Origin of the sequence: Flavobacterium foetidum (assembly GCF_004634245.1) — a bacterium.
Lineage (GTDB): Bacteria > Bacteroidota > Bacteroidia > Flavobacteriales > Flavobacteriaceae > Flavobacterium > Flavobacterium foetidum.
The window spans coordinates 1-57,671 of sequence record NZ_SJTF01000020.1; the positions used below are offsets into that span (position 1 = coordinate 1).

At 36.3% G+C, this 57,671-nt stretch carries 43 protein-coding genes (1 of these 43 running past the window's edge); 25 read left to right on the forward strand and 18 right to left on the reverse strand.

All coding sequences use genetic code 11. From position 1 onward, the window contains the following. Positions 1-563: 563 nt before the first annotated feature. The 5 genes from E0W73_RS19960 to E0W73_RS19980 all read right to left on the reverse strand — a co-directional run bounded on the left by E0W73_RS19960 (position 564) and on the right by E0W73_RS19980 (position 7,810). Positions 564-1,124, reverse strand: a complete 561-nt coding sequence (locus E0W73_RS19960; RefSeq protein ID WP_135223808.1) for a Crp/Fnr family transcriptional regulator — start codon at positions 1,122-1,124, stop codon at positions 564-566. 157 nt (positions 1,125-1,281) lie between these two features. Further along, a complete protein-coding gene (locus E0W73_RS19965; RefSeq protein ID WP_135223809.1) occupies positions 1,282-2,772 on the reverse strand; it encodes a TolC family protein in 1,491 nt (496 codons plus the stop codon). A 192-nt stretch (positions 2,773-2,964) separates the two neighbouring features. Further along, a complete protein-coding gene (locus tag E0W73_RS19970; protein WP_135223810.1) occupies positions 2,965-6,081 on the reverse strand; it encodes an efflux RND transporter permease subunit in 3,117 nt (1,038 codons plus the stop codon). A 56-nt stretch (positions 6,082-6,137) separates the two neighbouring features. After that, complete coding sequence (locus E0W73_RS19975; protein ID WP_244248524.1) at positions 6,138-7,226, reverse strand: efflux RND transporter periplasmic adaptor subunit; 1,089 nt, start codon at positions 7,224-7,226, stop codon at positions 6,138-6,140. Positions 7,227-7,450: 224 nt separating this feature from the next. Further along, entirely contained in the window at positions 7,451-7,810 is a 360-nt protein-coding gene (locus tag E0W73_RS19980; RefSeq protein ID WP_135223811.1) for a hypothetical protein, read from the reverse strand. A gap of 309 nt (positions 7,811-8,119) precedes the next feature. On the opposite strand from E0W73_RS19980, the gene E0W73_RS19985 reads away from it, so the two are divergent. From E0W73_RS19985 to E0W73_RS20015, 7 genes are all read left to right on the forward strand, one after another. Next, complete coding sequence (locus E0W73_RS19985) at positions 8,120-8,482, forward strand: hypothetical protein (protein ID WP_135223812.1); 363 nt, start codon at positions 8,120-8,122, stop codon at positions 8,480-8,482. A 116-nt stretch (positions 8,483-8,598) separates the two neighbouring features. Continuing rightward, complete coding sequence (locus E0W73_RS19990; protein ID WP_135223813.1) at positions 8,599-9,243, forward strand: NAD(P)H-binding protein; 645 nt, start codon at positions 8,599-8,601, stop codon at positions 9,241-9,243. A gap of 227 nt (positions 9,244-9,470) precedes the next feature. Next, on the forward strand, positions 9,471-9,992 hold the full coding sequence (locus E0W73_RS19995) for an RNA polymerase sigma factor (protein WP_135223814.1): 522 nt from the start codon (positions 9,471-9,473) through the stop codon (positions 9,990-9,992). 41 nt (positions 9,993-10,033) lie between these two features. Further along, the gene (locus E0W73_RS20000) at positions 10,034-10,279 is read left to right on the forward strand and encodes a hypothetical protein (protein WP_244248525.1); all 246 of its coding nucleotides are present in this window, start codon (positions 10,034-10,036) and stop codon (positions 10,277-10,279) included. Beyond that, a complete protein-coding gene (locus E0W73_RS20005; RefSeq protein WP_135223815.1) occupies positions 10,261-11,106 on the forward strand; it encodes a FecR family protein in 846 nt (281 codons plus the stop codon). Before E0W73_RS20000 ends, E0W73_RS20005 begins: the two co-directional genes overlap by 19 nt. Positions 11,107-11,207: 101 nt before the next feature. Next, positions 11,208-13,820 carry a TonB-dependent receptor gene (locus E0W73_RS20010; RefSeq protein WP_135223816.1) on the forward strand — a complete coding sequence of 871 codons (2,613 nt, stop codon included), beginning with the start codon at positions 11,208-11,210 and terminating at the stop codon, positions 13,818-13,820. Positions 13,821-13,825: 5 nt separating this feature from the next. Beyond that, positions 13,826-14,650 carry a DUF4249 domain-containing protein gene (locus tag E0W73_RS20015; protein WP_244248526.1) on the forward strand — a complete coding sequence of 275 codons (825 nt, stop codon included), beginning with the start codon at positions 13,826-13,828 and terminating at the stop codon, positions 14,648-14,650. Between the two features lie 66 nt (positions 14,651-14,716). On the opposite strand, the gene E0W73_RS20020 is transcribed toward E0W73_RS20015, so the two are convergent. Next, a complete protein-coding gene (locus tag E0W73_RS20020; RefSeq protein ID WP_135223818.1) occupies positions 14,717-15,367 on the reverse strand; it encodes a hypothetical protein in 651 nt (216 codons plus the stop codon). Positions 15,368-15,553: 186 nt separating this feature from the next. Between E0W73_RS20020 and E0W73_RS20025 the strand changes: the two genes are divergently transcribed. From E0W73_RS20025 to E0W73_RS20035, 3 genes are all read left to right on the forward strand, one after another. Next, positions 15,554-16,450 carry a carbohydrate kinase family protein gene (locus E0W73_RS20025; RefSeq protein WP_135223819.1) on the forward strand — a complete coding sequence of 299 codons (897 nt, stop codon included), beginning with the start codon at positions 15,554-15,556 and terminating at the stop codon, positions 16,448-16,450. 164 nt (positions 16,451-16,614) lie between these two features. Next, the gene (locus E0W73_RS20030) at positions 16,615-17,211 is read left to right on the forward strand and encodes a biliverdin-producing heme oxygenase (protein WP_135223820.1); all 597 of its coding nucleotides are present in this window, start codon (positions 16,615-16,617) and stop codon (positions 17,209-17,211) included. Between the two features lie 3 nt (positions 17,212-17,214). Beyond that, a complete protein-coding gene (locus tag E0W73_RS20035; RefSeq protein ID WP_135223821.1) occupies positions 17,215-19,479 on the forward strand; it encodes an ATP-binding protein in 2,265 nt (754 codons plus the stop codon). An 82-nt stretch (positions 19,480-19,561) separates the two neighbouring features. On the opposite strand, the gene E0W73_RS20040 is transcribed toward E0W73_RS20035, so the two are convergent. The 11 genes from E0W73_RS20040 to E0W73_RS20090 all read right to left on the reverse strand — a co-directional run bounded on the left by E0W73_RS20040 (position 19,562) and on the right by E0W73_RS20090 (position 31,362). Next, positions 19,562-20,587 (reverse strand): hypothetical protein, encoded by a 1,026-nt coding sequence (locus E0W73_RS20040; protein WP_135223822.1) that lies wholly within the window; start codon positions 20,585-20,587, stop codon positions 19,562-19,564. 226 nt (positions 20,588-20,813) lie between these two features. Continuing rightward, positions 20,814-21,479 carry a hypothetical protein gene (locus tag E0W73_RS20045; protein WP_135223823.1) on the reverse strand — a complete coding sequence of 222 codons (666 nt, stop codon included), beginning with the start codon at positions 21,477-21,479 and terminating at the stop codon, positions 20,814-20,816. Positions 21,480-21,565: 86 nt separating this feature from the next. Next, positions 21,566-22,309: a hypothetical protein gene (locus tag E0W73_RS20050; RefSeq protein WP_135223824.1), complete on the reverse strand. Its 744-nt coding sequence runs from the start codon at positions 22,307-22,309 to the stop codon at positions 21,566-21,568. 14 nt (positions 22,310-22,323) lie between these two features. Further along, positions 22,324-23,124, reverse strand: a complete 801-nt coding sequence (locus E0W73_RS20055; RefSeq protein ID WP_135223825.1) for an HmuY family protein — start codon at positions 23,122-23,124, stop codon at positions 22,324-22,326. 9 nt (positions 23,125-23,133) lie between these two features. Then, entirely contained in the window at positions 23,134-23,835 is a 702-nt protein-coding gene (locus E0W73_RS20060) for an HmuY family protein (protein ID WP_244248527.1), read from the reverse strand. A 50-nt stretch (positions 23,836-23,885) separates the two neighbouring features. After that, a complete protein-coding gene (locus E0W73_RS20065) occupies positions 23,886-26,267 on the reverse strand; it encodes a TonB-dependent receptor (protein ID WP_135223827.1) in 2,382 nt (793 codons plus the stop codon). A gap of 327 nt (positions 26,268-26,594) precedes the next feature. Further along, complete coding sequence (locus tag E0W73_RS20070; protein WP_135223828.1) at positions 26,595-27,266, reverse strand: SRPBCC family protein; 672 nt, start codon at positions 27,264-27,266, stop codon at positions 26,595-26,597. 103 nt (positions 27,267-27,369) lie between these two features. After that, the gene (locus E0W73_RS20075; RefSeq protein WP_135223829.1) at positions 27,370-28,116 is read right to left on the reverse strand and encodes a DUF72 domain-containing protein; all 747 of its coding nucleotides are present in this window, start codon (positions 28,114-28,116) and stop codon (positions 27,370-27,372) included. A gap of 98 nt (positions 28,117-28,214) precedes the next feature. Continuing rightward, the gene (locus E0W73_RS20080) at positions 28,215-28,799 is read right to left on the reverse strand and encodes a YciE/YciF ferroxidase family protein (RefSeq protein WP_135223830.1); all 585 of its coding nucleotides are present in this window, start codon (positions 28,797-28,799) and stop codon (positions 28,215-28,217) included. A 15-nt stretch (positions 28,800-28,814) separates the two neighbouring features. After that, a complete protein-coding gene (locus E0W73_RS20085) occupies positions 28,815-30,959 on the reverse strand; it encodes a catalase (protein WP_135223831.1) in 2,145 nt (714 codons plus the stop codon). 208 nt (positions 30,960-31,167) lie between these two features. After that, entirely contained in the window at positions 31,168-31,362 is a 195-nt protein-coding gene (locus E0W73_RS20090; RefSeq protein WP_135223832.1) for a hypothetical protein, read from the reverse strand. Between the two features lie 461 nt (positions 31,363-31,823). Between E0W73_RS20090 and egtD the strand changes: the two genes are divergently transcribed. From egtD to E0W73_RS20105, 3 genes are read left to right on the forward strand one after another with little or no spacing between them, the layout of a single operon-like run. Next, positions 31,824-32,807 (forward strand): L-histidine N(alpha)-methyltransferase, encoded by a 984-nt coding sequence (gene egtD / locus E0W73_RS20095; RefSeq protein WP_135223833.1) that lies wholly within the window; start codon positions 31,824-31,826, stop codon positions 32,805-32,807. Positions 32,808-32,818: 11 nt separating this feature from the next. Continuing rightward, on the forward strand, positions 32,819-33,997 hold the full coding sequence (gene egtB / locus E0W73_RS20100; protein WP_135223834.1) for an ergothioneine biosynthesis protein EgtB: 1,179 nt from the start codon (positions 32,819-32,821) through the stop codon (positions 33,995-33,997). Positions 33,998-34,015: 18 nt separating this feature from the next. Further along, positions 34,016-35,179, forward strand: a complete 1,164-nt coding sequence (locus E0W73_RS20105) for a MalY/PatB family protein (protein WP_135223835.1) — start codon at positions 34,016-34,018, stop codon at positions 35,177-35,179. Positions 35,180-35,285: 106 nt separating this feature from the next. On the opposite strand, the gene E0W73_RS20110 is transcribed toward E0W73_RS20105, so the two are convergent. Next, positions 35,286-35,534 (reverse strand): hypothetical protein, encoded by a 249-nt coding sequence (locus tag E0W73_RS20110; protein ID WP_135223836.1) that lies wholly within the window; start codon positions 35,532-35,534, stop codon positions 35,286-35,288. 264 nt (positions 35,535-35,798) lie between these two features. On the opposite strand from E0W73_RS20110, the gene E0W73_RS20115 reads away from it, so the two are divergent. From E0W73_RS20115 to E0W73_RS20170, 12 genes are all read left to right on the forward strand, one after another. Next, the gene (locus E0W73_RS20115) at positions 35,799-36,431 is read left to right on the forward strand and encodes a hypothetical protein (protein WP_135223837.1); all 633 of its coding nucleotides are present in this window, start codon (positions 35,799-35,801) and stop codon (positions 36,429-36,431) included. A gap of 200 nt (positions 36,432-36,631) precedes the next feature. After that, positions 36,632-37,084: a hypothetical protein gene (locus E0W73_RS20120; RefSeq protein ID WP_135223838.1), complete on the forward strand. Its 453-nt coding sequence runs from the start codon at positions 36,632-36,634 to the stop codon at positions 37,082-37,084. Between the two features lie 163 nt (positions 37,085-37,247). Beyond that, a complete protein-coding gene (locus E0W73_RS20125) occupies positions 37,248-38,270 on the forward strand; it encodes an LLM class flavin-dependent oxidoreductase (protein ID WP_135223839.1) in 1,023 nt (340 codons plus the stop codon). Positions 38,271-38,704: 434 nt separating this feature from the next. Continuing rightward, on the forward strand, positions 38,705-40,870 hold the full coding sequence (locus E0W73_RS20130) for an alpha-N-acetylglucosaminidase (RefSeq protein WP_135223840.1): 2,166 nt from the start codon (positions 38,705-38,707) through the stop codon (positions 40,868-40,870). Positions 40,871-41,147: 277 nt separating this feature from the next. Beyond that, a complete protein-coding gene (locus tag E0W73_RS20135) occupies positions 41,148-44,159 on the forward strand; it encodes a SusC/RagA family TonB-linked outer membrane protein (RefSeq protein ID WP_135223841.1) in 3,012 nt (1,003 codons plus the stop codon). 19 nt (positions 44,160-44,178) lie between these two features. Beyond that, entirely contained in the window at positions 44,179-45,792 is a 1,614-nt protein-coding gene (locus tag E0W73_RS20140; protein ID WP_135223842.1) for a RagB/SusD family nutrient uptake outer membrane protein, read from the forward strand. Positions 45,793-46,054: 262 nt separating this feature from the next. Continuing rightward, the gene (locus tag E0W73_RS20145) at positions 46,055-48,367 is read left to right on the forward strand and encodes a GH92 family glycosyl hydrolase (RefSeq protein WP_135223843.1); all 2,313 of its coding nucleotides are present in this window, start codon (positions 46,055-46,057) and stop codon (positions 48,365-48,367) included. A gap of 292 nt (positions 48,368-48,659) precedes the next feature. Beyond that, positions 48,660-50,963 (forward strand): GH92 family glycosyl hydrolase, encoded by a 2,304-nt coding sequence (locus tag E0W73_RS20150; protein WP_244248528.1) that lies wholly within the window; start codon positions 48,660-48,662, stop codon positions 50,961-50,963. 14 nt (positions 50,964-50,977) lie between these two features. Continuing rightward, complete coding sequence (locus E0W73_RS20155; protein ID WP_162847737.1) at positions 50,978-51,541, forward strand: hypothetical protein; 564 nt, start codon at positions 50,978-50,980, stop codon at positions 51,539-51,541. Positions 51,542-51,803: 262 nt separating this feature from the next. Beyond that, positions 51,804-52,655 (forward strand): DUF4861 family protein, encoded by an 852-nt coding sequence (locus E0W73_RS20160; RefSeq protein ID WP_135223845.1) that lies wholly within the window; start codon positions 51,804-51,806, stop codon positions 52,653-52,655. 215 nt (positions 52,656-52,870) lie between these two features. Continuing rightward, positions 52,871-54,700, forward strand: coding sequence for a metallophosphoesterase family protein (locus E0W73_RS20165; RefSeq protein ID WP_135223846.1), 1,830 nt, complete (start codon positions 52,871-52,873; stop codon positions 54,698-54,700). Positions 54,701-54,752: 52 nt separating this feature from the next. After that, a protein-coding gene (locus E0W73_RS20170; RefSeq protein WP_135223847.1) for a hybrid sensor histidine kinase/response regulator transcription factor crosses the window boundary here: on the forward strand, positions 54,753-57,671 show its 5' portion. Its footprint extends 1,116 nt past the window's final position; 2,919 of the gene's 4,035 nt are visible here — the first part of the coding sequence; it begins with the start codon at positions 54,753-54,755; the stop codon falls past the right edge of the window.

Here is a 57,671-nt window from a genome sequence, read left to right on the forward strand (position 1 = left end):
TTAGATATTTGAGGATAGAATTAAAAAAATCTAATTTAATCTGCTAAAATCTTTTAAAATCTGCGTGAAATACTTTTCGTTTAAGGATTTTTCACGCAGATTTAGACAGATTAAGCAGATTTACACAGATATAAATTGATGAGTTAATCTTAAAAAAATCTAATTTAATCTGCTGAAATCTTTTAAAATCTGCGTGAAATACTTTCCGTGTAAGGATTTTTTCCCGCAGATTTAGACAGATTAAGCAGATTTTCACAGATTTAGATATTTGAGGATAGAATTAAAAAAATCTAATTTAATCTGCTAAAATCTTTTAAAATCTGCGTGAAATACTTTTTGGGTAAGGATTTTTTCCCGCAGATTTAGACAGATTAAAGCAGATTTGCGCAGATTTAGATATTTGAGGATAGAATTAAAAAAATCTAATTTAATCTGCTAAAATCTTTTAAAATCTGCGTGAAATACTTTTTGGGTAAGGATTTTTTCCCGCAGATTTAGACAGATTAAAGCAGATTTACACAGATTTAGATATTTGAGGGTATAATTAAAAAAAACTTAATGGGTTATTTTAATTCGGCTCGAATTCTGCTTAAGCTGACTTGAGTGATTCCTAAATATGAGGCAATATGCCCTAATTGAACCCTTTGCAATAATTCAGGATGATCTTTCATTAATTCCAAATAACGTTCAGAAGCATTTTTGAATTGTTTAGAAATAAGACGTTCTTCCGTTTTGATTAATTCTTTTTCTGCAAATTTTCGTCCCCAATTGGCTATATGAACATCTTCATTAAAGAGTTTTCTAAGATTTTCCGTTTTGAGTTCATACAATTCGCAGTCTTCCAGTAGTTCGATAGTTTCATAACCAGGCTGTTCTTCAACATAACTTTTCATCGAAATAATGGTTTCACCTTCTTTTCCGAACCAGAAAGTGACCTCGTTGTCTCTTTCAACAAAGGCTCTTACCAATCCTTTTTTTATAAAATAAATATTCGATTCTATCTTGTTGGCTTTTAGTAAAATATGCCCTTTCGGGAAAGCTATTTCGCTGACATTGTTTTGCAGTGCCAATTTAGACCGTTCAGGAAGCTGGTGTATGTAATCGAGAATTTTGGAGATATCCATCAATGGGATTTTAGAAATTATAGAATAAAGGTAAAAACTAAACGGCAAAAGCGTTCTATTATAAATAAAAAAAATCCCATTTCAGAGTAGAAATGGGATGTAAAACTGCTTCTGTGATGAGCTATTATTCAGAAACAATTTTTCGACCAACATATAACTAATTTATTCCTCCGCCCAAAGCTTTGTACAATAGGACCTGAGAATTTGCGTTTCTGAGCTGAATATCAACAAAATCAAGTTCTGCCTGCAGTTTGTTTTTCTGTGCATTGATGATTTCTAGATAATTGGCATAACCGCTCAAATACAAGTCATTTGATACGTTTACGGCTATTTCGAGATGATCGATTTCTTTTAATTTGTACTTCAAAACATCTTCGTAGGCTTCATTTCTGTGCAGTAAAGCGCTCAATTCATTGAAAGCCGTCGTTACACTGTTTTGATATTGAAGGAATGAAATTTCCTGTCTTCTGTTGGACACATAAAACTCTTGCTTGATTTGCCCTTTATTGAAAACAGGAGCTGTTAGTCCGCCTAGAATCTGCCAAGCAAAAGAACCAACATCAAAAATAGTATTGAAAGAGAACGAATTAAATCCTGCATAACCACCCAAATTTAAAGTTGGGAAAAAGGCAGCACGAGCCGATTTTGCATCGGCATTGCTCGCTAATAATTCGAAATAAGCCTCAGACACATCAGGCCTTTTGTGAATGATAGAATCGACGCTGATTTTTTGATTTAGAACTTCCAAATGCCCCGCCAAAAAATCGCTGCTTCTTTCAATTTTAGCGCCATATTCGCCCAAAAGTGTCAATAAAGCTTTTTCGGTCTGATCGATGCTTAATTTTAACTCCGAAGCTTCGGCATGAATATTATTGTTTTGTGCATTAAACTGCTGTACGGCCAATTCAGTCGCTTTTCCTACCGACCTTTGTGCCGAAACGATATCCAATGCTCTTTCCTGCGTTTTTAAATTGTTGTCATAAATCGCGGCTTGCTTGTCTAGTGCTATCAGTTTGAAATACAAATCGGCGATATCACTTAAAAGTCTTGTCTGCAATAATCGCATTCCTTGCTGAGAAGCAAAATACCTTTGTTGCGCCGCTTTTTTGCGGTTGCTTAGTTTGCCCCAAATATCAGCTTCCCACGAAACTTTTCCACCCAAAAAGAGATTAGGCGTAACATCTTCGTTGATTCTTTGTTTTTCGGTAATGTTTTGAGAAAAGTTCGTATCAAAATTACCAACGCCTTCCATGGTATATTTTCCGAAATGTGTTCCAGAAGCATCTGCCACAAGATCTAAGGAAGGAAGCAGTGCCAATTTTGCTACTTTTAAATGCGAATTGGCAATCAAGATTCGCTCCTGCATGATTAAATAATCCGGATTTTTGGCAATGGCTTTTTTTAGCAATGCTTCTAATTTCGGGTCTTTAAAAAAGTTTTCCGTTTTTAATGGGATAAAATCATTGGTAGAAACTTCTTTTCGCTGTGCGTCAAAATTCTCAGGAAGTTTTGCCGCATCTAATTTAGTACTGACTTTTGGCGCAGAACAAGCTGTCAAAAGTAAAACACCGGTTATTACAACGGCATTTTTGGTTGTCCTTAGAAACTGAACATCAGCATTTTTATATTGATTTAATAGATCTTTCATTGTTTAATTTTATTTGTTCAATCTTTTGTCTAAATTTTTATTTTAACACATAGAAACATAGATTTTTATTTTCAAAAGGGAATTGAAAGAAACTAGTTTCTAAAACATAGAGCTATGTGACTTTTAGAAAAGTGAAACGCCTTTTCTAAGCCCACTAAATCCTATGATTCTATGTGTTTCAAAAAATGCACATTAAGATTTACTCATTCGTTTTTCCAATTTCGCAAACAGTATATAAAGTCCAGGAATAATCAAAAGACCAAATACAGTTCCTATTAACATGCCGCCCGCAGCTGCGGTACCAATCGAACGGTTTCCGATAGCACCCGCGCCAGAAGCGATACACAGCGGAATCAATCCTGAAATAAATGCAAATGATGTCATTAAAATTGGACGGAAACGAAGTCTTGCTCCTTCAATCGCGGCTTCGACAATATCGCGTCCGATTTTGTTTTGTGCCATCGCAAACTCTACAATCAGAATGGCGTTTTTGGCGAGCAGACCGATCAGCATGACGAGTGCTACTTGTGCGTAAATATTATTATCCAATCCGACCATTACAAGTGCAATATAAGAACCGAAAACTCCAACGGGAAGGCTTAATAAAACAGGGAACGGAAGCAATAAACTTTCGTATTGAGCAGCAAGCAATAAGTAAACGAAAAGTATACAAAGCCCAAAAATGTATATGGTTTGGTTACCCGACAGAATCTCCTCACGCGTCATACCCGACCATTCTAATTCAAAACGGCTTGGCAATTTTTCGGCAGCAATTCTTTCAACGGCGGCAATCGCATCTCCAGAACTGTAGCCTTCAGCAGGTTCGCCGTTGATCATAGCCGACATATACATGTTGTAACGCGTTAAAACTTCTGGGCCGTAAACTCTTTCTAGTTTAATGAAAGTAGAAAACGGAACCATTTCGCCCGCCTCATTCTTCAAATACATATCCAGAATGCTTTCTGGATTTTGGCGGAATTGCGGACTCGCCTGAACCATCACTTTGTACATTTGAGAGAAACGGATAAAATTGGTAGCATAAAAAGAACCTAACATGGTTTGCAGAGTAGACATCGCATTATCTACCGAAATTCCTTTTTTGGCAGCCAAATCATAATCAATATGAATTAAATATTGTGGGAAAGTGGCATCAAAACTCGAAAAAGAGTTCTGAATTTCTGGCGAAGCATTCAATTCTTTGATGAATTCTTTGGTTACTTTATCGGTATTGGTGATACTTCCTCCAGATTTATCTAATAAACGAAGCTCAAAACCACTCGTATTACCAAAACCAGGAACTGTTGGAGGCGCAAAGATTTCGATTTGTGCATCGGTAATGTTTTTTGTTTTTTCTGTCAGTTCGGCCATAAATTCGGTAACCGAAATATCACGTTCGCTCCAGTCTTTCAGGTTGATCATTCCCATTCCGTACGAAGCCCCGGCAATTTCGGTTACAATACTGTATCCAGCAAGAGTCGTTACGTTGTCTACACCTTTAATGCCTTGAGCAATTTTGGTTACTTCGTCTAGAGCTTTTTCGGTACGTTCTACCGTTGCTCCTTGTGGTGTTGTAACACTCACATACACCATTCCCTGATCTTCAGTTGGGATGAATCCTGACGCTAAAAATCTCGTTGTTCCCCAAGTTAAAATACAGAACAGCACTAATAATCCAACAGTTACGGTATTGCGATCCGCAAATCTTACTAATACCTTGATGTATTTTGAAGTAATGTTATCGAACCAATTGTTGAATCTATGGAAGAATCTGCCTAATAAGGATTTTTTCTCTTTATTAGGATCATGCGCTTTCAGCATAATAGCACAAAGGGCAGGAGTAAGGGTAAGTGCGTTGACCCCCGAAATCACAATACTAATTGCCATTGTCAGCGAGAACTGCCTGTAGAAAACCCCAACTGGTCCGCTCAAAAAAGCAACAGGAATAAATACCGCGGCCATTACAATCGTAATCGCAATTACGGCACCTGTAATTTCTTTCATCGCACTAATGGTAGCTTCCATTGGCGACATATGTTCTTCGGATATTTTTACGTGAACGGCTTCGACAACGACAATCGCGTTATCGACCACGATTCCGATGGAAAGCACCAAAGCAAAAAGCGTCAATAAATTGATTGAGAATCCCATCATCGACATAAAAGTAAACGAACCAATAAGCGCTACAGGAACTGCTAATACAGGAATTAAAGTCGACCTCCAATCTTGAAGGAAAAGAAAAACCACAAAAGCCACCAATATAAAGGCTTCTACCAAAGTTCTTAATACTTCGTGAATAGAAGCGTCAAGGAAACGAGATACATCATAAGCGATATTGTATTCCATTCCAGGAGGGAAAGAAGAAACCTTTAATTCTGCCATTTTTTCTTTTACGCTCGCAATAACTTCAGAAGCGTTTGAGCCCGGACGTTGTTTTAGCATAATCGATGCAGAAGGTTTTCCGTCGGTTTTAGAAACCATTCCGTAGCTCATTGCGCCAAATTCTATTTTCGAAATGTCTTTTAATCTTAAGATAGTTCCGTCTGCATTGGCTCTTAACGGAATTTCCTCGTATTGTTTTGGCTCAAAGAATTTTCCGCCATACTTGATTACATATTGCAGCTGATTGTCCATTTGACCTGAACCTTCACCTACTTTACCAGGCGCAGCAGAAATGTTCTGTTTTTGAAGCGAAGCAATGACTTCATTTGCCGAAATGTTATACGAAAGCATCTTTTGCGGATCCAGCCAGACACGCATCGAATATTCTTTCTGCCCCATGATTTCGGCACGTCCGACACCATCAATACGTTTTAATTCCTGAAGAATATTAATATCGGTAAAGTTGAAAATAAACTGCTCATCCTGAGTTTTGTCGGTGCTCGTGATGTTCAAGTACATCAACATACTATTTACTTCTTTTTCGGTCGTAACTCCGGCACGGATAACCTCTTCAGGAAGTTCGTCAAGTATTGTGGTTACACGGTTCTGTACGTTTACCGCTGCAAGATCGGGATCGGTTCCTACTTCAAAGAAAACCTGAATTAGGGTCAAACCGTCATTAGAAGTTACGGTCGACATATACGTCATTCCGGGAACTCCATTTATGGCTCTTTCTAAAGGTAGGGCAACGGCATTGGCAGAAACCTCTGCGTTGGCTCCTGTATATTTTGCTGTAACGGTTACAGACGGTGGTACAATATCGGGGAATTGGGTAATGGGAAGCTGAAACAACGCCAGCAATCCCAGAAGGACTATCATAACCGAGATGATTAATGACAATATTTTCCTTCTGATAAATAACTCTATCATTTTTAAATTTTTAGATAAATAATTAAATAACTGTTCTACAAGTCGATAACCAACATTTATTTCATGTTGATTTTATCGCCGTCTCTCAATGATTGTGTTCCTTCTTGTACAATCAGGTCGTCATTTTTAAGACCATCATTCAAGATATAAACATCATCAAGAGTGGTTTCAACTGTAACATTTGTCATTTTAACTACTCCATCTTTGTTCACGCGGAAAACGTATTGTTTGTCCTGAATAGAAAATACAGCTTTCTGCGGAATTAATATAGCGTTGGTTTTAGGCTCTGAGATAATCAGCTTACCAGAAGTTCCATGTTTGATAAATCCTTGTGGATTGTGAAATTTTGCTTTGTACTGAATAGAACCGGTCTGTCTGTCGATTTCTCCGTCGGCAGTTCTTAGTTCTCCTTTTTGGTCGTAAACTTGACCGTTTGGCAATACTAGTTTTATATCACCTTGGGTATTTAAGGTTTTGTCTTCCATCATTTGGAAATAGGTATTCTCAGGAATTGAGAAATAGGCGTATACATCGTCTAATTGAGAAACAGTAGTCAATAACGAACCGTTTTCTACTAAACTTCCTTCTTTAAACGGAATTCGGTCAATCGTTCCGTCAAAAGGCGCGCGGATTGTGGTAAAACTGATTTGCTGGTCAATGGCTTTCTTTTCGGCAGCTGCATGCGCTACTTTAGCAGAAGCGGCTTCATATTTTGCTTTAGATAATTCTAATTCCTTATCAGCAATCACTTTTTTATTGAAAAGCGTTTGTGCTTGTTCCAGTTCTACTGTAGCGATTCTTAAATCGGCTTTTGCGTTTTTATAAACAGCCTCCGCTTTTAGAAGCTGAATCTGAAGTTCAACATCGCTAATTTTAAAAAGGATTTGTCCTTTTTTTACTTTTTGTCCTTCGCTAACGTACACTTTATCTAAAAGGCCAGGAATTCGAACATGAATTTCGACATTGTTTTTAGCATGTACATCGGCAACAAATTTGCTCGAAACGATGGTGTCTTTTAGGGTAACTTTATAAACAGGAACTGTTTTGATATTGTCTGAATTCTTTTTGTTTTTATCGCCACACGAGACTAAAACGAATAAAGCCAAGGTGCATAAAAGAAATGGATTTTTATAAATGCTCATCATTAGGTTTTTAATTTTGAATAAATAAATTTTCTCCCTTGATAAATTAAATACAGGGAGTATGAATTTGGATTTTTAAAATAGATATGTTACGGACGCTTTTTAGAAGTTCCGTGTTTGAAATGTTTTTGATGTAAAACGATTACTCCAATTACTAGGTGAAGGTAAAAGAAGAAACAGTTCAGGTTTTCTGAATTAATTATATAAAAACATCAAGAAGCCGCAATCTAGAATAATTGGTACAAATGCAGATAGGTATGCCTTTCGACTTGGTATATAGAAGCTATACCATAAATTAAGCTTTTTTTGTAAAGCTTGAAGTTAATCAAGTTGCTAAAATAAGGAGCTTTTATGGTGCTTTGCTCCAATGTGGTAGCCCTAGATTTTATTTTCTTTTTAATGTTATAATGAACTTCCAGATTTTTGGAAGAAGAAAAGTCGGGCGTATGTATAAGATTATCGTCTGTCGTAACGCTGTCATGCGTAATGCAATGGCTCAGATATGCCTGCTGCTGATACGTCTCGGTGCTTCTGAAAAAAGAAAGCAACGAAAGTAAAACAATATATAGGAACTTTATAGGTTTCATGTATGATAAAGCAGCAATTTAATAGTACAAAAAACAGCGTTGGTCTAGTTTAATGTGCGCCAAATATAATAATTTGAAAAAGAATGATTCTTAAAATTATTTAAAAACTGCAAAAAATTAAGAATATGATAACCTTAAATGTTGGATTTTTCAAGAAATGAAAAAATAGCGACTTAATTTAAAATTATAATCCGCATTGCACTACACCTTATCTCAATCGTTAATTCTATAAAAGAGAGTACTAATCATGTAAAGATAATTGATTAAGAGGCTTTAAATTTGAATTTACAAACCCTAAAAAATAATTTCATGAAATCTTTAGTCAAATTCAAAATGTTATCAATTATAGCTTTGGGCTGTTTTTTATTTTCTTGCAAGAATAATAATGACGGTTATAGCGATGAAATAGAAACAGTACAAACACCTACCGACAGTACCAATACGGTCCCTGATACTACATCGCTTGATAATGCTTCGAACCAAAACGAAGGCGGAGATCCGGATGATTCTAATACAGGAGCAGCTTCTATAAGCGGCAATTCTAGTGACGCTTCATCAAAAACTAGCGAAGGAACCGGAAGCGGGCCGGGAGAAAGCGCAAAAGATGGTGCGACTTATACGAACACAAAAGCTTCAGATTCTCTGAAAAAGAGTTATAAAAAGAAGAAATAATTAAAAGAATAACTAAAATGAAAGAAGCTTCAAGAGGCTTCTTTTTTTCTTACGATATATTTCTATTAAGTATTTTTGATAAATGATTCTTTTTTGAAAATCTAACAATCGAGATTATGAAAGCATTAGTAATTGGAGCAACAGGAGCAACTGGTCGATTTCTTGTAGATGAACTTTTGGCAGACCCGTTTTATACTACTGTTGTGATTTTTGTAAGAAAACCAACAGGCAGACAAAATCCTAAACTTGTAGAACATATAATTGATTTTACGGCAATTCGGGACAGCAAGGATTTGATTGTAGGAGATGTTATATTTTCATGTCTGGGAACAACGTTAAAAGATGCCGGCTCCAAGGAAAGCCAGACTAAAATCGATTTTGATATGCCGCTCCAATTTGCTGAAATCGCAAAAGCAAACGGCATAAATTCATTTATACTTCTTTCTGCTTACGGAGCTTCTGCAAAAAGCAATGTGTTTTATTCGCAGCTAAAAGGAAAATTAGAAGATAAAATTGCGGCGCTTCACTTTGAGCAATATATTGTTTTTAGGCCAGGGCTTCTGCTGCGTCCTGATTCTGATCGCGCAGGCGAAAAGATTTCTGCCGTTGTGCTCAGTGTTTTCAATTCTTTAGGTTTGTTTCGAAAATTCAAACCATTGCCGACAGCTGTTTTGGCACAAAAGCTTGCGATCTCACCCAGATTGTTTTCTAGAGGGAATTCGATTGTTGAATTGAACAAAATTTTTGAACTGAATTTGTAACAAAATCTTAGAACAGCGGTCTAAATGTAAAAACATTTTGACTTGGTTGGACTTTTACTGAAAAGCTGTACGAAAATCATATTTTAAATAAATTAATTTTCTGTTATTTGTACTGAATTTTCTGCTAAGTTTAAATGAAGCCGTTCGTGAGTTCAGAACGACTAGAATGAAATGAACACAATATTATTGGTTTCATCGAGTTTAAAATTAGGGATCATATTTCAAGTATGGACAACAAAAAGTTTATAAAAAGTTTAAAAAAAGGTACCGAGGCTTCTTTCAAAGAAGCTTATCTAAACTATTATGATAAACTGATCAGTGTTGCCAGAAGATTTGATTTTACAATGCTTGCTCCAGAAGATTTTGTGCAAGAGACTTTTATCAGGCTTTACGATAAAAGAGAATTATTAAACGAAGAGGTTTTGTTTGACAAGCAATTATTTGTAATCTGCAAAAATATTATCATTAATCATTTAAACAGGGAGAATAAAATCATTCAGCTTGATCCAATTAAGGTAGAGGTTGGAGAAGAAGAACCTGATACTAGTGATTTTGAAGAAAGAAGCCGCCAGTTGTATGCCTTTATTGAGCAGCTTCCAGAACAACAACAAAAAATATTTACACTTCATAAACTGGAAAACCTTAGCTATAAGGAGATTGCAGAGCTTACAGATCTTTCTGAAAAGACTATTGCCAATCATATTTATCTTGCCAGTAAATTTATTCGAAAAAAAATCGAAAACCATTAGGAACTTTTCTGTTCTCGTTTGTTATAGATAAAAACGGGAATATGAAAATGCGTATCGAAGCTTATAAAACAGATATAAAAACAAAGGAAGATGCAGGTTTTATTCTGCTTATTCTACAATTTGTTATTTCTGATTGTAAAATGAATTTTGATCTGGAAGATCAGGATCATATCTTAAAAATAGAAACCAGAAGAGATATTAAGGAATTAGTGTACGGTGTTTTGAGCAAACAGGGTTTTTATTGTCAAAAACTTAATACTTCTAAGGCATGGACGAAAAAAAATTAGACGAGGAATTACAGAAAATCTGGGATGAAAGCCCTGTTCCTCATTCAGACCAAGCCAAACAAGCTTCTTGGGAAACATTTCGATCTAAAACTTTTGCTCCTAAGAAAAAAAGGCTCAGAACCTGGCATTATTATGCTGTGGCCGCTTCGATATTGCTTTTTCTTTTTATCGGAACAACGCTTTACTTTACGAATAGTCCAATTCAAAATGGGAGTTTTGCGGGCGAGACTGTAATAGCAAACACCACTTCTGAAATAAAAACAGTAGTGCTGCCTGATAGTTCTAAAGTTGATTTAAGTCCGTCCTCTCAAATAAAATATGCGGCCAATTTTGTTCAAAACAGAAAAATCGAAATCGAAGGCGAGGCCTATTTTAAAGTTACGAAAGATAAAAAACACCCATTTCAGGTTTTTTGCAGCCAAACTACGACGACTGTATTAGGAACTTCATTTATAGTTAGAAGCAATGCTAAAGATAATGTAATTGTGGAGCTTTACGAGGGTCGTGTACAGATGAATGTTAAAGGGTTATCTCAAAAATGGATACTAAAACCAGGAGACAAATTTATTTATGCGGATAAAATTGCCGAGGTAGAAGAATTTAACAGATTTACCGATTTTGAAAACGAAAAACTGGCTGGAGTAGGCCATTACATAGAAAAAAACTATGGTTACAAAATAATTGTTCCTCAGGAATTTGCGAATCAGAGAATTACGGTAAGAATAAACAAAAAAGAAGACCTAAAAACTATTGTTCAATTAATATCAGAAATGTATGATTTAGACTTTGAAATAAACGAAGAGTCAAAACAAATCTCTTTTCATTAGAAAAGAAAAAGGATGCACTAGCCGCGAAACTACACATCCTCCTCATAATCAGGAAAGCAGAGCGCTTTCCGTATAATAATAATTCAAAAATACAAAATTTCATGAAGCATATAATTTCAGCATGCTTTTTTTTATTCAGTTTAAGTTTGTTTTCCCAAAACGTTACGGTCACCGTCGATCAGAATTTGACGCTTAAAGAGTTTTTCAGACAGATTGAAAGTCAGACCGATTTAAAATTTGCGTTTACAGATCAGATTGATACAAGCCAGAAATATTTCTTGCATAAAAAGACATACACCAATACAGACATCAAAGAAGTACTAAAAGAGCTGAATAAAAATTCATCAGTTCAGTTCTCAATTGCCGGAAGCAATATTTTTGTAAAGCAAAAATCGGCAAAAACGCCTAGAAGAAAAATCAAATTGATGGGGCATGTTGTTGATGATAATAAAGAACCTGTTATTGGTGCGAATGTTTTTATCAAAGAACTCGCTTCGGGAGCTACGACAGACCAAAACGGAATGTTTTCGATGGATATTGAAAAAGGAAGTTATACTGTCTTGATTAGCTATGTGGGATTTAGAAACAAGGAAAAAGAGATTACCGTTTCTGACGATGCTAAAATAGATTTTAATATGGAAGCCGACAGTCAGGAATTGGAGCAGGTAATTGTAACCACAACAAAAGCGGTCGACATTAAAAATACCCAAATGAGTGTCAATAAGCTTTCTATGGCAGAAATTAAAAGAATTCCGGCTCCTATGGGAGAACCAGATCCTTTAAAATCATTGCTCACATTGCCCGGAGTTACAAATGCGGGAGAAGTTTCTTCTGGGTTTAATGTTCGTGGGGGAGCAGCCGACCAAAATCTGATTCTTTTAGATGGTGCGCCGGTTTATGGAGATTCGCATATGTTTGGTTTTTTCTCTGTTTTTAATGCAGATGCTGTAAGCAGTTTAGATTTATACAAAGGAGGTATTCCTTCAAAATATGGTGGTCGTGTTTCCTCTGTTCTCGATGTAAATCAACAGACTGGAGATTTTGAAAATTATAAAGTAAACGGAGGTATTGGTTTGATATCGAGTCGCTTATTGGTTCAAGGGCCTATTCAAAAGGAAAAAGGATCATTTATTGTCGCTGGACGTACGTCGTATGCACACTTATTTTTAAAACTTGCCGACAATAATAATTCGGCTATGTTTTATGATTTGAATGCCAAGCTGAATTATCGTTTTAATGATAAAAACTCGCTTTCTTTTTCAGGTTATTTCGGAAACGATGTTTTTGACATAAACGACCGTTTTTCCAGTACTTACGGAAATACAATGGGGATCTTGAACTGGAAACATAAATTTTCCGATAATATCAACACGAGTTTATCTGCCTTTTACAGTGATTACAAATTCAATCTTGGCATACCAACCGAAAATTTTGAATGGGACAGCAACATACAAGCTTATGGACTGAAGTATGGATGGAATCATACGCTGACCGATAAGTTGAAACTGAATTACGGAATCGACGGTCAGTATTACAATTTTAATCCAGGAACTGTACAGCCAACAAGTTCAGACTCTCAATTTAATTACAAACAGCTCGACAAAAAATATGCTTTTGAATCTTCTGCATATCTAGATTTTGAACATCAGATTACAGAAAAACTAAATCTTAGATACGGACTTCGCTATAGTATGTTTTATCGTTTAGGAAGCGAAGAAATTAGTACTTATGAAGACGGAAAAGCAGTTGTTTACAATCCGTTATACAATATTTACGAAGAAGGAACACCCAACGGAAGCATCTTTTACGGAAAAGGTAAGACCATTAGCAAGTTTGACAATTTGGAGCCTCGCGCGGCATTGTCATTTGCATTTGATGACAACAATTCTGTAAAAGCAAGTTATAACAGAATGGCGCAATACATTCATATGTTGTCTAACACGCAGTCGCCGATGCCAATGAATATCTGGACTCCGAGCGGGCCGTTTACAAAGCCGCAGCTTTTGGATCAATATGCTTTGGGATACTTCAAGAATTTCAATGAGGGAGTTTACTCTTTTGAAGGAGAATTGTTTTACAAGAAGATCCAAAACCGTATCGATTATATAGACGGTGCGGATATTTTGGCCAATAACAATATTGAACAGGTTATTTTGACAGGAAAAGCCCGTTCGTACGGAATGGAATTGCTTTTTAGAAAAAATAAAGGCCTTTTGACAGGTTGGGTTTCGTATACGCTGTCTCGAGCTGAACAAAAAACTCCAGGAAGAACACCGCAAGAACCCGGAATTGCAAATGGAGACTGGTATTTGTCGGGCTATGATAAACTTCATAATTTAAATATTGTGGGAAGTTACGAGTTAAGTCCGAAATGGTCTTTTAATGGTAATTTTTCATTGCAATCAGGACAACCTGTTACATTTGCAAACGGTTACTATGAGTTTGGAGGAATTAACATCCCGAATTATTCTTTGCGAAATGAAAACAGATTACCGCTTTATCATCACTTGGATCTTGCTGCGACATACACGCCAAAACCAGATAAAAAGAAAGGTTGGCAGAGTTACTGGGTTTTCAGTATTTATAATATCTACAACAGAAAAAATGCTGCCTCTATAACCTTTACAACAAATGAGGATACAGGAGCAAATGAAACCAGAAGGCTTTCTATTTTCGGAATAGTTCCAGGGGTTTCTTATAATTTTAAATTTTAATGAAGATGAGAATAATAAATAAAAAACTAGTTGCATTATTGAGTTTGTGCTGCGTAATGCTTTTTTCTTCCTGCGAAGATGTGGTCAATCTGGACTTAGAAAACGGAGAAGCAAAAATTGTAATCGATGCCGAACTTATTTGGAAAAAAGGGACATCGGGCAACGAACAGGTCATCAAAATAAGCAAAATGGCTCCTTATTATGATAATGTTGTTCCAAAGGTTTCGGGCGCGCAGGTTAGGGTAGAGAATACTGATGGCGATGTTTTTACTTTTAACGAGACTACTCCAGGAGAATATGTGTGTACCAATTTTGTTCCGGTTATCAATATGACCTATACTTTGTATGTGACCGCAGAAGGACAAACTTTTACAGCCGTAGAAAAACTCACTTCGGTGACAGCGATAGATAAGGTAGAACAGCAAATTATCCCTGATTTTGATGGTAAAGACATTATCGAACTGACTTTTTATTATAAAGATCCAGCTGCTGAAATGAATTATTATCTGACAGATTATAGAAGTGAATTTCTTTTGTATCCGGAATACGAGCTGACAGATGATGAATTGTTTAACGGCAATGATATCCCTACCCGATTTTCTGATGAAGACATGAAAGCGGGAAATACCGTATCAATTACGCACAGGGGTATTTCAAAAAACTTTTATAATTATATGAAATTAGTCCTGCAAGTTTATGGAGGAAGCCCTTTTTCGATTCCGCCAGGAAATATTCGCGGAAACATTGTAAATACAACTAATTCTGCAGATTTCGCTCTAGGATATTTCAGGCTTTGCGAAGCGGATCAGGTTTCTTATCTGGTAAAATAAATTTTTACACTAAATAGTCGAATGCATCTGAGATTAGTTTTCTTATTTCAGATGCATTGTGGCAGTTTAGCAACATGCTGTAACTTCCACTACTTTTTGCAATTTATCAGAATAGCCGAGATATGTCGTATCTTCTTCAGCCAACGAAATGGCGAATAAAGGCCTTTTTTCTTTTTGGCATTCTAAAAATGCATTGTAATCTATAAAATCTTCTGGAGCAGCGCCTAGAACAGGATCGTCTTTAATTTCACTTCTATTGCTTATATCCGTTAGATTATCTGCGTTTAAAATCTCTCTTGCTCTATCCAAAATATAACGTTCAAGCTCTTCATCGCTTTTAATATGTATGAGATGATAACCGTTAATGATATAAGATGTCTGAAACGATTTTTCATAAATTACTTCGCCGGCACTATTAAATATTTTAAATACAGTTATGGTCTCTTTTATATTTCCAACAGGAATGTTAAGAGTAAATTTATCCTCACTTGATAAATCTGAGAATTTTGCGAAAATAGAATCATTAAATTCTTCATTAATTACCGTATTCGAATAATCAAAATATTCTTCATTTGGCGCTTTTGTCGCAATTTGCGAACTGTCTTCTTTCGCATTTTCTAAACTGTCTTTTGGAGACGGAGATGTTTTTTTCTCTACGCGATTACAAGAAAAAATGCATAAAATAAGGATGCAAGAAATGAGATTATTTTTAAACATAAAACAGTTTGGCTTTAGTAGAAATGCATCTCAAATATAAATAAGTTTTCAAAAAATCAGTTTTTTTTCTTAAAAATCTCTTAGGATTGCTCAAACATCGCTGATTGGTAAAAAAAAATGTGTTATCTTTAAAAATTACAGCTGTCCTAGTACAAGGAAATTTAGAATAATACAATACCATTTATAATGAATAACAAAAAAAGCCTTAAAACGGTATCTTATGGCGAGGTCCTTTGGGATGTTTTTGAAAATGAAAAAAAAATAGGCGGTGCACCACTGAATGTCGCCTTGAGAATGAAAACGTTCGGCTGTGATGCTGCCATTATAAGCTGTGTCGGAAATGATGCAGATGGAGAAGCGATTATCCATCATATCCAAAATCTCGGACTTGATAAACAATCTATCATAAAATCTGAAAAATTTGCAACAGGGCTGGTTTTGGTTACCTTAGACGAAAGCGGTTCTGCAACTTATGAAATTAGCTACCCATCGGCTTGGGATAAGATCGAATTGACAGTAGAGGCAGAAAAACTGGTTTCTGAAGCGGATGTACTGATTTACGGAAGCTTAGTCTGCAGAGATCATGTTTCCAGAACTACTCTAGAAAAACTATTGCAGAAAGACGTTTACAAAGTTTTTGATGTGAATTTAAGAAAACCGCATTATACGTACGAAATCATTCAGCAATTAATGCAATCTGCTGACTTTGTGAAATTTAATGATGAAGAGATACTAGAAGTAGCTCAAGCGATGCACTCTCCCTACAGTACCATTGAGGATAATATTACGTTTATCTCCGAGAAAACAAATACGAAAGGTATATGCGTAACCAAAGGGAAAGACGGCGCCTCATTGTATTGGGAGGGCAAGTTGTACACTAATGATGGTTATCCTGTTAAAGTAGTCGACACTGTTGGAGCAGGAGATTCCTTTCTCGCTTCGCTTACAACTTCGCTATTAAGTGGCAAAGAGCCTCAAGAAGCTATAGATTTTGCCTGTGCGGTTGGTGCGCTTGTAGCTGCTTCGGCAGGAGCCAATCCCGAAATAACTGCAGACAGAATCAATGAACTTATGAAAAAATAGTTTCCTTAAATTTTAAAAACTATCCTGAATTAATAAAAAAAGAAACAGTTTACACAATAAAAAGATAATTGAACAAAATATAAAAAAGGGCAATGTTTTTTTTATAAATTTGCTTTAAGGAGCAGCCAACTGTATCTCTTCCAAATAAAACAATATAATCCATTATGAGCACCGATCTGACTTCTTCTATATCCTCGAGTTTTCTTTCAGATTTAAAAACACAGACTGCTGATTCCCATAAAAAATTAGAAAACCTTCCGGTGTCTTCTTCTATTTTGTCTCCAGATATGAATATCGAAGATTACACGCATTATTTAAGCTTAATGCTGGATGTGCACAAAAGTACTGAAGAATATGTTTTTCCGTTGCTTACTGATGTGATAGAAGATTTGGATCAGAGAAAAAAGAAACATCTCATAGAAGATGACCTTTCCTTTCTTAATTATACGAAAACAGATTTTACAAACGTTTTTAATAACATAAATGTAAGCATCCCTTTTGCTCTCGGAATCTTTTATGTTATTGAAGGGTCTACTCTTGGAGGAAGATTTATTCTAAAAAACGTAACAAAAAATCCAATGCTTTCTGGAGAACGAGGAGTACGTTATTTTTCTGGTTATGGAGATAAAACAGGAAGTTTCTGGAAATCATTTCTGGCTATGCTCGAAGCTTATGAAGAAAAGCATAATTGCGGAAGTGATATCGTAGAAGGTGCAGTTTATGCGTTTGATAGTATTTATAAACATTTCCAGACTAGATAAAGAATGAAGATTAAGGATATAGTCAATCGTGATATTGTTACGTTGACCAATTGCGAGCATGAACCCATACACATTCCTGGACAGATTCAGCCGCATGGTTTTTTAATAGGCGTAGATTTAAATTGGAAAATTGAATTCTGTACCAGTAATATAGCTGATTTTGTTGACGTACGCTATACCCAAGCATTAGGGAAAAAGTTTTCTGATGTCTTTGGAAAGGATGCAGAAAAACAACTTTTTACCTATATAAACGACGATAAAATTCAGAATGCATTTCCTCTTGAAATAGAGCTTCAGGGTAAATTGTTTCAAATCAGCATTCATAAGAGTTTTGACATTTACGTTCTCGAAGCAGAAACTTTGTTCAGCAGAGAAAAACTGGCTGATGTTTATACACAGACCATTCAGTTTGTGAATCAGATGAACAATACCAAATCGCTTAAGGATTTATGTGCGCTTGTTGCCGAAGCTACACGAGAGATAACTGGCTATGACCGCGTAATGATTTATCGTTTTGATGAACAGTATAACGGTGAGGTTTTTGCCGAAAGTTGCCGAGATGATCTTGAACCTTTTTTAGGATTGCATTATCCGCATACGGATATTCCTGCACAAGCCAGGGAGTTGTATATCCGAAATCAGCTCAGATTGATAGTAGATGTCGAATATGAACCGGTACCGATTTTTACTATTGACGACAAGGAAGAAAAAAATCTCGATTTAAGTCTTTCAATTCTCAGAAGTACATCACCAATTCACGTACAATATCTCAAAAACATGGGAGTTGGCGCAACACTGACCATTTCGCTTATTCATCGCGACCGTCTCTGGGGACTTATTGCCTGCCATCATTATTCGAAAAAGAATCTATCGCCAGAAATAAGACTAGCGGCCAAACTGCAAGGGCAATTCATAACTTCTCAAATCGATATCAGAGAGTCTAATGACGAAAATGAGAATGCTAAGAAGACAACACTAGCTCTTGAGCAGTTGACGAGCCTAGAATTTCCTGTTTTAAAACAAGCATTAGCAACTATTATTGAAGTGCCGCAATTGTTGCACATCTGTAATGCAGCGGGCGTTTCTGTAATCAGCAGAGATAAAATCTATAAAAGCGGGTTAACGCCTTCTGATGAAGAGATTACAAAACTGCTTGAGCTTATCACAGAACAAAAGGCAAGTTCGCCATTGGTTACCAATAAACTAAAAAATCTTTTCCCTGAAATCGAACTTTCAGATACTGCAGGAATTCTTTATCATGCACTTGGAAGCAGTGACCATATCATCTGGTTTAAGCCAGAAACGGTATCGGAGATTAGCTGGGGTGGCGATCCTGAGAAAAGTATTGTAAAAGACAGCAAGGGACTTCATCCTAGAAATTCGTTTAATATCTGGAAACAGATTGTGAAAAATCAAAGCAGCACATGGAAACAGTACGAAGTGTATGCCGCAACTCAATATGCGCACGCATTACATACACTGCTTATGGTTATTATGTTGAGCGAAGAAGAAGAAAAGTATAGAACCCAAAGTGAAGTACTGCGCGAAACCAATTCGGAACTAGAAAACATAAACTGGATCAGTACGCACGATTTGCAGGAACCGCTTCGCAAAATTCAGCTGATTACTTCTAAAATGATGTCTGAATTAGATGTAGTTTCCATCGAGTCTATTTCACATTCGCTACAGCGTGTGTTAAATTCAGCTGCCCGAATGAGAGTTTTACTCGAGGATCTTCTTAAGTATACACGTATCAAGAATACAAGAGATACGCTGCACAAAATTGATTTAAATTATATTTTGAAAGTTACAAAGGAAGAAATGAGCGAAATGATTTCTGAGAGCAATGCAGTTATTGAAAACGAAAATCTTCCAGAAGTGCATGCAATCGGTTTTCTGATGCGTCAGTTGTTTTCTAATATTATTCAGAATTCTCTAAAATACGCTGCTCCAGAAAGAACTCCCCTCATAAAGATAACCGCTTCTCAAGAACCTGAGCTGGTAAGCTATTCGGATAAAATCTACTGTCATTGGATCCGTTTTTCTGATAACGGAATTGGTTTTGACCAAAAGTACGCCGATTCAATTTTCAAAGTATTTACACGATTGCATAATCAGCAGGAATATACAGGGTCGGGAATTGGTCTTGCTCTGTGCAAAAAAATCATGCAGGCCGTAGGAGGAACGATTCATGCTGAAGGCAAACCAGGCATAGGAACCGCAATCACAATTTATTTTCCGTGCGATCCTCTTGATACGCTCATGTAATTTAGGATTTTTATTTCTTAAAAAAAGGACAAAGCCTCTAACTGATTATGTACAGCTAAAGGCTTTCATAAAAAAAACAGAATTACTTTATTGTGAGCGTATAAGCCGTTACAGATAGACTGCTGCTAAGCGTATTTCTAAATCTGATTCTGTTATACGTTCCCGCAGGAGTACCTGCAGGAATTTTTAATACTGCTCTGTAGGGGGTAAGGCTTACAATCTCTAAAGGATAGGTAACTGAGCTAGCCGTACTTACATAAACTTCTGCAGAAGTTAAGGTATTTAGCAGTCCTCCTCTTATTTCTATTGTTTCGCCCGCCTGTTTTTCGCTTGGAGTGCCGTACCTTTCAACAGAAAAGTATGTGGGTTCTTCAATACTGATTTTAAATCTTCCTTCTTCATTTACTGCCTGCATTGTATACGCACCGTTTTTTATACGCAAATCGTACATTCCAGGGGGAATGTTTTCAGGGAGAAAATAATAGACGCCATACTGTGTATATATTGAAGGAGAGGCCTCGATACCCATAAAGACTATTTCTGAGGTGTACTCTTTTTGGTCTGTCGCCGAAACGAAATAAACGCGACTGTCTTTTATGCTCAGCCAAAGGTTGTCTATAGCGGTTGTGCCTCCAATAGCAGAATTAATTTTTTTCTGTAAAAGACCTTTATACAACGTTTCGGCTCCACCAACCCAAGCTGTAGGTTCTTTTTGTCTGAAATCTATCTTTAAGGTATATTTTTTTGTGGTTCCAGCTTTTGAAGTAACCGTATAAACTGTTCCATCCTTAAAAGGAACTTCGGTTCCCGATGCAGGACTTATAGAGGCTTCGGTTCCAAGAATAATTTCGGGTTTAATGGTTTCAGGAAGAACGAGATGATTGCTCCATGTAACAACAATATTGTCTTCTGTCAATGCGGCGCTTATAGAATTGTCTTTTGTGTCTTTAATCGTAAAAGATTCTATTTGCGTATAGCCGGGAACTTGAACCACATCTCCAGGAATTGTATTTACCTTGTCGATATATTCTGTATCGCAGGACAAAAAGAGTATAGACAAAAACAGAATTCCGGTAAAAAGCAAGGAGAAATTGTTTTTTTGGGTCATGATGGTATTGGTTTTATTTTTAAACGATTATTTATTAATTTTGCCCTCATTGATTGCGGGTTTTTATTTTTAAAATGCCTGTATTTTCAATGCTTACGGTAATAAGGCCGTTTGACAATCATGGGAGAATGTTATAGGAAATGTATTTTGCAGTGATTGCCGGTCAGCTGGACTGCATTACTTTAGATTATATCATGATCCCATGTTATTTTTACATTGTTGTGAGTTATAAAACTTTGGTCCAGTTGTAGCTTATTGTACTGCTCGAAGCTCCCGGCGTAACAGCGGTAACTTTAACCAAATACACTTCAGATGCAGCAGAAGGAACAGTTATAGATTGTGAGTTCAATCCTGTTCCTGTTGATTTCCAGATTACAATAGCTTTTTCTGGCGTCATGATGTGACTGATAGGATTGTAAGAGTAATATCCCAGTCCATAATTAGATCCTGAAATAGTTCCATTATATCCTAGCACATTATATTTGTCTGTTGGAGCAGTACCTAGATTAGCATTTTTAACATCGATAGTGCTTTTCCAAACATCCCAGTCATCGCATACTTTTTCTAGCTCAACGGTACCAACGTACCAATTGTCGGTATTGCCTACAGGACGTATAGACGCACCATAAATTCCTTCCCATTCTACATTAACGCTGCCGATAGTTGCTGCTACAGGAGTCCAATTTGTGTAGGTAGACGAAGGAGCCTGCCATCTGTTTACTGTTACAGATGTTTCCGTCACTTCACATAATTCAAGAGCCGATTTTTTAGCGGTTTTACTGGTTGATTGCTGTCCCGCAGTTCCTTGTAATTCAGCAGTCTGATCCTCAGAGCTGCAAGATGTTAATGAAATAGCAGCCAATGCTATAATTGATAAAATTACTTTTTTCATAATTATTTATTATTTAGTAGATTAGTTGGCTTATCGCATTACCCTCGCATTCAATACAGGCATTTTTTATTTTAATTCTGATTCATTTATCTAAATCTTACAGGATATTTCATGGTTTTCGATAAATTATAACTTTCGATCATCAGCCAGTAATCGGTATTGGTTTCTAGGCCTGTTTCTGCAAATGTGGTAGCTCCAAAAACATATTTGATGGTGAATGTCGTAATATCGAGTCCTTCATTATATTGCTTTAATTGTAGTTTTTTATTTCCTTGCGCATCTACTACAAAAAGTTTAGTAACTTCATAAGATGGAACAAAATTTTGGCCTTTTATCGTAACGACGCCAAATACCGACAATGAAGATGTTGTCGTTGCAGTAGATAAATCATCTAAAATTAGTTCCGGCTGCTGTATTACTACTTTTACCGTATAAACGGCTGTAGTTCCGTCTGCCGCTTTTGTCGTATAGGTTACAGGTGTTTTGCTGAATACCGGAATCAATTCTGTAGCCGCCGGCGTAATCGTGGTTTTTTCTGGAAGCGTAATAGCGGTTTCTAAGTGCTGATATTCATAATAAGACGGGAGATATACCGTTATGGTTTTGTCCAGATTATTCACAACGCTATGTATGGCTTGCGTTTCGCCCGGATTTGTTACTTTAAAAGAGATGATTCTTCTAGCATCAAGATCGGTAATAATCTCTGTTTTTGTTTCTTCTTTTACATCTGTCCATCTTTCTTCCTCGTTATCACAGGAAGTTAATAGTGCCGAAAAAGTAAAAACAGAAAAAAAGAAAGTGGTTTTTAATTTGTTGATTAAAGGGTGCATAAGATTAGGATTGGTTATTTTATCTCAAATTTGGTGCTTCCTTTCGGAACCATTACATAATCAAAAGAATAGTACATGTGCGGCGAATCTCTAAACCATTCTGCCGAATTATAGAGGTCTTTGTAAACAGATCTCATTTTTATTTTGGCATAATTTCCGTTTGCGGTTTTAAGAATAATAGTTCTCGCCGGAATAATGGTTCCGTTAAACAAAGTCAACGGATCTCCAAGCGCATATGCTACGTGGGCCTTTTGAGGATTTTTTCCATCAGATACTACAATGCCATCAAAATCATACAAGTACCATCCTGTACCAGCACCAAAAGAACCTGCATCGTCTGTACCAACAAGGTCTATTCCGGTTTTAAACTGACTATCGGCCGGAATATCTACAACTTCATTAAAAGGTTTTGCAACAATAGCAATACCGCCCACGCCACCTGCCTGATAACCATTGTTTTTAGTGTCATTACCGTTATTTCCAGACAAGAAACTAGCGTACAGTCCGCCGAAAGCCATATCCCATTTTTTGGTTTTTTTATACGAACCTTCGACAGGTTTATTTTCTTCTAAGCTGTAATAAAGCGTTGCCGAAGGTGCTGTTGGATTTTCATCAGAGGTGCTTCCTTGAAAGTTTTTTACGCTGATTACTTTATAAAAAAGACCATTATCAGGTACCTCGGTATCCGGATTTTCAGTACCATTTTCTGATTCGGCCTGATTATCGTCTGATGAGCATGCTGTTAGGACGCTTATCATAATAAGAGCTAAAATGCTTTTTGGAAGTTTTTCAATTATGGTTTTGATTCTTTTCATGTGTTTATATTATTTTGTGCTTAAATTTTTACTGCCGTCGTGCTGTACAAAATATCTAAAGGTAAAATAGGGAGCAGGCCAGTTTAGGTCGGTTACTGCGGGAGGATTTCCTTTATAGGCATTGATAAGCTGCAGTTTTGCATATTTTCCGTTCGGAAGCCTTATTGCGTAAGTACGATCGGGAACAGCCTGCATAATGTGGCTGCTGAGGCTGTAATAAAACCAGCCAGCAGAGCTTTCAGAAGAAGACCAGCCAATCTTGGTAACTTCGCTTTTATCAAAATCACTGTCTGCTGGAGCCTGGCTCACATTAGCATAAGCTTGATCAATTTTAATGACAGCAGTATTTTGAACTGGCCCCTCATAACCGGGATTGTATTGATGCTTAGAGCTGTTTACATACACTTCGCTGTTGTACGGACCAGTAAAAGCAAGATCCCAGTCGGCAGTTTTCATGTATTGAGCAGAATCTGCTTTGGTATGCAGCCATATTTGTTTTTTGTCGCTTAAGCGAAAGAGGAAGGTATGGAAAGATCGTTGCTGTTTTCCATCTGTATTGCCTCCCATGGAAGCTCCCGTATCTCCTGCAAGATCTGTAATTACGGTGCTTTTTCCGTCTGAAAGAGATGCGTTGTTGTCATCTTCATTGCTGCTGCAAGCAGTTAAGGTTACTGCTGTCAGCAAAAGCAGTGTGTTGCGCCATTTTTTCATTGTTTGAGCTGTTATCATTATTAGGATTTGAGTATGTTGGTTAATTCTTATTAATCTTTAAAGAAACTGTAGCTTACGCCTGCAAGCAGTATGCGTCCAGGCTGTCCGGGCATCAGCGGATCGGTATAATCAAAAATGTTTTCGGCGGTGAAACGGATGCTGAGATGATCTTTAAGCAGTTTTTTTTCGATGTTGGCATTCATCAGCCAATAATCTTTCACGAAAGTGTCGTATTTGTCTATAAACTGATTGCCGTTGCGGTCTCCAAACGGGTATTTCCCTCTAAAATTTACTCGAATGTTAGCATTGATTTTCCAAGGCTCATAACGGTAAAAAACGGCTGCATTAGCCATATGGCGCGAACGATTTTCTATACCCCAATAATCAGATGGGCGGGGTTTGTATGAATTTCCAGTTGCTGGATCATGAATGTTTTGATTGTAAGGCCATTTGTTGGCTCTAATGCTGTCTTTTACGCTTAGATCTTTTGCAATTAGATATTGATAGCCGGCATTTATTTGCAAATTATTGAACGGACTAGATTTGAAGCCGATTTCGAATCCCTTATTAACCGTTTCCGGAAGGTTCTGGTAGGTATAAATAATCTGATTATTAGTACCAGTGGCAACCTGAATACTATTAATCTGATTGGTTATTTTATGAAAGAATGCTGAACCTTCGACTTTTAGCGCTTTTGAAGGTTCGAAAACCAATCCAGCATTATAAGAGGTGCTTTTTTCTGCCTCAAGTTTTCCAGCGGCTTGATTCAGAACATATTGTCTTGTTTCGCTTATTTGCCCTTCATTTTGCAATTGCTGCAAAGTCGGAGCAAGAACAGCATTTCCTATAACAAGATAATTACTGTTTGAATTGTAAAAAACTAAATAATTGGTTTTAAAATCTGGAGCTTTAAAACCAGTTCCGATTCCCGTCTTAAATGTGATTTTGTCGTTTATGAAATATTGAAGTCCAAAGCTTGGATTGATTCTTCCTCCAAAATTATTAGTATAGTCATAACGTAAACCTCCAACAGCTTTTAGTTTTTTGATAGGCGACCATTCACCCTGAATATAGGAGAAAAAGGTGCGTAGTGAGTTTACATTTGTCAGCGCATCATCGTTCATATTTTCTAAGCTGCCACCAAATCCGCCCACAAGTTCATAAGAGCGAGTACCGCTGTAAGAAAATTGCTGTTCGATACGATGCAAAGTCTGCTTAAAAACATCCTGACTAGTATGAGTTGTGCTTTCTTGCCAAGCGACACTCATGTCTGCACTGTAAAAGGTTAGGTAATATCTGGTAATGCTTCTGAGATTATTAGAAAAACGATGATCAAAAGAAAGAGAAAGATTAAGATCTTGTTCGTCTTGATTATCTCCTGAAATGTGGCCCAGACCAAAATCTTTTCGCATAAAGGAACGTCTTAACCCATATCGGCCGCTAAAATTGAGAAAACTTTTTTCACCCAATTGATAACGTGATCTTCCTTGAAGACTGTAATTGTCGTAGGGTGGAGAAGTGGTGCCGTTTATGTATTTTGAATTGGTGTTAAAACCGTCTGTACTGTAATAATTGGTAGCAAGATTTAGAGTTCCTTTGTTTTTTGAAAAAGGAGTTTCTCCTTCTAAAACCGCATCCATAATGTTTAAGGTTCCATAACTTACAGCAGCTTGTAATTGAGGCTCAACAACACCGTGTCTCGTTATAATATTAATAGTGCCCCCGAGAGCTTCGCTACCATAAAGACTTGAGGAAGCACCTTTTATGATTTCAATTCGTTCAATATTGGAGACGCTAATCCTAGAAAGATCAAAATTGCCGTTGTTTCTTCCAACCATCGGCTGGCCGTCAATAAGCACCATAATGTATTCGCTTCCAAAACCCTGCATCTGCACGCCAACCGATCTTGCGCCACCACTAATGTTGTTGACAATTGCTATTCCGGTTTGCTCTTTCAGAACTTCATCAAGTCTTCTGCTTCCCATGAGTTCGATGGCTTTACGATCTATAATTGTGACGGGCATTGCGCTGTATTGTGCATTAATCAAATTTTCGGGATTGTTTTTGGCACTTCGGCTTTTGTTTAGGATACTGACTTCGTTAAGGTCAATACCCGCCTCCATGTCAATCTGCAGCGGTGCTGTTTGTTGCCCGTTTAAGATGATTTTGTGTCTGTATTCTTTAAACCCCATACTCGTTACTTTTATGATATAAGTGCCATCTGATAGTCCAAAAAACGTAAAAGAACCGTCTGCATTTGTATGTGTTGTTTTGTTTGAAGGCTCGAGCTGTACAATTGCATTTTCTAGAGGTTTCTGCGAATGATAAATAAAACCGCTTATGTTTTTTTGTGCATTTACCGAAAATAGGGTGAGTAAAAGAAAGACATTGATAACATTCTTAAGAGGCTTTTTCTGGCTTTTAGGTTTCATTTCTATTTTTGGTCAAATCTATTTTTAGAGAACAATTAAAACTATTCTTATTTAGACTTGGTAAAAATAATAATTAATAATATAGTAATAGTATTTTTTTTACAGATTTGAATATTGTATTGTTTAACAGGGGTTAAATTCGATTGATTTTATTTATTAAGTAATTGTATATCAGTTTTTTAATAATATTTTCACAAAAATATATTCTTTGTTTTTTAAGAAAAAATTAACACTATTTAATCCTCTTTTTATAGTGTAAGAAAGCTTTTAAACAAAAAAACGCCTCAATGCTGAGACGTTTTATTGCTATAAACTGCTGAATTTTATTTAAGAATGATTAGCTTCTAAATAAAACTTTAAATTTGAGATATCATCTTTTACCACTTTTTCGAAGTATGGATTCAGCAGTTTTGCCGCTTTTTCTCCCACGATTCCAAGCGGAGCATGATAGGATATGGTAATATCTAATTCTGTCGCTTTGCCTTTTGGTTTAAAAACTACTTTGCCCGCATTTTTAATTGCCGAGTTTTCTATGGAATTCCAACTGAGGAGTTTTTCCTTTTCGTCTTTGATTATTTCCGCTCTCCAAGTTATTTTGCCGATACCAGCCGGCCCTTTTGCTGTCCACTCAGAGGTATTTGATGTAATTGTCTTTACAGACTCAAGGTGATTCATAAATTTTGGCAAGTTTTCCAGATTTCTCCAAAAAGAATAAACCTCTCCAATTGGCTTGTTAATAACACTATTGATTCTGATATTTACATTAGATGCCTTGTCATTTATCAAATGGTCTGCTGCATCATAGACCGGACAGTAACCTGAAATTCCTCTCAAAAGCATGGCGCTGGCAGTTCCTGTTTTTGTTACGCTTTTTTCTTTTGCAGACAATGCATTATAGAGTAGGTAGGCGCCACCTGCAATCATTAATAACCTTTCTGCGGTTGAAACATTTGTTTTTAGTGATTTTAATTTCTGTGTTGTGAGTGCTGCTGTATTCATGACTATGTTTTTTTGAATTATAATTTCTAATCCTTTAAAATTAAATGGTTTAAGTATAGATTTTTTATACTTTTTTACAAGATGATTACACAATTATATGTGGCTATTTATTCATTTTTATTTTATTGATAAATTCTTCGAGCCTTAAAGCATTAAATGCGGCATATGCTTTTTCATCATTATCAAAATAAACGAATACATCTTTTGTCTTGAGCCATTCGATACATTGTTCTGCCCAATCAGTCAATATTTGGTCAGAGTAGCTTCCTTGATATTTTGACGAACTGGGGCCATGCAGTCTCAGATAAATAAAATCTGCCGTAATTTTAATGGGAGAAGTATGCCCCGCCAATTCGTAAATGCAAAAGGCTGCATTGTAGTTCTTTAAAAGTACATAAATCGGATCTGAGTACCAGCTTGCATGTCTAAATTCGAATACAAAACGTTGATTTTGAGGAAGTGCCTGCAGGAAATCTTCTAACAGATCTATATTGATGTGAAGTGTTGGTGGTAGCTGCACTAATATAACACCCAATTTTTGGTCTAAAATTGCGAGTTTTTCTAAAAATAATTCTAGGCTTTCTCGAGGATCATGAAGCTTTTTTATGTGTGTAATGAAACGATTGGCCTTTATTGCGTAAACAAAGTCTTCTGGAACTGAATTTTTCCATTTCAAAAAAGTTTCATCAGATGGGAGTCCGTAAAAGGTGTTATTGATTTCGACCGTATTAAACTTCGAAACATAATAAGAAAACTGGTCTTTTACTTTCAGTTTTTCAGGATAAAACGTATTTCGCCAGTGTTTATAAGACCAACCCGAAGTGCCGATATGTAAGCTGTGATTTTTCATTGTTTTCAAATTGATTAAATCATTGATAAAAAAAACATCTGCACGCAAATGCAGATGTTTCCAGTAAATGAAAAAAAGTAACAAGAAATAATGCTTTATTATTCGATTGCCGCTACGTTCACCAAATTTAGCGCTACGTCATTCAAAAGGCAATCTGCTTCTTTTTCTTCCGCGAGAGTTTGTGTCAGTAGTTTAGCGGCGTCATTTTCTCCTAATGTCTTGGCAAAAGCAACCAATGTTCCGTAAGTGGCTATTTCGTAATGTTCAATTTTTTGTGATGCTGCAATAATTCCAGCATCTCTAACAGGACCTGGTGTTGTTTCGGTAAGAATTGTATCTCCTTCCTTAAGTAATCCGGCCATTGCTTCGCATTTTTTGCCTTCTGGCTTTTCTCCCAAAAGTTCAAAAATTTCGTCTAGCCTTGCCACTTGATTTTCTGTTATGGCGATATGTTCTGATATAGTACCTTTTAGTCCCGCAGACGAAGCATTAGCCACCATTTTAGGCAATGCGCTTACCAATGCATTTTCTGCCCAGTAAATGTCTTTAAGACTATCAATAAACAAGTCTTTTAATTCTGAAGCCGCATCTGCTGAGGGCTCTACAAAATTATTTTTAATATTGTTTTTTGCAGGCTTTGCCTGAGCCGCATTTGTTTGATTTGGTTTCTCTGAGTTTTTCATTTTTATATTTTTTTATTAATTATAAAGATTTGGTTCTCGTTGCCAAAAACGGTGCATGGTCATGGCAGCAATAAATTCTTGAGCGAATGATTGCGATGCGATTTCGCTAGTCACTATAATGCCCGCATCAGCATTACTTATTTTTTGTGAAAAAGGAGCTCCGCTGATTATTTCAGCAGCTTCTCCGTCTGCCCCTATAACTTTACAGTGTTTATAGGCATCGGTAAGATATTCAATAGCATCTTCATTTGCCATTAGTGCATTTAATCCTAATCCGTGTGGAACATACACTGCATCGAAAAGAACAGATGATGCGGTAAGGAAACTGAATTCGGCTGCAATTGCAGTATCGTTATCGGTAAGAACTGATCCTAAATGAGGCGCTATCACACAACCTTTGGCACCTTGTTTTTTAAGAGCATCTTTCATATTCATTACAGAACTCTCAGAAACTCCATCAGTACAAAGAATAGCTACTTTTCGTGATTCTATTGTTGGAGAATTCGTTGGGTTCTTAATCATGCTTAAGGCTTCTGAAAGGGGAATAGATTGCTGGCCATCTTTTGGCTCCTGTGTTCCTTCTTCTTCAGTTTCAGGCGAAACGCCTTTGTTCATAGGTGTTTCTGGTGCTGGTGGCACTGTAGCACCAAGTCCAATTGCCACTTTTTCGGCAAGTTCAGCATCAACTTGAGACAATAATCCAAGCATTCTTACTCTAATGGCAGTAGTTTCTACTTTTCCGAGTTCAAATCGGAAGGCTTTTACGATATGGCTTTTTTCTTCTGGCGTCTGACTGTTAAAAAATAATCGTGCTTGACTGAAATGGTCTGTAAAACTTTCGCTTCTTTCTCTTACTTTATGAGCCTCAATTCGTTCGTTAAAACTAGAAAAGCCTCCTTCGCTGATTTTTGCTTGATAAGGACAGCCACCTCCAAGTGAGTTTGGATGATAACTTACACGGCCTTTATTAATTTCCTGACGCATAAATCCGTCACGCTGATTGTTATGCACTGGAGCAACACTTCTGTTGATTGGAATTTCGTGGAAATTCGGTCCGCCCAGTCTTGTAAGCTGTGTATCGGTGTATGAAAATAGTCGTCCTTGAAGAAGTGGGTCGTTTGTGAAATCGATTCCAGGAACCACGTGGCCTGGGTGAAAAGCAATCTGCTCGGTTTCTGAAAAGAAATTGTCAGGGTTTTTATTGAGCACCAAACGACCTACAACGGTAACGGGAACTAACTCTTCGGGAACAATTTTAGTGGGGTCAAGCAAGTCAAAATCATAATTATGTTCGTCTTCTGCCGGAATGATCTGCACTCCTAATTCCCATTCAGGGAAATTCCCCATTTCAATGGCTTCCCACAAATCCTGACGATGAAAGTCTGGGTTTTTACCAGATATTTTTTGCGCTTCATCCCACACAACAGCATGAGTTCCTAATTTTGGTTTCCAATGAAATTTCACAAATACCGACTCTTCCGCAGCATTGACTAATCTAAAGGTATGAACTCCAAAACCTTCCATCATTCTATAACTTCTCGGAATTGCGCGATCAGACATCAGCCACATTATCATATGCGTAGATTCTGGCATTAGCGAAATAAAATCCCAAAAAGTGTCGTGTGCAGAAGCGGCCTGCGGCATCTCATTGTGAGGCTCAGGTTTTACGGCGTGAACTAAATCAGGAAACTTTGAAGCGTCCTGAATAAAGAAAACCGGGATATTATTCCCCACCAAATCAAAAACGCCTTCTTGAGTGTAGAATTTTACAGCAAAACCTCTCACATCGCGAGCAAGATCTGTCGAGCCTCGCGAGCCCGCAACTGTTGAAAATCGAGCGAAGACAGGAGTTTTTAGTCCCACTTCCTGCAAAAATCCAGCTTTGGTCAATTCTGGTATCGGATTGGTTACTTCAAAAAAGCCATGTGCACCAGATCCGCGGGCGTGAACCACTCTTTCAGGAATTCTTTCGTGGTCAAAATGGGTGATTTTTTCTCTTAGAATAAAATCTTCTAATAACGATGGACCTCTTTCGCCAGCCTTCAACGAATTGTTATCATCGTTTATGCGTACGCCTTGATCTGTAGTTAGGAATTTATTAGTGCCGTCTGATTTATTTACTGATAAATCCCGTTGTTTTTCATCTTGAAAGTTTTTCATGTTGTTTCTTGTTTGTTAAATACATTTAAGGATAAAAAATACAATCCTTAGCAGCAGATTTACAGCTTTTTAAAGATTGTTATTGATTTATGTTATCCAAATTTAATTTTTGGTTTTGGCTTGTTTTTATAAAATAAAACTTAATAATTGTAGAATTACCACAATAAGTTTTAAGCCAAAAAATGCCGGCTTGATACACCGGCATTTTTTATTTTTTATCTTCATTATTCAATTTGTCATCCCATTCTGGTTCTTCACCTTTAAATTTTTGCGTATCGGGATCGTAATTTTTATCATTAGTCAATACTTCATCATGATCCTTGTATTGATGTTTTCTAGTATCGGTTCGATGGTCAGAACCGCCTCTTTTACTGTTGTCCGGATTTTGATTATTAGTTTTCATAATATCATCGTTTTAAGTTTTAAATAAAATTAACTCGTTGGGTGAAATTATTTTCAACACATAGAAACATAGCTTAACTAAACTTAAAAAAGGCTTTTCACTAGTCTAAATGCACATAGTTTAGCTATGTGTGGAAACTGTTTCTTCCATTTTCTTTTTTCGGCACAAAAAACTATGCTTCTATGTGTTAAAATGCTTTTATTTTTTTAATTACACCCAACGGGTTAAAATTAGTCTAATATCATTAGTCAGAACTTATAAAATCACAGCTCAATTTTATAAAATGCTACGATTACAGCGTTTTAGCACTCACTGGCAAAATAAAAAAATGAGAATCGAGTCTTTAAAAAAATTAAATGAGTTAATATCTACCGCAATAAAAGCGTACCTTTAAGAAAGAAGAAGCCGGTAGCGCCATTTTGCCAACTAGAAATCGGCTTTATTTTTAAAAAATATTTAAAATGAAACTACAATTAGAGACACTATATAAAAACAAAGAAAGCGTCAACGACCACTTTCTGCAAGACGTTATCGACGGACTTACCCAGAATCCAAAACAGCTGCAGTCTAAATATTTCTATGATAAAAAAGGAGATGCTCTTTTTCAGGAGATAATGGCAATGCCAGAATATTACGTTACGAGATGCGAGATGGATATTTTTCAGAATAAAACCAAAAATCTTGCGACAGAAATTCTCGCAGATGGCAGTCCGTTCGACCTGATTGAGCTTGGTGCGGGAGATGCCTCAAAATCGCTACATCTCTTAAAATATCTGCAGCATACAGGAGCTGAGTTTACTTATATGCCAATTGATATTTCTGGAAATATATTGGAAATTTTGGACCAAAAGTTAAAGACTCACATTCCAGATTTGGATATTCTGTTGCTTGAGGGCGATTATTTTGAGATGTTGCAGAAAGCCTCCAACGTATCCTCCCGTAGAAAAGCGGTACTTTTCTTAGGCAGCAATATTGGAAACATGGAGCTTTCAGAAGCTTCAGATTTTTGCTTCGAATTACGAAAAAATCTTAATCAAAAGGATATTGTTTTGATTGGTTTCGATTTAAAAAAAGATCCGCATACCATTTTAAATGCATACAATGACCCTAAAGGAGTTACGGCTTCCTTTAATCTCAATCTGCTGGAGCGTATTAACAGAGAGCTTGACGGAAGTTTTGATCTGAGAAAGTTTGAACATTACCAAAATTATGATCCCTTGAGTGGTGCTTGCAGAAGTTATCTGGTAAGTCTGGAAAATCAAAATGTCAATATCGGAATCCATTCGATTGATTTTAAAAAGGATGAAGTGGTCTATATGGAAGTCTCTCAGAAATTTTCCATAGAAGACATTCAGGATTTATCCGATTCTAACGGATTTAAACTCAACAAAACAATTATGGACAGTAAAAAATGGTTTGCAGATGCTTTCTGGACCGCTGTTTAAACAATTACATTATGAAAGAAATAGAAACTTATAGCCATACAGAAATTCTAGAGCAGTACAAAACAGTACGTTTGCATTCTGAAGAAATCTGTCGCCCACTAGAAATAGAAGATTATGTTGTGCAACCTATTGTAGATGTTAGTCCGCCAAAGTGGCATTTGGGCCATACCACTTGGTTTTTTGAGACCTTTATCTTGGTTCCAAATTGGGCTGATTACAAGGTATTCAATAGCGAATACAATTTTGTTTTCAATAGTTATTACGAAACTGTCGGAGCGCGAGTGGTCCGTACAGATCGAGGAAATCTAAGTCGTCCGTCTGTTGCAGATGTGTACCGTTATCGTACTTATGTCGATGATCAGATGCAGAAATATTTGATAAACGAAAATTTAAGCGACGAAATTATTTCCTTATTAGAGCTTGGTCTAAGTCACGAACAACAGCATCAGGAATTGTTGCTTTCTGACATCAAATATATCTTAGGCCATAATCCGCTTTTTCCGGCTTATAGCGAAAAACCTTTTTTTCAGGAGCTGAGATCTCCCAATGAGGGGTTTACTATGATGCGTGAGGGAATTTATGAAATTGGCTTTAACGGAAAAGGTTTTAGCTTTGACAATGAATCTCAAAGGCATAAAATGTATCTTGAAGATTATGAAATTTCCAATACGCTGGTAACCAATGCAGAATATCTTGATTTTATAGAATCTGGAGCTTACTCAGATTTCAGACATTGGCATTCAGAGGGCTGGGAATGGGTAAAGGAGCAAAATGCAAATTCACCGTTATATTGGCATTTTATAGACGATAAATGGATGTATTACACGCTAAACGGATTAAAAGAAATTGACCTTTCTGAACCCGTATGCCACATCAGTTTTTATGAAGCATCTGCTTATGCCTCTTGGAAGGGAATGCGTCTGCCGACAGAAGCAGAGTGGGAGGCAGCTTCGGATTTTTTTGATTGGGGCGAGCGTTGGGAATGGACAGGAAGCGCTTATCTCCCGTATCCTGGTTATAAAAAAGAAGCCGGGGCAATCGGTGAGTACAATGGCAAGTTTATGATCAATCAAATGGTTTTAAGAGGAGCATCTGTTGCAACTCCTAAAAACCACAGCCGTAAGACGTATCGCAATTTCTTTCATCCAAGGCTGAGATGGCAATTTACAGGAATTCGCTTAGTTAAATAATAGTAATTTTTAGATTGAATGGACTACAATTTTGATGAAGTTATTAATAGAAGAAACACAAATTCTGTTAAGTGGGACGAAACCGATTCTCCCGATATATTGCCGATGTGGGTTGCCGACATGGATTTTAAAACGGCTCCCGAAATCATTCAAGCACTTGAAAATAGAATTTCGCATGGTGTATTTGGCTATAGCGTAACATCAGCGGCATTTTTTGATGCTGTCATAATGTGGTGGAAAAAACGACACGGTTTTTTGCTTCAAAAAGAATGGATATTGCCTGTAGTTGGAGTAATTCCTGCAATGTCGGCGGCGATACGTGCTATTACAGAAAAAGGAGATAAAATAATCATTCAGCCTCCTGTCTACAATCATTTTTACAGCACTATAGAAAATTCAGGAAGAGAAATTGTAGAAAATAATCTGATTTATAAAGATGGTTTTTATACGATTGATTTTGATGATTTAGAAAAAAAAGCCTCCGATTCTAAGGCGAAAATAGCAATAGTATGTAATCCGCATAATCCCGTTGGTAGGGTTTGGACAAGGCAAGAGCTAAATCGAATAGCTGAGATTTGTAAAAAGTATGGGGTAGTTGTATTCTCTGACGAAATCCATTCTGATATAGTATTAAACGGAGAAAAACATATTCCCTTTGCGTCGCTTGATCATTCGCTTGTGTCAAATTCGATTACTTTTAGTTCGATAAGCAAAACTTTTAATCTCGCCGGGCTACATGTAGGGTATGTGTTTACAACAAATGAAGAATTGTACAGCAGTGTAAAATCTGTGTTGGTAATGCAGGAGATGGAACTTTTAAGTCCGTTTGCCACGACGGCACTTATTGCAGCTTATGAAAAAGGAGAACAGTGGCTAGAGAAGCTAAAATCCTACGTTTACGAAAATTTTCTTTTTTTGAAACAATATATCGAAGAAGAACTTCCTCAGGTAAAAGTAATGCAGCTGCAAGCCACCTATTTAGTTTGGCTAGACATTCGTTCTTTTAAATTGTCGTCTGATCAAATCGCCAAAAGACTTTTAGACAATCAAAAGCTTTGGGTGAATTCTGGAACTATGTATGGAAAGGCAGGAGAAGGCTTTTTACGAATCAATATCGCTTGTCCGAAAAAAATACTGCAGGATGGATTGCAAAGGATAAAAAAGGAACTTTTGCAAGAATAAACAAAATTGACCGCAGAGAACGCCAGTAGATTTAGCTGGTGGTTCTTTGCGGTCAAGCTGTTTTTTTTACTATTCTTTATGAATTGAATTACTTTATGAGGAAAGATTAAATCACACCAAGATCTTTTGGAATGCTGTTGTCTTCAAAGTACTCTGTACTGCTAGCTTGAGTTTCCAAAGAAGTAGAGAACTCACTGTCAATATAGGTAGATTCTTCACCCCAGCACAAAAGCTGTTCTTTCGTCGATTGGTAAAAACGTTCAACGTGTTTACGCTCATAATTTTCCATATACATTGGAGAATCTTCTGAAATGTGTACCTGTTGCTTAAAATCTTGGTAATTTGCTGTTCTCATGGTGATGTCTTTTTAAGTTATATTTTTTCTGAAGTATCTGATTGATTGTATGAAGCAAATTTATATCGAGTAATCACCAAAATTTTACATAATTTTCATGAATAGTTATTTAATTTTCAGTTCGTTATGTTGTTAAATGAAATTGTTAACGTTATTTTCTATAAAAATTGAGAACTGAAAAAAACTATGAATTGATTTTTATAGATTTGTAAAATCTATGCACTGCCCAAATTAGCTTGGGGAAAATTATAAAATCAAAAGACAATGAAATCTGTTACTTCAATATTTTTATTTTTAATGCTGTTTACAAATTCATATTCGCAGCTGAGTTCAGATAAAATATTCGAAAGCTTTAAACAAGGAGAACGCACAAATTGTTCCTCTATTGCCTTTATCAAGGCAGCTTTAAATATATACGGATTGGATAATCTGTTTGTGACAGAAAAACAAGCCGACGATACATTTAAAATAACATTAAAAAACAACGCATCGTTTACTCTTAATAATAATGAACTTCAAAGAGCAAGAATATCCGCAGGTTTTGTATTTATTAAGGACAATTGCGAAAGCGAAAAAATTATCGAGTATGCTGTTCTGACTTATGCAGTTATGGCAAAATACAAACAGATTATCGATAAGGAAGAAACTTTTGATAAAGCGCTCGATGATTTAGAAAGCGGTGAGGTTTATACTCCTACAATCTACAAATACTTAGGATTTCAGTTGGGCAAACAAATACAGAAACTGAAACGACAATCAGGAAGCGAATATTGCGGTGTTGTTGCATGGTCCACAGCTCATGCCGTTTTTGTATGCGAAGACTTCATGGATTATTACGGCAACAAAAAAAGCCTTTGGATTAAGTATCCGGGCCGTTTTAGAATAATTAAATCGTAAAAAGAACATTTTACTAAAGTTAAAAAATGTCTTTTCTGTATAGTATTTATCATTCTTTAAAAGTAGAAATTGTGTTATTTTACTTATAAAAATAAACTATATAAAACAAAAGCTATTTTTACGGCAAAAAAGAAATCAATAAAGTTGTGTTTTAACATTATTTACATATTTTTGTTTCTATCAACCCAATTACATAAAAAATGAAGAGCAAAATTATTTTATTTAGTTTCCTTTTTATCTTGGCAAGCGGTGCTGTTTCAGCGCAAGCTAAAAATGCACCAAGAAGTATAATCAGTACAACAGCCCTAATCCGCAAATACCACGATCAAAAAGAATTGAGTGGAATGCAAAAAGGAGAACTTTTAGAATTGTACATCGAACGTATTAAAGTTTTGGTTAAAACTCTTCCGTACATCGCTTTGGTTACAAAGCCAGGTGTTACTATGGCAGACTTAGGTATTCCAGACGATAGTGAGCACAAAAAAGTATTAGATTTGCAGGCTACAGGAACTTCGACATTCCTTGATACCACAGTCGAGTTTCAAAGAAAGATGATGCCATATTCTGATAAAGGAAACCTTATTGCAGCAATCTTATTTTACGAAAACACTTTAAAATCTTTACACGAGTTCAACGAATTGAACGAAATGTAATACTTATAAAAATATTCAAAAACCTCCAAAGTGATTCATTTTGGAGGTTTTTTTATTAAAGGTACCGAGCAATTGCAGATGTTTCTTGCCTTTTATGAAAATGGATATAACAAATTACTCAGTTTTGATGCGTATCTTTGAAATAGAAAAAAATAAGCCATTTATGAAAAAGATAGGATTTTTATCATTTGGGCATTGGTCGAATCATCCTTCGTACCAAGCTCGTACGGCAGCAGATACACTGCTCCAATCCATCGATTTAGCTGTAGCGGCAGAAGAGATAGGCTTAGACGGCGCTTATTTTCGTGTACATCATTTTGCGCAGCAGCTTGCATCGCCCTTTCCGCTGCTTTCTGCAGTTGGCGCGAAAACTAGCAAAATCGAAATAGGAACCGGTGTCATTGATATGAGGTACGAAAACCCATTGTACATGCTGGAAGATGCCGGTGCAGCTGATTTGATTTCGGAAGGACGCTTACAGCTGGGAATAAGTAGAGGATCGCCAGAACAGGTTATAGACGGCTGGCGCTATTTTGGTTACGAACCCGAAAAAGATGAAACTGATGCTGATATGGGACGTCAGAAAGCATTGCAATTTTTAGAGGGACTCAAGGGTGAGGGATTTGCAGAACCGAATCCGTACCCAATGTTTCCAAATCCGCCAGGATTGCTTCGAATCGAGCCGCATTCTGAAGGACTAAGAGAACGAATTTGGTGGGGAGCCGCCTCTAATGCGACTGCCGTATGGGCCGCCGAAAACGGAATGCATCTGCAAAGTTCTACTCTGAAGTATGACGAAAACGGAAAGCCTTTCCATGTACAGCAAGCCGAGCAAATCAGGATTTATAAGGAAGCTTGGAAAAAAGCAGGACACCAGCGTGAAGCAAGAGTTTCTGTAAGCCGTTCGATTTTTGCACTAATGAATGATCAGGACAAGTATTACTTTGGAGCGCAAGGAAAAGGAAGCGATAGTTTTGGTTATATCGAACGCGATAAAAGAGCGGTCTTCGGGAAAAGCTATGCAGCCGAACCTGATCAATTAATCAAAGAACTGCAAGAAGACGAAGCCATAAAAGAAGCAGATACCTTGCTGCTTACGATTCCTAATACTTTAGGAGTTGATTATAATGTACATATTTTATCTTCAATTCTTGAACATATTGCTCCAGCATTAGGTTGGCGATAAGTTTCATAAAGCACCAATTAAAAGCCCTCATGTCCGAGGGCTTTTGTTTTTCTAGGAAGTACTTAATATTGTTTTTTATTTGAAGAAATAATCAAACTACCATACTCTGGAAAGAATACGCCTAAAAATGGATAATTTGTCTATTCTTTTGATCAATACGTCCATACATTGGATTGAGGTTTATTATACTTTTATTTTCGATTAAAAACTCAATTTTTCTTTCGATAAAAACTTTAGATTGTTTTGGTAAAAAGAAATCTTATAAATAGATAAGAATTAGTAAAGTTTGTCGAAAGTGAGACAGAAAATAAATTTAAAAAGATTAGTTAGTTAGAGATTTTTGTTTGTTTTTATTAAAGAGGGAGGTTAATTAAATGTTTAATCTCCCTTCTTGTTTTTAATGTATAATGTGATAATTATTTAATTTTTAGGATATGAAAAAAACAACTCTTATTAAGGATGGCAGTACCTTAAAAAATCTTTTCTTGTTGTCTGCATTGCTGCTTTTTTATTCTGTAAAAGCACAGGATAAAAACAATGAAAAAACAAAAAACGCGGCAGCAGTAATTGAAAGATTAATTGGTAATCGCGTCAATGAGTTTGAATTAAGCATCGTTGAAGACAAAAGAAATGCCGATTGGTTTGAAGTAGAGACCGCGAATAACCATGTCAAAATAAAAGCTCCAAATAATACTACGCTTTGTTATGCTGCGTACAATTTTCTGAGAGACATTGGTGCTGTTTTGGTTAGCTGGGAAGGAAACAGAGTTAATCTGCCTAAAACCTGGCCCAAATATTCAAAAAAAGGGGATACCCCATTTGAATATAGAGAATATTTAAACGCTTGTACTTTTGGCTACACAACGCCGTGGTGGGACTGGAAGCGCTGGCAACAAGAAATTGACTGGATGGCATTGCACGGAATCAATCTCCCGACGGCTATGGAAGGTCAGGAAGCGGTATGGCAGGAATTGTGGAAAGAATATGGATTATCAACTGCACAATTAGACTCTCATTTTGCAGGTCCGGCTTATCTGCCTTGGCAGCGAATGGGAAACATCAATAGTCTGGAAGGTCCGTTGCCACAAGAATGGTTCGTCAAAAAAGAAGCACTTCAAAAGAAAATCTTAGAAAGAATGCGTGATTTAGATATGCATCCAGTCGTTCCGGCTTTTAGTGGTTATGTGCCAAAGGCTTTCGCCGAAAAACATCCAGAAGCTAAAATAACCGAATTGAAATCTTGGTCAGGTGGCGGTTTTGCAAGTACTTTTCTGTTAGATTCTAAAGATCCTCTATTCAAAAAAATTGGAAAACGTTTTATTGAGATTTATACAAAAATGTACGGTAAATCTAATTTCTATTTAGCCGATTCTTTTAACGAAATTGAACCTCCTGTTACAGAACATAATAAATATGAAGAACTTTCTAATTACGGAAGCGCTGTTTATGAAACTATAAATGAAGCGGCTCCTGGTTCAACTTGGGTTATGCAGGGATGGCTTTTTGGTGACAATAAAGAATTCTGGACCAAAGAAGCTACAAGCGCTTTTTTAAGCAAAGTGCCAAATGAGAAAGTGATGGTTCAGGATTATGCCAACGATAGATATAAGGTATGGGAAAATCAGGAAGCTTTTTATGGCAAACAATGGACATACGGTTATGTACATAATTATGGAGGATCTAATCCAGTTTATGGAGACTTGAATTTTTATAAAGATGAATTGACTAGCTTATTGAAAAATCCAAATAGAGGAAATGTGGTAGGTTACGGAGCAATGCCTGAAGGGTTGAATAATAATTCTGTTGTATACGAATACATTTATGATCTTCCGTGGACTAAAGGAGAGCAGCCTGTAAACGATTGGTTGACCAAATACCTATATGCAAGATACGGACAAGCCGCTTCAAAACCTGTTTTTCAGGCTTGGGAATTATTATTGGAATCTGTTTATAATGTAAAATACTGGGAAACTCGTTGGTGGAATGACTGGGCGGGGGCTTATTTGTTCTTTAAACGCCCAACTGCAACCATTACAACATTTAAAGGAAATCCTGGAGACAAGAAGAAATTGAAAGATGCTTTGGATATTTTAAGCAAGGAAGCCAAAAAATACGATAAAAAGAATCTTATTCAGTACGATTTAATCGATGTGACAAGACATTATTATTCGCTTTCTATTGACGAAGATCTGATTGAGTGTGTAAAAGCTTATCAGCAGAAAGATGTTTCGAAAGGAGATCAGCTTTTCAGAAAGATAGAAAAACAAGCTTTAGATATAGATAAAGTAATGTCGGGCCAGCCATTAAACAGTTTGGATCAATGGGTAAAATCGGCTTCTGATTATGCAGATAGTCCGGCTGTTTCTAAATTATATGCCAAGAATGCCAAAACCTTAATTACGCTTTGGGGAGGAGAAGGACATTTGAATGATTATGCTTCAAGATCGTGGCACGGAATGTACAAAGGATTTTATTGGCCAAGATGGAAAATGTTTTTAGAAGCCTTGAAGAATGCAGCTGCAAATAACGCTTCTTTTGACGAAAACAAAGAAAGAGAATTAATTAAAAATTGGGAAATTAAATGGACAGAAGAAAAATAATGCAATACTTAATTGCGATTAATTCGTATATAGACTAAAAATTAACCTATTCTTTTAACCTAAACTCAAATAACACTAAAAATTATGAAATGAAAATTACCGAAATCGTTTTATTAGTAAGTTTTTAATTATAGAAAATTATAAAAATAACTTTGCCAACCCTTGATAACACTGACATTATAGAAATTATCCATGTTTATGAATAACTTGTCCATTTGTTAACATTTCATTAGCACTAATTTCGTCAGTACTATTTAACCAATTAACCAATTACACGATGGAAAAACTTAAACTTTTATTATTAGCCTTTTGCTTTGGCTTCTCAATGAATACATGGGCACAAAAAACAGAAGTGTCTGGTGTAGTTTTAGATGACAAAGGCATTCCACTGCCAGCTGCCAATGTACTAGAAAAAGGTACAACGAATTCAGTAACTACAGATTTTGATGGGAAATTTAAAATTTCGGCTTCAAACAAAAACGCCACACTTATATTTTCTTTTATTGGATTTGAAGATCAACCATTAAAATTAGATGGGACAAAAACAAACTACTCAATCCGATTACAATCGACTACAACCAACTTAGAGCAGGTAGTGGTAGTAGGTTACGGAAAAGGATCTCGTAAAAACTTGACAACTTCTGTAACTTCGGTAAAGGCTGAAGAGCTAAACAGAGGTGCCATCAGCGATGTGGGTCAGCTTTTGCAAGGTAAAGTTTCTGGTTTGAACATTTCATCAAGCGGTGACCCTACCAAAACAGCCTCTGTAGTATTACGTGGAGCATCTACCTTAAATAGTTCTCAAGGGCCATTTTATGTAATTGATGGTATTCCGGGAGTAGATATCTCTGTAATAGCTCCAGACGACATTGCTACAATTGATGTTTTAAAAGATGCTGCCGCTACAGCAATCTACGGTAACCGTGCCGCAAATGGTGTTATCATGGTAACAACTAAAAAAGGAAGTAAGGGAAAAACGCAGATTGCATATAATGGGTATGTTGGATGGGAAGAAGTTTCTAATAATCTAGACATGATGAATGCTGAGCAGTTAAGAGCATTTACAACAAAAAACAATCTGAATTTTACGCCGGAAAATGATAAAGGTGCAAATACTAACTGGCAAAAAGAAATCTTAAGACCAGGACGCGCAGCATCAAGCAGCCATAACTTGTCTATGAGCGGTGGCGGCGATCACGGAAATTATACGGCAAGTATTACTTCATTCAATAAAGAAGGGGTAATGCAGAAAAGTGACTTTTCTCGTATCATTGCTCGTTTATCTGTTGAGCAATATGCTTTTGACGACAAGGTTAAATTCGGTTTAAATGTAACAAACTCTAGCACAAAATATCAAAACGTGCCACAACGTAATACGGTGCTTTTGCAAGCAGCGAGCTATCTGCCTGTTTCTCCAGTAAGAAATCCCGACGGAAGTTTGTTCGAAAATTTTGTTAGTCCTGGCTATTTTAATCCAGTAGCTTTAATTGAACATGGCACGGACGAAACCAAAACAGAAAATCTTATAGGTAACCTTACTGCAGAAGTAAAACTTCCATTCGGAATTACTTATAATCTTAATTTAGCGCATCAAAGATTAACGGCATCTCATGGCGAATTCTACGATAGCTATTATTCACAATACAATAGTGCGAACTTCTACAACAATCCAGATCCGCCTTTGACAAAATCGTTAGTGAATTTTGGTGTAAATGGTTCTGCATTGAGAAATTCTTACGAAACAAGAAACAATATTATCGAAAGCTTCTTTACTTGGGACAGAACTTTTGGCTCTCATAAAATCAAAGCTGTTGTTGGTTATTCATGGCAAGAAAACACCTTAGGAGATGGTTTTCAGGCTACAACAACAAACTTTCCAGTAGATAATGTTGGTTATAATAACTTAGCTTTAAGTAATTATACTTCGGTAAATGGTTATGTGGTAAATTTTGGGGATAGTAAAGCCTATCAGCAAACACGCCTGATTTCTTACTTCGGACGTTTAAACTACAACTATAAAGACAAATATCTATTACAAGGATCGCTTAGAAGAGACGGTGGTTCTATGTTTGGAGAAAACAATCGTTGGGGATATTTCCCTTCTGTAGGGGGTGCTTGGAGATTAGACAAAGAGAACTTCATGAAGAATCAAAGCTTTTTTACAGATTTGAAACTTCGCGGAAGCTGGGGGGTAACAGGTAACTCTTCTGGATTTAATGCGTACACAGCGCAATTTATTTCAGGAAGTTTAGGTACTTTCTATTACAACGGACAACAGATTGGAGCTTACGGGCCAAATCAGGCCGCAAATCCAGATTTGAAATGGGAAAAAACAGCCACATCAAATATTGGTCTTGATTTCTCAATCCTTAACGGAAAAGTAACAGGTTCTGTTGATGTGTACGACAAGAAAACAACAGACATGATTTTTAACTACAATGTAAATCCGGTTTTAGTGCCAGTGGGAACAATTGTAGCAAACGGAGGAACAATGTCTAACAAAGGTATCGAGGTAAGCTTAAGCACTACTCCGATTAAAACAGCAGATTTCAATTGGACGACTAACTTGAACTTGGCGCACAATAAGAATGAGATTGTAAAACTAACGAGTCCGTTTTTTGTTGGTGGAGATTCTATTCGACGTGTACAACCTGATGGAGGCGGACAAACAGGAAGCACATTACAGATTTTTAAAGAAGGAAAACCTCTAGGGCAATTCTTTACGCTTAAATATGCTGGAAAAGATGCAAATGGAGTTTCTCAGTATTATGACAAAAATGGTGATTTAACCACAACACCTCAAATTGGAGTAGATTATCATTATGCAGGAAGCGCGCAGCCAAAATTATTAGTAGGATGGGCAAACAATTTTCAATACAAAAAATTTGATTTAAGTATTTTCTTTAGAGGTGTATTTGGTAATAAAATTTTTAACGCTACTCGTGCCGATTTATTCAGACCAAGTACTGCCATGACCAATAATATTTTGGTGGATGCTGGAAACGAATCTCCAAACGATTTGAACGCATACAGATATTCGGATCGCTTTATAGAAGATGGCAGCTATATAAGATTAGACAACATGACTTTAGGATATAATTTTGGTAAAGTGGGAAGATATATCAGCAATGTCCGTATTTATCAAACCATAAACAATGTATTTGTAATTACTAAGTACACAGGAATTGATCCAGAGGTAGAACAAGGAGGAACCGCTCCGGGTGTAGATTCAAATAACTTCTATCCAAAAACTAGAACCTATATGTTCGGTTTAAATGTGATGTTCTAAAAACTAAATGCTAAAAATTATGAAAAAGATATTAAAATATTTAGGGCTTCCAGTTTTGATGGCTGGTTTAGTATGGTCATGCGATGATCTTGATGTGCCTATTTCAACACAACTTACTCCAGAAGTATTTCCTCAAAATTCTACACAATACATTCAGACTACAGGTCCAGTTTATGCAGCTTTCCGTGGTGAATTTTCATTCGCCTGGTGGTGGTCGCAGTCTTTAACGACAGATGAAGCGATTCTGCCTGCAAGAGGAGGAAACTGGTTTGACAACCGAAACTACATCGCCATGCATTTTCATGACTGGAACGCAGATAACGGTATCATAGGAAGTCTTTGGGACTGGTCGTCTAAAGTGATCGGAACAAGCAACCAAGCTATTTCTATCTTAAGACAGACAATGCCAGAAGGCGCAGAGAAAAAAACTTTGATTTCGGAGTTAAAAACCATGCGTGCGATTTCTTACTTCATGTTAATGGACAGTTATGGAGATGTACCGTTGGATACTTTATACGGTGATTTTACTTCTCATGCTAAAACACCTAGAGCAGAAGTATTCAATTTTATTGAAAAAGAACTAAAAAGCGCTGTTCCAAATTTAAATCCTGCGTCTGGAGTTGCTACTTATGGAAGACCAAACAAACAAACTGCTAATGCAATGTTGGCGAAGTTGTATTTGAATGCAAACATTTATACAGGAACTTCACGATACACAGAATGTATTGCAGCTTGCGATGAGGTAATTAATTCCGGCTTGTATGCTGTAGAACCAAGAGCAACTTATCTTCAAATGTTTTATCCGACTAACGGACCAGCTATGAAAGAATTTATTTTTGCCGTTCCTTACGATCCAGCAGCGGTGACAGTAGGTTACAACGGGCAAATGTACCACGCACGTTACGATGTTCCTCGTTCTGAAAGAGCTAAGTTTGGTCTTTCTTTCACGCCAAGTGCACCTAGAAGTACCCTTCCAGAATTTTATGCCTATTTCAATGATGCAAATGATATCCGTAACAGACAATGGTTGACAGGACTTCAGTATATGAATGATGGTGTAACGCCAGTAATGGTTACGACTACTAAAAAAGGATACGATCAGTTTTACACAGGTTCTGATGGAGGTGCCGCTTATACTTATCAAGTAAACTTGACACCAAATATTGTTCCTCGTCAGAGCGTGCCTTTATTTGATCTTGGGAATGATGAAATTGCTTGGAATATGGGATATAGAAATATCAAATTTTATCCAGACGCAACTTCTACAAATCGTAACCAAAAGAACGATGTTCCTTTCTTGCGTTATTCAGATGTGCTTTTAATGAAAGCAGAGTCAATCCTTCGCGGCGGCGGTGTTACTTTAGGGCAGACAGCTGATGCATTAGTAAATATGGTTCGTTCTAACCGTACTACTTCTGCAGCATTAAGCGGTGTTTCTTTAGAAGATCTTTATAGAGAAAGAAGCCGTGAATTTGCTTGGGAAGCTTGGCATAGAAACGATATGATCCGTTTTGGGAAATATGAAGGGTCTTGGGGTTATAAAACCAATACAGACACCTATCGTCGTGTATTCCCAATTCCAACAAATGCAATGGTTTTAAATCCAGCATTAACACAAAATGACGGATATTAAACAAGAATTTAGTTAAGTACACATTTTAATTTTGAAAAGGAGAGGAGACCAAAACTCTTCTCCTTTTTACTAAAAAGAAAACTGGTTGATTAGTTGCTCATGATAACCAGTTCAGTTTCATTTTCATTTTTTTGAATGAATACAAAGCTTAGTCGAATGTAATTCCTGAGACCATAAGAAAGATTAAGCTTTGTAAACATTTTTTTGCTTCAATACCAAAGAATCCTCCAAACCCAAATTGCCTCATCAATAAACAGAATAAATGGAACTAAATCAAATCAATAAAATAGGACGTATCGCAATAAGTTTAACCCTTATTTTTTTAGTGTCGTGCAACGCTCAGAAAACAGTTTCTTTAAAGAAAAAACAGTTATCAGACAGGGTTTATCCGTTGTTGGACACCGAAAATTCAAGATGGTTTTTCTTTTCGTCAGCAAGTCGTCCGTTTGGTATGGTTAATCTAAATCCTGATACAGAGATTAAAGGAGATTGGGGAGGTGGTTACAAGTATACTACAGATACTGTAAAAGGTTTCAGCCATGTTCACGAATGGCAGATGTCTGGCGTGTCGGTGATGCCCGTGACCATTTCAGAAGAAAATAAAAAAACGATTTTCAAAGATTTTTATTCTAAATTCAGCCATAAAACTGAAATTATTACGCCTGGATATCATTCGCTAAAATTAGATCGATATCAAATAAAAACAGAATTGACCAGCACACCAAGAGTTGGCTTTCATCAATATACATTTCCGACAAAGACACAAAAAGCAGTTCTTTTTAATTTGAATACTGTTTTAGGACCTTGCGATAATACCAACGGAACATTAGAAAAAAACAATGATTTTGAACTTTCAGGCTCTTTGGTTTTAAGTACCAATTTCAGACGTCCAAAACCATTGACTGTGTCTTTTAAAGTGAAAACCAATGAGCCGATTTCTGCTGTTGAAAGAGATAATGCAACAGGAAATTATTTAATTCATTTTGGTAAAACAAAAGAACAAGTATTGATGAAAGTCGGCATTTCTTATACTTCGATTGAAAATGCCAACAACAATATCGAAACCGAATTACCACACTGGAATTTTAATAAAACAGTTGAAGATTCTAGAAAAGTATGGAGCGATTTGTTAGGAAGAATAAAAATAGAAGGCGGTACCGAAACCGAGCAAAGAAGGTTTTATACTGATCTATGGCATGCTCTGCAAGGGAGAAAAATGATCAGCGATGCAAATGGAGCTTACCCTGATAATTCTGGGGAGAAATTCAGGGTGGGACATTTGCCATTAAATGTTGATGGAAAACCCAAATTCAACCACTACAATTCAGATGCTTTTTGGGGCGCGCAATGGACGATTAATAACCTTTGGGGATTGGTATATCCGGAGATTATGGAAGAGTTTGTCTATTCGTTGATGCAATATTACAAAGACGGCGGAATAATTCCGCGTGGACCTTCGGGCGGAAATGATACCTATGTCATGACCGGAGCTTCAACAACGCCATTTATTGTCAGCGCCATTCAAAAAGGAATTGTAAAAGAAGACTTAGAAGAAATTTACATTGCACTCAAAAAAAATCATATGCCAGGTGGCATTATGGAAAAAGCCGGATATGAGCACAAAACCAATATTGGCGGAGGTTTAAAATATTATTTAGAAAAAGGATATGTGCCGTATCCGCTTCCTGATGGGAATTTCGGAAGCCACGAAGATGGTGCGAGTCAGACTCTGGAATATGCTTATCAGGACTGGACTTTGGCGCAACTGGCTAAAAAACTGAATCATGAAGAAGATTACAAGTATTTCATGAAAAGATCCGAAAACTATAAAAATGTTTTTGATGCTAAAATAGGCTGGATGCGTCCGAAAAATGTTGAGGGAAAATGGCGCGAAAATTACGATCCGTATCAATACGAAAACGGATTTATAGAATCCAACGGTGCACAATCTACCTGGTTCGTACCACATGATATTTTAGGTTTAGCCAATTTAATGGGAGGAAAACAAAAAGCAGTAGAAAAATTAAATGCGCAATTTGAAACCGCTAAAAAACAAAATTATACTTCGGGTACATCTCACGATGCAGAATTGCACCCGGAGTTTAGCCGAATTCCGGTCAATTTTGGAAATCAGCCTTCTATGCAGACTTCTAATATTTTTACCGTTTTAGGAAGACCCGACTTAACGCAGTACTGGACAAGAAACGTTGTAAAAGCAACCTTCAGCGGATTATCGCCTGCAACAGGTTATAACGGAGACGAAGACCAAGGATTGATGGGAAGCTTGAATGTTTTATTGAAATTAGGTTTATTTCAAATGAATGGAGGAACAGACAAGGATGCCGTTTACGAAATTGGAAGTCCGATATTCAATAAAATCACGATAACTTTAAATCCGAAATATTATTCAGGGAAAACATTTGTGATTAATGCGCAGAACAACAATCCTGAAAACATGTACATCAAAGACATCAAATACAATGCTAAAGCGGTGAAAGATTTTACACTTTCGCATCAGGACATTACCAATGGAGGTGAATTGATTTTGCAAATGTCTGATCAGCCAAAACCTTGAAAATAGTAATATAACGTTGGGTTAACGCCCTATTAACGTAAAAGAATAAATGATTATAGTTATTTGAGAAATATTAAATAACCCGTTGGGTGTAATTAAAAAATAAAAGCATTTTAACACATAGAAGTATAGTTTTTTGTGCCGAAAAAAGAAAATGGAAGAAACAAGTTTCCACACATAGCTAAACTATGTGCATTTAAACTAGTGAAACGCCTTTTTTTAGTTTAGTTAAACTATGTTTCTATGTGTTGAAAATAATTTCACCCAACGAGTTATTAAATAATAATTATAAATGCCAACAAAAAACAAAGAAGTAACCACAATGAAAAGAGTATCCAAGTTTATCTTTTATTTAGGAATTTCATTTCTTTCGATTACAAGTATCGCGCAGCAAAAAGTGCATCAATATGTTGACCCAATGATCGGTTCAGAAGGAGTTGGGAGGGTTTTCATCGGGCCATCATGCCCTTACGGAATGGTAAAACCAAGTCCCGATTGTACCGTAAGTCCAAACAGCGGCTGGCTTCCAATACCTAAAGAAGTAACAGGATTCAGTCAAGTCCATGTGAGCGGAACCGGCGGAGGACCAAAATATGGAAACATCTCCATTATGCCTTTTTCTGGAGCTTTAGACAAAATGGATCAGACTTCTTTCAGAACAGAAGAAAACGTAAAATTGGGCTATTATGAAACGGTTTTCAAAGAAAACAACATTAAAACCGAAATCACGACAGGAGAGAAAGTTTCATTTTACAGAATTACTTATCCAAAAAATAAATCAAAAGAGTTAAAAATAGACCCGGGATTTTTCCTTGGAGAAGAAAAAATTCCTGATGCCAGAGAAGCCCAGCAGTTTGTAGGTTCTCAGATCGAAATTGTTTCAGATACTGAAGTAAGAGGGTATAGTCGAATCAGAGGAGGATGGAATAACGGAAGAGCTTATACGGTTTATTTCTGGGCCATTTTCGATCAGCCAATTGCTAAATATGTCACTTTTAAAGACGGTAAATTTTACAACAATCAAAAAGCACAATTTGATTCTGGAAAGAAGACTGGAGCGTTGCTTTCTTTCGGAAATTCAGGAAAAGAAGAATTGAATGTCAAAATCGGAATTTCATTTTTAAGTGAATTAAAAGCGAAAAACAATATAGAAGTCGAAATCCCGCATTGGAATTTCAATACCGTTTTGGCCACTTTAGAAAATAAATGGGAAGATTTATTAAGCCGAATCAAATTATCGGATGATACTTCGGTAGAATACAGAAAAATGTTCTACACTGGTTTGTACCACACGATGATTATGCCGGTTGACAGAACAGGAGAAAATCCGTTATGGACAAATGACGAACCGTATTATGATGATTTTTATACGATTTGGGACACCTTTAGAACGTCAAGTCCGTTAATTACATTGATTGACAGCAAACGAAAAGTAGATATCATCAATGCAATGCTGAATATCTACAAACGTGAAGGATATATGCCTGAAGGCAGAAGCGGAAACGATAACGGAAGAACGCAGGGAGGCTCTAACGCTGAGGTGGTAATTGCCGATGCTTTTGTAAAAAACTTAAAAGGAATCGATTATGAACTGGCTTTACAAGCCATGATTAAAGACGCTACAGTGCCTCCGGGAGGAAATGAAGAAAGAGAAGGAAGAGGCGGACTTTTAGATTATCTGAAATTAGGATATGTTCCATACGGCACAGACCGCGCTGGAAATAGAACAATCGATTATTCATACAACGATTATAACATTGCTACAGTAGGCAAAGGTTTGGGCAAAACAGAATTGTACAATCAATACATGAAACAGGCTGAGAACTGGCAGAATTTATGGCGTGCTGACTATGAAAATAACGGTGCAAAAGGTTTCATTATGCCAAAAGACAAAGACGGAAACTGGCTGGATGATGTTGTTTTTGGAGAATCTAAAATTCAGAAACCGACTTTTAAATACACGCCGGTTATTATCGAATCACCTTGGTATGTCTGCCACTGGTGTGTGTTTTTCTACGAAGGAACTTCCTGGGAATATTCATTTAGTTTACCGCACGATATTCCGGAACTGGTAAAAAAATCAGGTGGAGAAAAAGCATTCGAAAATCGATTGGATATCTTCTTCAACAATGATTTATTTAATGTTGCCAACGAACCTTCATTTCTTACACCTTGTTTGTATCATTGGATTGGAAAACCGTATTTAAGCAGTGACAGAATCAGAACGATTATCAAGAATAATTTCAATACATCAAGAGAAGGACTTCCGGGTAACGACGATTCAGGTGCAATGTCTTCGTGGCTGGCTTTCCACATGATGGGATTGTATCCAAATGCAGGACAGCCTTATTATTTGATTAATACGCCTTTGATAAAAGAAACGGTTATGAAATTAGAAAATGGTAAAAGTTTTAAAATCACTACCAAAAAGATGAGTGATAAAAACAAATACATTAAAACCACTTTGTTGAACGGAAAACCATACAACAAAGCATGGATTTTACACGAAGATATTAATAACGGAGGAGAACTGATTTTAGAAATGGATTCGAAACCTTCAGCTTGGGGAACAACAATTTTACCACCAGCAAAATAAAAATGATGAGTAAGATGAAAAATATATTTTTAGTTATTCTTTTCTGCGCCCTTTATCAAACCACAATAGCACAGAATTACATTCCGACATTAAAAAATAATACCCAATTGCATTATGTCTGCAAACTGCACGGACAAACGAGGACTTTACAGCTTACGGCTGAAACTTACAACAATACATTGGCTTTTAAACTGGAAACCAGAGGCGTAAAAAGTAAAATAGTAATGCTTCCCGAAGCTGTAAAAAACGGGACTGAATTAAGTTTCAATCAGGGAGAATATGCACCGGTTCTGAACCTAAAACCAACCGAAACTTTTTTTATGATTTCACAGTCAGCATATCAGGATTTAGTGAAAAACAATTCTTTTGTTTACAACAACACGACTTATGTTCTGGATAAAAGTGAAGATAAAAACGGAATCTCAGTTGACGGCAAAATCGTGGATGCATTCCATGTAGTCGCACAGATAGACGAAACCGAAATGTGGATTGTAAAAAATCCGGAGTTTCCTCTAATATGTAAAATCATTAAAAACCCGCTAGGAATTAATCCGACCTTAGTAAGAGTTGTGGATTAAAGAATATAGAATATAGAGCTGTTTATTAACTTATTAAATTGGTTTTTAGCCACAAATTAAAAAGATTAGAAGGATTTTAAATAAACTTTTAATCTGGATTAATCCTTTTAATCTGTGGTAAAAAAAAAAATCAAAGTTTTAAGATTTTTCACATTTTTGATATAAATTGATAATTTCCAAACAATAAATAGAATTCTTAGTAGATTATAGAAAGTTGTTTTTAAATTTACAGAATTACACTTAAACTATAATATTTTAAATTATGAAACTATCTATTGTAACCTCTTTGCTTTTTTGCTGCGTTTGTTTTGGACAAAATAATACAGACAACAGTTTGTATATGAAGTCGGACAAAATAACTTATTTATCAGATATCGGCTCAGATTCAGGGGATTTATATAAAACAATCGGACATCACGGCCCGGCGGTTGAAAACGAATGGATGGCATTGCGAATTTATTTCAGCGATAAAGTAGCAATCGACGTTTATTCTAAAGCAAAACCAGGCTTAGAATTAAGAAAAGCCAATTGGTACCCAACGCCTGAACAGCAAAAACAAGGCTGGGGAGCCGATTATTATAAAGTGGCTTCGACTGTTGGTTTAGGAGGCGTAAAACTTTGGGATGGAGAGAAATTAGTGCCTTTAAATCCAGTGACCAATCGTTTGGCAAGAGTTGGAAAAACAGATACGACTTCTTGGATGGAAATGATTTCAAGAGGTGTGCCTTACAAAGGAAAAAAAGTTGATATTTTAGTTCGCGTAACGGTATTTTCTGGTAAGAGAGAAGCAAAAGTGGAAGCGGTTTCTTTAACTGGAGAGAAAGTTCAGTTTGCAACAGGAGTAAATTACTTTAAAGATACTGCCACCAAAAAAGGAGCAAATTACATCGCGGTTTGGGGAAAACATCCGGAAGATGTTGCGGCAGAAATTGTTGAAGTTGGAGGTGCAATTAAGTACAATCCAAAAGATTTTGAGAAGACTACAGACGATGGAACACAGTATTTATTGATTTCAAAACCAGCAAAAAATTTAGAGACTACCATTTTATCTTCATGTGCAAGAGAAACAGAACTAAACACGTTAGATAAATTGGAAGCATACATTAAAAAATAATTGAATTATCCTTTAAGCAAGGACGCGGATTGAACGGATTTACTTCGTAAAGACGCGGATAAAACGGATAATTTATTGAAAAGTTTAATAAAAAAATCCGTTTTTATCCGCGTCTTCGCGTTAGCGAATCTGTTTAATCCGCGTCTGATTTTACAGGTTTTCTATTTTTAAAATAGGACAAATAACGGATAATCATAAAATTAAAAACAAAATAAATGTTTAGAATATCGGCTATATTGGTACTACTACTTTCTTTATCTTCCTGCAAATCACAGCAGAAAGTCACAAAAGAAGTTCAGATTGCTTTTATAGCCGATGCTCATTTACAGGATATTTTTGCGAAATTCAAAGACAGCGATTATAAGGGAATTCCAAATCCAGTAACGGGCGAGTATGCCAATATCCGAACGATGAATTCGCAGTTGCATTCTACGAGAATTTTCAATGAAAACTATTTTGCTTTTTTAGAAGCTTTAAATGATATTGTCAAAAAAGGTATCAAACAAGTAGTGCTTCCAGGCGATTTCAGTGACGATGGACAGCCTGTTCATGTACGCGGATTGCGAAAAATACTCAATGAATATTCTCAAAAGCACGGACTTTCTTTTTATGTCACTACAGGAAATCACGATGTAGTAAGGCCGTTTGCGCAAGATGCTGTTAAAACTGATTTTTTAGGTAAAGATGGAAAAGAACAAATTATCAGCAGTTCTGCAAACAACTTCAATAAAAATAAAAGCGAATTAGAACCCATCATTACAGCCGATATAAAAAATTGGGGTTACAAAGAAACCATTAATGAAATGCGTGATTTTGGTTTTTTTCCAAAGAAATCCGACTTGTATTGGGAAACGCCTTTTTCTGATTACAATTATGAAAATTACAATTTTGAAGAAGCTAAAAAAGAATCCGTTTTAGAAAAAAGAACGTATCTAATAAAAAATACCAATTTGTATCTTCCTGAGGCCAGTTATTTGGTGGAACCAATAAAAGGAATCTGGCTTTTGGCGATAGATGCAAATGCCTATGTTCCGAATGAAAAATTATCTGGAGAAACCAATAATCCGCATGATTTTTCGGGAGCGAACACCGGTTACAATAACGTTCTGATTTATAAAAACCATCTTTTAAACTGGGTGAAAAAAGTTGCCGCGGAAGCGAAACAAAAAGGAAAAGTACTCATTGCTTTCAGTCATTATCCGATGGTTGATTTTAATGATGATGCTTCGCCTGAATTAAAACAGCTTTTTGGAGCAAACAAAATGCAGTTACAGCGTGTTCCGGATGAAGAAGTGGCACAGCAATTTGCAGATGCCGGAATTCAGATTCATTTTGGCGGACACATGCACATCAACGATACAGGTGTTAGAAAATCGGCAAAGGGAAATACGCTGTTTAATATCCAGACACCATCGCTTGCTGCGTATATGCCGGCTTATAAAATATTGACCGTTCATTCTAATACTGATTTTGAAGTGGAAACGGTTGTGATTGGCAAAGTCAATAAATTCAATAGTTTATTTCCTTTTTATGAAGAAGAATATGCTCATTTAAAAGAAGTTAAAAGCAAAGACATTTGGAATAAAGAAATTCTGAAAGCCAAAGATTATGAAGAGTTCACCAATTGGCATTTAAAAGAATTAGTGCGTTTGCGTTTTTTACCGGAAGATTTTCCAGCTGATTTTCTAAAATCAATTGTGAATCTTTCAGGAAAAGATTTATTGTTGCTGAATACGAATAAAACTGAAATTGAATCCGTTTTAAAAGCCAATTCTTTCACGATTTCTGATTTCGAATCATGGAATGGTTTTGATATGATTTTCGATTTTTACCGCTTAAAAAGTGCTGATGAATTAGCTTTTTCAAAAATTGGAAAAAATAGGTTAAAACAGTATGAACTGGTATGCAGTCAGTTAAAAAAAGCAAATGATTCCAAATTGGTTTTATGGGCACAAATATTTCTCAAGACCATGAATGGCGAGCCTTCAGACCATTTTAAAATTGATTTGAAAAATAATAAAATCGATAATTTATCTGTTAAATAATTTTGATATTTATTGAATCAAAAAGATTAAATTGCATTTATAATTTATTTCCATGAGCCAAAAATCCTTTATAGTATTCTTGTTATTTTCCGTATTTTATAATTCGTATGCACAGAATATAAAATTTACGCATTATAATGACAATAATGGCTTGTCTCATAATTCGGTACGTCATATTGTGCAGGACAAAAAAGGTTTCATGTGGTTTGGGACGTTTTCAGGATTAAACCGTTTTGATGGGTATCAGTTCAAAAACTACATGAGTTCTACGCCTGGAAAAAATAAATTATATAATGATGACATTACGGCTTTAGAATTAGATGAAAGTTCTAATAATTTATGGATAGGAACCCGAAAAGGATTAACCCTTTTCAAAATGGATACCCATGTTTTTACCACTTTTTTTCACAAAAAAAACGACCCCAACAGCTTGCCCGATGATGAAGTACGAGCAGTTTATGCGGATAAATTTAATAGAGTTTGGGTTGGAACTAAAACCAAAGGGGTTTATTTGTTTTCTTTAAAAGAAAATCGGTTCGACAAAATTCCATTGAAAGGTTTTGATTACGTCAAAGAAATTTTTGAAGACAAACAAGGCAATGTTTGGATTGGAAGTTATGAAAAAGTGGGTGTCGCCAAAATTACCATGGACGCAAAAGGCGCGATTGTAAAGATTAATACCTATACACTTTCTGTTCCAAACTCAAACATTAAAAATCCGTATCTTAATTTTATTTACGAAGACGCCAAATCGGATATTTTTCTTGGTACGCGCGAAGGATTGTATAAACTAGATAAAGCCAGAAACCAATTTGTCAATTTATATATCGACAACAAGCAGGTTAGAGGTGCTTTGGGGCCTTATTTTCTATCGGTTGCAAAAGCTCCAGACGGAAAATATTGGGTTGGAACTTTAGGAGGATTGCTGGTTTGCGACCAATTAGAAGACATTCAAAGCGGCAATTACAAATGGTATTACTCAATTTTGTCTGATGATACTTCGCTTGTCGATAATTTAATCGCCTCGCTATATTTTGATAAATCTGGAGTTTTATGGATTGGAACTGAAGACGGTTTAGACAAATACGACCCGTATGAAAATCAGTTTACTTTAAACAAGGATATTTCACGTTCTATTGGTAATCAAGCTCCTAGAATCCGCGGTTTTGCCAAGACTTATGACGAAAAAGTAATTGTGGCGACCTACCATAACGGACTTTATCTTTCGAATATAAAAGGCTCAACTCCTTTACACAACACAGGAAAAGATATTGCCAGTATTTATTCTGATGACGGAAGAATTTTCTATTGTGGTCTTTGGGATGGAAACATTTTGGTCTACAATTACATGACCAATTCTTCCAGAGAAATAAAGGCAGGATTCGAAAAATCGCCTGTTTTTGCTTTTCGAAAAATTGCAGCAGACAAAATGATTGTAGGTTCTTTTGGAGAAGGCGCTGTAATTCTGAACACCAATACTTTACAGGTCGAAAATTCGAGTAAACTTTTGCCAGATTTTCAGATTAATGCTATCGAAAGAGATGCTAAAAACAACGTTTGGTTTGCTACAGAAACCGGAGTGGTGAAATACAATATCAATTCGGGTAAAATAGAAACGTATTCGTCACTTTTTATCAAAGAAAAAGGAGTGCCTCATGATGAAAATGTGAGTGATGTTTTGGTCGATGTAAAAGGAAAAATATGGGCTTCAACACGTTTTGGATTGTGTTTATACAATCCGAAAAAGAATGAATTTGAGCCTGTCAAAAATCTCAAAGAACTTTCAGGAAAATGGATTACCGATATATTATCTGATGCCAACGGAAATCTTTGGCTCAACATCAATAACAATAATATTGCTTTCGTAAAATCTAATTTAAAAGACATCAGCATCTACCACGTAAACAGTGGCAATAGATTGGATGTTTTCAGTTCGAGCGGTTTTTTCTATTTTAACAATTCGAATATTTTCCTTGGCGGTAAAAACGGAATCATTTCTTTTTCGCCACCCACAATGAAACGAAATAAATGGTCGCCAATTCCTGTTGTTTCTGAGTTTAAAATCCAGAACGAGGAAGTTTTTCCTGAAATGGAAATTAATGGAGAAATTCCGCTTTTAAAAGACCTGAATTATGGGAATGAAGTAGAATTAAGTCATAAAAACCGAAATTTCTCGCTGCAGTTTTCGGCTCCTTCATTCGCAAATGAAAAATTGAACAGGTTTCAATATATGCTGGAAGGTTTTGATAAACATTGGATTACAGCTAATAGCACTTCGAGAACAGTTCAATATACCAACCTTTATCCAGGCAATTATGTTTTCAAAATCAGAGCGAGCAACAGCGATGGATATTGGAGCAAAACGGTTTCGTATAAAATAAAAATTCTGCCTCCGTTCTGGCTGACTCCAACATCATTTTTACTGTTTTTTGCCATTTTGTTTGGGATTTTCTATTTCATTAGAAAAGAAATCAAAAACCGAATTCGCTTAAAACAAGAACTGCTTACCGAAAAAGTAAACAGGGAACACGACATCAAACTGAACAACGAAAAACTGCGTTTCTTCACCAATATTTCGCATGAATTGAGAACACCGTTAACATTGATTTTAGGTCCAGCCAAACAGCTTTTAGAAGAAAACAGCAACGCGACAGATTATGAAAAGAGTCGTTACAACTTAATTTATCAGAATGCTAGCAGATTATTGAATCTGGTAAATCAGGTTTTGGATTTTAGAAAAGCGCAGTCTGGCGAGTTAAAGCTGAAAGTGACCCAGACCGATATTCTTTCTTATTCTAAAAATATCTTTGATTCCTTTAAGGAAATGGCTTATAACAAAAAGATTAAGCTCAATTTTATTACCGAAGATGAAGAAATAAACGGCTGGCTGGATAATGATAAATACGATAAGATTTTGTACAACCTTTTATCGAACGCTTTAAAATTTACCAACAAAAACGGAAACGTAGAT

Excerpts from the sequence above, each read along its gene's own strand:
- E0W73_RS20115 (WP_135223837.1), top strand. The coding sequence starts at position 35,799 with ATGAAATCTGTTACTTCAATATTTTTATTTTTAATGCTGTTTACAAAT.
- E0W73_RS20020 (WP_135223818.1), bottom strand. The coding sequence starts at position 15,367 with ATGTTTAAAAATAATCTCATTTCTTGCATCCTTATTTTATGCATTTTT.
- E0W73_RS20090 (WP_135223832.1), bottom strand. The coding sequence starts at position 31,362 with ATGAAAACTAATAATCAAAATCCGGACAACAGTAAAAGAGGCGGTTCT.
- E0W73_RS20120 (WP_135223838.1), top strand. The coding sequence starts at position 36,632 with ATGAAGAGCAAAATTATTTTATTTAGTTTCCTTTTTATCTTGGCAAGC.
- E0W73_RS20085 (WP_135223831.1), bottom strand. The coding sequence starts at position 30,959 with ATGAAAAACTTTCAAGATGAAAAACAACGGGATTTATCAGTAAATAAA.
- E0W73_RS20015 (WP_244248526.1), top strand. The coding sequence starts at position 13,826 with ATGAGAATAATAAATAAAAAACTAGTTGCATTATTGAGTTTGTGCTGC.
- E0W73_RS20030 (WP_135223820.1), top strand. The coding sequence starts at position 16,615 with ATGAGCACCGATCTGACTTCTTCTATATCCTCGAGTTTTCTTTCAGAT.
- E0W73_RS20080 (WP_135223830.1), bottom strand. The coding sequence starts at position 28,799 with ATGAAAAACTCAGAGAAACCAAATCAAACAAATGCGGCTCAGGCAAAG.
- E0W73_RS19990 (WP_135223813.1), top strand. The coding sequence starts at position 8,599 with ATGAAAGCATTAGTAATTGGAGCAACAGGAGCAACTGGTCGATTTCTT.
- E0W73_RS20075 (WP_135223829.1), bottom strand. The coding sequence starts at position 28,116 with ATGAAAAATCACAGCTTACATATCGGCACTTCGGGTTGGTCTTATAAA.
- E0W73_RS20160 (WP_135223845.1), top strand. The coding sequence starts at position 51,804 with ATGAAACTATCTATTGTAACCTCTTTGCTTTTTTGCTGCGTTTGTTTT.
- E0W73_RS20110 (WP_135223836.1), bottom strand. The coding sequence starts at position 35,534 with ATGAGAACAGCAAATTACCAAGATTTTAAGCAACAGGTACACATTTCA.
- E0W73_RS20165 (WP_135223846.1), top strand. The coding sequence starts at position 52,871 with ATGTTTAGAATATCGGCTATATTGGTACTACTACTTTCTTTATCTTCC.
- E0W73_RS20050 (WP_135223824.1), bottom strand. The coding sequence starts at position 22,309 with ATGCACCCTTTAATCAACAAATTAAAAACCACTTTCTTTTTTTCTGTT.
- E0W73_RS20140 (WP_135223842.1), top strand. The coding sequence starts at position 44,179 with ATGAAAAAGATATTAAAATATTTAGGGCTTCCAGTTTTGATGGCTGGT.
- egtD (WP_135223833.1), top strand. The coding sequence starts at position 31,824 with ATGAAACTACAATTAGAGACACTATATAAAAACAAAGAAAGCGTCAAC.
- E0W73_RS20065 (WP_135223827.1), bottom strand. The coding sequence starts at position 26,267 with ATGAAACCTAAAAGCCAGAAAAAGCCTCTTAAGAATGTTATCAATGTC.
- E0W73_RS20130 (WP_135223840.1), top strand. The coding sequence starts at position 38,705 with ATGAAAAAAACAACTCTTATTAAGGATGGCAGTACCTTAAAAAATCTT.
- E0W73_RS20005 (WP_135223815.1), top strand. The coding sequence starts at position 10,261 with ATGGACGAAAAAAAATTAGACGAGGAATTACAGAAAATCTGGGATGAA.
- E0W73_RS20035 (WP_135223821.1), top strand. The coding sequence starts at position 17,215 with ATGAAGATTAAGGATATAGTCAATCGTGATATTGTTACGTTGACCAAT.
- E0W73_RS20025 (WP_135223819.1), top strand. The coding sequence starts at position 15,554 with ATGAATAACAAAAAAAGCCTTAAAACGGTATCTTATGGCGAGGTCCTT.
- E0W73_RS19995 (WP_135223814.1), top strand. The coding sequence starts at position 9,471 with ATGGACAACAAAAAGTTTATAAAAAGTTTAAAAAAAGGTACCGAGGCT.
- E0W73_RS19985 (WP_135223812.1), top strand. The coding sequence starts at position 8,120 with ATGAAATCTTTAGTCAAATTCAAAATGTTATCAATTATAGCTTTGGGC.
- E0W73_RS20155 (WP_162847737.1), top strand. The coding sequence starts at position 50,978 with ATGAAAAATATATTTTTAGTTATTCTTTTCTGCGCCCTTTATCAAACC.
- E0W73_RS19960 (WP_135223808.1), bottom strand. The coding sequence starts at position 1,124 with ATGGATATCTCCAAAATTCTCGATTACATACACCAGCTTCCTGAACGG.
- E0W73_RS19965 (WP_135223809.1), bottom strand. The coding sequence starts at position 2,772 with ATGAAAGATCTATTAAATCAATATAAAAATGCTGATGTTCAGTTTCTA.
- E0W73_RS20145 (WP_135223843.1), top strand. The coding sequence starts at position 46,055 with ATGGAACTAAATCAAATCAATAAAATAGGACGTATCGCAATAAGTTTA.
- E0W73_RS20010 (WP_135223816.1), top strand. The coding sequence starts at position 11,208 with ATGAAGCATATAATTTCAGCATGCTTTTTTTTATTCAGTTTAAGTTTG.
- E0W73_RS19970 (WP_135223810.1), bottom strand. The coding sequence starts at position 6,081 with ATGATAGAGTTATTTATCAGAAGGAAAATATTGTCATTAATCATCTCG.
- E0W73_RS20135 (WP_135223841.1), top strand. The coding sequence starts at position 41,148 with ATGGAAAAACTTAAACTTTTATTATTAGCCTTTTGCTTTGGCTTCTCA.
- E0W73_RS20125 (WP_135223839.1), top strand. The coding sequence starts at position 37,248 with ATGAAAAAGATAGGATTTTTATCATTTGGGCATTGGTCGAATCATCCT.
- E0W73_RS20150 (WP_244248528.1), top strand. The coding sequence starts at position 48,660 with ATGCCAACAAAAAACAAAGAAGTAACCACAATGAAAAGAGTATCCAAG.
- E0W73_RS19975 (WP_244248524.1), bottom strand. The coding sequence starts at position 7,226 with ATGATGAGCATTTATAAAAATCCATTTCTTTTATGCACCTTGGCTTTA.
- E0W73_RS20000 (WP_244248525.1), top strand. The coding sequence starts at position 10,034 with ATGAAAATGCGTATCGAAGCTTATAAAACAGATATAAAAACAAAGGAA.
- E0W73_RS20045 (WP_135223823.1), bottom strand. The coding sequence starts at position 21,479 with ATGAAAAAAGTAATTTTATCAATTATAGCATTGGCTGCTATTTCATTA.
- E0W73_RS20105 (WP_135223835.1), top strand. The coding sequence starts at position 34,016 with ATGGACTACAATTTTGATGAAGTTATTAATAGAAGAAACACAAATTCT.
- E0W73_RS20040 (WP_135223822.1), bottom strand. The coding sequence starts at position 20,587 with ATGACCCAAAAAAACAATTTCTCCTTGCTTTTTACCGGAATTCTGTTT.
- E0W73_RS20055 (WP_135223825.1), bottom strand. The coding sequence starts at position 23,124 with ATGAAAAGAATCAAAACCATAATTGAAAAACTTCCAAAAAGCATTTTA.
- E0W73_RS20060 (WP_244248527.1), bottom strand. The coding sequence starts at position 23,835 with ATGAAAAAATGGCGCAACACACTGCTTTTGCTGACAGCAGTAACCTTA.
- E0W73_RS20070 (WP_135223828.1), bottom strand. The coding sequence starts at position 27,266 with ATGAATACAGCAGCACTCACAACACAGAAATTAAAATCACTAAAAACA.
- E0W73_RS19980 (WP_135223811.1), bottom strand. The coding sequence starts at position 7,810 with ATGAAACCTATAAAGTTCCTATATATTGTTTTACTTTCGTTGCTTTCT.
- egtB (WP_135223834.1), top strand. The coding sequence starts at position 32,819 with ATGAAAGAAATAGAAACTTATAGCCATACAGAAATTCTAGAGCAGTAC.